A 44,125-nucleotide genomic window follows, 5' to 3' on the forward strand; every position below is an offset into this window, starting at 1 on the left:
CGGTGGCGGCGCGGTGCCGGGCGGAGCCGGGGCGAGGCTCTCCGGTGGCCCGCGGCGCCCGTGCGGTGCCCCGTGCGCCTCCGGCGAGCTCGTCCGGCTCCGGTACCCGCATGCTCGTATGGGTGTCCCGGTTGGAGTCCGGGGCGGCTCCCGGCACCAGCGGCACGGCGCCCCGCCGCGGTGCGCTCGGCCGTGGCGCGGCGGACGGCTCGCTCTGGCCGCCGCCCTCGTACGCGCCCGCGTCGTACGGGTCACGCGACGGGGACTCCGGGTCGCCGTCCTCCGCGTCGGGCGAGTCGACGTCGAGCGGCCCCATGCCCGCCACCAGCGGCAGCTGGTCCCGCAGCCGCGCGGCCAGCTCGGACGCCCGCAGCCGGGACGCCGGGGCCTTGGCCAGGCACTGCACGATCAGCTGCCACAGTTCGTCGGGGATGCCGGGCAGCGGCACCACCGCCTCCGTGACGTGGCGGCGCAGCACCGCGCCGGGATGACCGCCGCCGAACGGCGTGAACCCGGCCAGCAGCTCGTACAGGACGGTCGCCAGCGCGTAGATGTCGACGGCGGCCCGCGGCGGCAGCCCTTCGATGATCTCCGGTGCGAGGTAGTCCGGTGTGCCGATGACCTTCGTCGCGCGCGTGCGGCGCGGCGAGTCGACGAGTTTGGCGACGCCGAAGTCGGTGAGCAGCGCGGGGTGGGCGCCGCCGGGTCCGAGCGGGCCCGCCATGTCCAGCAGGACGTTCTCCGGCTTCACGTCCCGGTGCACGATCCCGGCCGCGTGCGCGGCGGCGAGGCCGTCCGCGATGTCCGCGGCGATGGCGACCGCGGCCTCCGGGGCGAGTCGGCGCTCCCGCTCCAGCCGGGTGCGCAGGTCGGTGCCGCGTACCAGCTCCATGACCAGCGCGAGGTCGGTGCCGTCGACGACCAGGTCGACCACGCCGACCACGCGCGGGTGGTCGAGGCTCAGCAGTGCGGTGCGCTCCTGGACGAAGCGCCCGACGAGTTCCTGGTCGGACGCGAGGTCCTCGCGCAGGAGCTTGATCGCGACGGGGCCCTCGGGCCCCTCGCCCAGCCACACCGTGCCCGCCGAGCCGCGCCCCAGGATCTGGTGGGCGGTGTACCGGCTGCCGATTTTCCGTGCCAAGACTGCTCCTACTGACGCGTGTTGCCGACAAAGCTACGCGGCTTGACGGTCAACCTCCGCTTCAGCGGGAGAAATCACCCTGTGGATGTCGACAAATCCCCTAGGTCGTGACTCTTCGTCGGCGTTTAGCCGCTGATGGCCGTGACCCAGTCGTAGACGCTGGAGGTCCAGTCCGAGAGCTGCTGCCAGTAGCTCTTGCCCTCGCCGATCCAGCCCTGCAGCGGGGTGAACTCCCAGACCAGCCAGCCGACCACGAACAGCATGACGACCATGAAGAGACAGCCCTTGAGGCAGCCCAGGCCGGGGATGCGCATGGGGTTGGCGCTGCGGCGGCGCGGCTCACGGGGCTGCCGGGGCTGCTGGGGCGCGGGCTGCTGCGGGGGCGCGTAGTGCTGGGGCTGGGGCTGGGGTTGCGGCGCGGGGGCGTACCGCTGGGAGTGCTGTTGCTGTGGGGGGTACGGCTGAGGCTGCTGGTGCTGCGGTGGGTACTGCTGGCGCTGCGGCCGCTGGTACTGGGGCTGCGGTTGTTGGCGTTGCGGCTGCTGGTGCTGCGGCTGGGGCTGGTGCTGGGGCTGTTGGTGCTGCGGTGGCTGGTTGCGGGAGACCTGGCGCTGTGGGCGGCGGCGCAGGGGGTCCTGCTCCGGGTCCAGGTACTGGATCTGGGTCTGCTCACCGCGGTCGCGGGCCGCCCGCATCTGGCTCTGCCAGGGGTGCGGGTCGTCCGACTGCGGCGCTCCTTCGGGGTCCTGCGGCACCGGCGGCAGCACCGCGGTCGGGTCGGCCGCGGCACTGCCGTGCGGCAGTACGGAGGTGGGGTCCGCGTCGCCCCCGGTGTGCGGCAGGACTTGGGTGGGGTCGGCTGCGCCCGGCGGGTCCTGGACCGCGGCGGGCGCCGGGTCGGGCGCGAGCAGGGCGCCGACGCCCGCGGCGGCCGCGTACTGCGCGGGGCTGGCTCCCGCGCTGACGCCCTCGGCGACGACCCGCAACCCGCGCGCCAGGTTCTGGGCGCTCGGCCGTTCCTCCGGCTTCTTGCGCAGACAGCGTTCGATGACCGTCCACAGCGGCTCCGGCACGCCCGCGGGGCACCGCACGTCCTCGCTGAGGTGGCGGTGCAGCACCTCGAGCGCGGTGCCGCCGGAGAACGGCGGACGGCCGGTGACCAGCTCGTACAGCAGGATGCCCGCGCCGTAGACGTCGACCGCGGAGGTCTGCGGGCGGCCTTCGGCCGACTCCGGCGCGACGTACGCGGGCGTGCCGACGAACTCGTGGGTGCGGGTCAGGCCGGGCGAGTCGGCGAGGCGCGCGATGCCGAAGTCGGTGAGCATCGGGTGCATCTGCTCGCCGTCGTCCTGGAGCAGGACGTTGGCGGGCTTGAGGTCGCGGTGGACCACGCCGTCGGCGTGGCTGGCGGCGAGCGCGTCGGCGATCTGGGCGGTGAGCAGGGACGCCGCGACCGGGGTCATCGGGCCGTTGTCGCGGAGGTAGTAGTGCAGGTCGGGGCCCTCGACCAGGTCCATCACCAGGGCGAGGAGGTCGCCCTCGACGACCAGGTCGCGAGTGCGCACGATGTTCGGGTGGGTCAGACGGAGCAGAACGGAGCGCTCCCGCAGGAAGCGCATCACGACGTCCGCGTCGTTCGCCAGCTCCTCCTTGAGCACCTTGATCGCGACCGTCTCGCCGGGCTGGCCCGCGACGGCCGCCTCGGCGCCCGCGGCCTCCCGCTGGCGGGCACGCCAGACGGTGCCCGTGGCGCCGCGCCCGAGCGGCTCCTCTAGGAGGTACTTGCTGCCTACCGGCCGCACGTCATGTGCTCCCTGATCGGTCTGCTGATCCCGTGGTCTCACGGTCCACTGTAATGGGGGCTTCTGACACCCCGGTCGGCCGCGACCGGTCACACCGGACCGGCGTTCGATGGGAAGACGCACGACCGGGGCAGATGGTTGCCGGAGCGGCGCGGGGTGCGGCCGCGGCCGCGAGACCGGCCCCGGTCGGGCGCAAAGACAGCAGTCGCTGGGCGTGTTGTCAGTGGTGGATGCGAGGATGCACCACAGCACGGAGCCATGCCGTGTGCGGTGGGGGGATGCGTGACATGGGCGGTCTCCCTGCCGGGCACCCGCGCAGAAGGGACCGCTGACGGCGATGCAGATCCGGCTGACCGTCCTCGGGCCGCAGAGCGGCCGCACCGCCCGCGCCTTCGATGTGCGCGCCTGCGACGTGCTGGTCACCGCACCGGCCGGGACCGCGCTCGCCGCGGTGGCCTCCGGCCTGGCCAAGGCGGTCGGCGGCACGGACGGGGCGGCGCAGCTCTACGCCGGTTCGGAGCGGCTCGACCCGCAGCGCTGTGTGCTGGGCGAGCCCCCGCTGACCGACGGCGCCGTGCTCGCGCTGCACTCCCCCGCGGAGCCCGCCGCCCCGTCCGACGGTGCGGCCGCCCGGCTCCATGTCGTCGCGGGTCCTGACGCGGGCGGGGTCCATCTGCTGCACGGCGGCCGGGTCACGATCGGCCGCTCCGCCGACGCCGACGTACCGCTGGACGACCCCGACGTCTCGCGGCTGCACTGCGCGGTGGCGGTCGGCGACGACGGCCGGGTCAGCGTCGCCGACCTGGACTCCACGAACGGCACCACGGTCGACGGCAGGCCGGTCGGCAGCAGGCCGGTGCGGTTCTCGCCGGGGGCGCTGCTGCGGATCGGCGAGTCCACGCTGCGCCTGACGGCCGCCGACGCGGAGGGCGCCCTGCCGACGTCGGTGGACGGTGAGGGCCATCTCCGCGTGACCCCCGCGTCGGCCTCGCTCCCGGCGCGGGGAGACACCCCGGCCGCCACCCGTGCGGCCGGGGACACCCGGCACGGGTACGGCTCGGCGGACTGGGCGGTGCGGTCCGACGAGGCCGTCCACAGCCGCGGTGACCTGTCCGACGCGGGCGGCTGGGAGCACGGCGGCGCCCAGGCCGCCAGCGGGGCCGCGCGCGGTCGGCCCGACGCTCAGGCCCGTACTGCCGACCTCCCTGCTACCGACCTCCCTGGCGACACAGGGGGCGCAGGGGACGCAGGGGACACAGGGAGCGCAGGGGGTGCAGACGGCCTTGGGCGCACCGACCGCCTGGGGCGCGGCGCGCCCGAGGCGCACGCCCCCGCGCATGCCTCCACGGACGGTTCCGGCGGCGAAACGGACGGCCACCAGCACGACGGGCCTGGGGGGTCCGGCCGGGTCGGGACGCCCGCGCGGGGTACGACCGTTCCCCGGCAGGTCCGCAGGCGCGGCGGGCTCGGCGCCTGGGCCAGGCGGCTGACCGGGGCGCGCGACGAGGCGCCGTCGGCCCCGGCCGAGCCCCTGGCACGGGCGGCCGCCGCCGAGGCCGCAGCGCCGGACCCCTGGCCCGACCCCTCGGCCCTGCTGCTGACCGCGCTCGGCCCCGGACCCCGGCTCTGGGAGCGCGACCGGGCGCACCCGGAGGCGCTGGCCGTACGCCTGGGCACCACGGAGCGAGCCGCCCCGGACGGCGCGGGACCGCTGCCCGTCGTCCCCGTGACGGTCGGGCTGCGGGAGGCGGGTTCCCTGGGGCTCGCGGGGCCGCGTACCCGCCTGGCCGGTCTGGCCCGCTCGGCCGTCGCCCAGCTCGCCGCGCTGCACGCCCCGACGGACCTGGAGATCGTGCTGCTCAGCACGGACCGCGGCCGTGGTCTCGACGAGCGCACCGCCGACTGGTCCTGGCTCGGCTGGCTGCCGCATCTCCGTCCGGGGCACGGCCAGGACTGCAGGCTGCTGCTCGCCTACGACCGCGAACAGGCCGCCGCGCGCACCGATGAGCTGCTCCGTCGCCTCGACGAACACCTCCAGGACGGCCCCGGCGACCAGCACGGCGACGGCGACACGACACGTACGGGCACGCGTACGAGCGCGAGCCCCGCCACCGTCACCGTCACCGCCGGCACGGGCACCGGTGCCGGCACCGGCACCGGCACCCCGGCGTACGCAGGCCCGTACGCGGTGCTGATCGTGGACGGTGATCCGGGTTCCGCGGGCCTGCGGGAGGCCGTCGCGCGACTCGCCGCCGAGGGCGCGGGCGCGGGGATCCACGTCGTCTGCCTCGCCGAGACCGCCGCGGCCTCACCCGCGTCCCCGGTCACCGCCACCTACGAGGCGGCCTGCGCCGCGTCGCCCGCCTTCCGCGCGTGCGGCGCCGTGGCCCTGCTGTGCGGTGACGTGGCGACGACCCTGCGCCTGCTGCGCACCTCGCGGGGGCGGCCCGTCGGACACGGCACGGTCGCCTCGGTGGACGCGGTGTCCGTGGCCTGGGCCGAGCGGTTCGCGCGCGCCCTGGCCCCGCTGCGTACGGCGGAGCCCGGCGACCCGCGCAGCCAGGTGTCCGTCCCGCTGCCGCGAGCCGCCCGGCTGCTGGACGAGTTGGGCCTCGCCAGAGCCACCCCGGCGTCCCTGATGGCCCGTTGGGCGGCGGCCGCGGACGACCCGCAGGCGACGGGCGGCCGTGCCCAGGCCGTGCTGGGCGCGGGTCCACGCGGCCCGGTCTGCGCCGACCTGGTGACCATGGGCCCCCATCTGCTGATCGACGGCCCGGCGGGCAGCGGCCGTACGGAGCTGCTGCGCTCGGCCGCCGCCGCGCTGGCGTCCGGCGACCGGCCGGACCGGCTGGCCCTCGTCCTGGTCGACGGGGCGGGCTCCGGGCGCGGGGACGGGCTGCGGGCCTGCACGGACCTGCCGCATGTCACCACACACCTGACGGCCGACGACCCGGTACGGATGCGGGAGTTCGCCCAGGCGCTGACCTCCGAGCTGAAACGACGCGCCGAACTGCTCGCCGGACTCGGCTTCGCCGAGTGGCATACCCAGCGGACCGTGGCGGCCCGCATGGTCGCCCAGCGCTCCGGGGCGGTCGGCGACGGCACGGACCGCCGCGCCGCCCCGCGCCCGGCCCGCACCACCGCCTCAGCCGCCACCAGCGCCGCCACCGCCAGCGCGACGCCCCCGGCCAGCGCCGCCGCCCGGCCCGGCGCCACGCCCCCCGGCGCCACGACCGCCGCCAGCGCCACCACCCCGCCGGGCACCGCGGCCGCCGCCCCGCCAGGCGTCTCGGCCGCCGGAGACCTGGACTCGCCCGGCAGCGCGACCCTCAAGCTGCGCCCCGGCGCCAGGGGCGCGCGAGGCGAGACCGCCGGGCCGCCGCCGCTCCCCCGCCTGGTCGTCCTGGTCGACGACATCGACGCCCTCGTCGCGCCCGCGCTCGGCTCCACCGGCCGCCCGGCCGCCGGGTCCGTGGTCCGCGCCCTGGAGGCCGTCGTACAGGGCGCCGAGCGGCTCGGCGTGCACCTGGTGGCGGCCACCGCGCACCCGGACCGCATCGCCGCCACGGGCTTCGCCAGGGAGGCCGCCCTGCGCGTCACCCTGGACGCGCCGTCGGCGGCCCCCGAGGACCCGGCTCCGGGTCGCGGCCGCCTGTACGCGACGGCGGACGGCCGCACCACCCCGTTCCAGGCGGGCCGTGTCACCGGCCGCATCCCACGCACCTCGACGCTGCGCCCGACCGCCGTACCGCTGGAGTGGGAGCGGATGGGCGATCCGCCCGCCCGCCGCCCGGTCCGCGAACTGGGCAACGGCCCCACCGATCTGGCCCTGTTGGGCAGCGCTCTGGAGCGGGCGGCCCGCTCTCTCCCGTAGGCGCTCTTTCCCATAGGCGCTATTGCGGCCCTTCCCGCTCGGGCGTAGACCAGTGCGCACGGGACAGGGCTCAGGGGAGAGAACGGGGCAGTGATGCGCACAACTCTTCGTACAGGCAAGCTCGTTGTGTCACTCGTGGCCGTCGGCGCACTCGCGCTCACCGCGTGCGGCGACGGCGGCGACGATCCGGGCGGCACGGGCGGCAACGGCGGCAACGGCGGCAACGGCGGCGACAAGGACAAGAACGCCGGAGCCTCCGTCCAGCTCCCCCAACTGAAGGGCCAGAAGATCGAGGTCGCCGCGGTCTGGTCAGGCCCCGAGCAAGAGAACTTCAAGAAGGTGCTCTCGGAGTTCGAGAAGCGCACCGGCGCGACGGTCACCTTCGTTCCGGCCCAGGACCCGATCATCAACTTCCTCGGCTCGAAGATCACCGGCGGCGACCCGCCCGACGTGGCGATGCTTCCACAGCCGGGCGCGATCGCCCAGGCCGTCGAGAAGAAGTGGGCCAAGCCGGTCGGCGCCGAAGCGCGGTCCCAGCTGGACGAGAACTACGCACAGGGCTGGAAGGACATCGGCGCGGTCGACGGCGAGCAGTACGGCGTGTACTTCAAGGCCGCCAACAAGTCCCTGGTCTGGTACAACAACACGGCCTTCGAGAACGCCGGGGCCACCGAGCCGAAGACCTGGGACGCGCTGATGACCCAGGCCCAGACGATCTACGACTCCGGGGTCACCCCCTTCTCGGTCGCGGGCGCCGACGGCTGGACCCTCACCGACTGGTTCGAGAACGTCTACCTCTCCCAGGCGGGCCCGCGGAAGTACGACCAGCTGGCCCGGCACGAGATCAAGTGGACGGACCCCTCCGTGAAGGAGGCGCTGACCACGCTCGCCGAGCTCTTCGGCAACAAGGACTATCTGGCCGGCGGCCAGGACGGCGCTCTGCAGACCGAGTTCCCGGCGTCGGTCACCCAGACCTTCACCGGCGGCGACCAGCCCAAGGCCGCGATGGTCTTCGAGGGCGACTTCGTGGCCGTCAACATCGGCCAGACCGACGCCGAGATCGGCACGGACGCCAAGGTCTTCCCGTTCCCCGCGGTCGGCGCCGACGCGCCGGTGGTGACCGGCGGCGACGCCGCGGTGGCGCTGACGGACTCGCCGGGCGCCCAGGCGCTGCTGACGTTCCTGGCCTCGACCGACGCGGCCGAGATCTGGGCGAAGCAGGGCGGCTTCGTCTCGCCCAACAAGGAGATGGACCCGGCCGCGTACCCGAACGACGTGCTGCGCGGCATCGGCGAGGCCCTGGTGGCGTCGGGCGACGACTTCCGCTTCGACATGTCGGACCAGATGCCCCAGGCGTTCGGCGGCACGCCCGGCAAGGGCATGTGGAAGGCCCTCCAGGACTTCCTGAAGAACCCGGAGGACGTCGCGGGCGCCCAGCGCCAGCTGGAGTCGGACGCCGCCAAGGCGTACCGGAACTGACGCCGCGATGACATCGGCCGCCCCGTCCGGGGACGCGGTCCCGCCCGCGCCCCCGGACCCTCGTCACCGCAGCCACAGCCACAGCCGCAGCCGCAGCCGCAGCCGTGTGACAGGTACCCGCAAAGTGGTGGTGGCGCTCTTTCTGCTGCCCGCGCTGGTGCTGCTGGGCGCGCTCGTGCTCTACCCGATCGGATACTCGCTGGTCCGCAGCCTCTTCGACCAGGCGGGCGACAGCTTCACCGGCCTGGACAGCTACCAGGAGGTGTTCCGCGAGGACTCCACCAGGACCGCGCTGAAGAACACCGTGATCTGGGCGGTGGCGGCTCCGGTCATCGCCACCACGCTCGGCCTGGTCTTCGCCGTGCTCACCGAACGGGTCCGCTGGGGTACGGCGTTCAAGCTGGTCGTCTTCATGCCGATGGCGATCTCGATGCTCGCGTCGGGGATCATCTTCCGGCTGGTGTACGAGCAGGACCCGGAGCGCGGGGTTGCCAACGCGGTGCTGGTGGGCGTCCATGACACGTTCGCCGACGCGTCCGCGTTCCCCAAGGCCCATCCGGGGCGTAAGTCACCGCTCGTCGCCGAGGACGGCGGCGGCTTCGTCACCCGCGAGCCCGTACGGGCGGGCGAGCCGGTGCTGCTGCCGCTGGTCGGGGTCGCGCCGGACAAGATGCCCGCGGGCGCGCGGAAGGCCGCGCCCGCCGACGCCTCCACCGGCACTGACGCCTCTACCGGCACCGGCACCGGCACCGGCACCGAGAAGGTCACCGGCACCACCTGGCAGGACTTCACCCGAGGCAAGGGCGTCGGAACGCTGAACGGCATCGACGCGGACGAGCTCGGCTATCCGGGCATGCGGATCGAGGCGGTCAAGGGCGGCAGGGTGGTGGACTCCGCACACGCCGGATCCGACGGCACGTTCACGCTCTCCAGCGCGGCCGACGGCGCACGGCTCCGGCTGCCCGAGAGCAACTTCCGCGAGCCCTACAACGGCGCCAGCTGGCTCGGTCCGACGCTGGTCACCCCGGCGATCATCGGCAGCTACCTGTGGATCTGGTCCGGCTTCGCGATGGTCCTGATCGCCGCTGGCCTGGCGAGCGTGCCACGCGAACTCCTGGAGGCGGCACGGGTGGACGGCGCGGGCGAGTGGCAGGTCTTCCGCCGGATCACGGTGCCGGTGCTCACCCCCGTACTCGCCGTCGTCCTGGTCACTCTGATGATCAACGTGATGAAGATCTTCGACCTGGTCTTCATCATCGCGCCCGGCTCCTCGCGCGACGACGCGAACGTCCTGGCGCTGGAGCTCTACGACCAGGCCTTCGCCAAGGGGCGGCCCGACGTCGCGAGCGCCATCGCGATCATCCTGCTGCTCCTGGTCGTCCCGGTCATGATCTTCAATATGCGTCGGCTGCGGCGGGAGGCCAAGCGATGAAGCCGTCACTCGCCGCCCGGCTCGCCGCCCGCACCGGCGGCGGCGTGGTGCGGCTCTTCCTGATCCTGGTGGGCCTGTTCTGGCTGCTGCCGACCTTCGGCCTGCTGCTGTCCTCGCTGCGCGCCCCCGAGGACATCGCCGCGAGCGGCTGGTGGAAGGTCTTCACGGAGCCCTCACAGCTCACCGCCGACAGCTACCAGCGCCTGCTGGAGAACGAGGCCGTCACGGACTCCCTGCTGAACACGGTGCTGATCACCGTTCCGGCCACGGCCCTGGTGGTGCTGCTCGGCGCGCTCGCGGGCTACGCCTTCGCCTGGATGGAGTTTCCGGGCCGGGACTGGTGGTTCCTGGCCGTCGTCGGGCTGCTCGTGGTGCCGGTCCAGGTGGCGCTGGTGCCGATCGCCGGGCTGTTCGGCGACATCGGCCTGTTCGGCTCGGTGCCGGGCGTGGTGCTGTTCCATGCGGCGTTCGGACTGCCCTTCGCGATCTTCCTGCTGCGCAACTTCTTCGCGGAGATCCCGCGCGAGCTGCTGGAGGCCGCGCGCCTGGACGGCGCCGGTGAGCTGCGACTGTTCGCGCGGGTCGTGCTGCCGCTCGGCGGCCCCGCGATCGCCGCGCTCGGCATCTTCCAGTTCCTGTGGGTGTGGAACGACATGCTGGTCGCGCTGGTCTTCGCCAAACCCGAGAACCAGCCGATCACGGTCGCCCTGCAGACCCAGGTACGGCAGTTCGGCAACAACATCGACATCCTGGGGCCCGGCGCGTTCGTCTCCATGGTGGTCCCCCTGATCGTGTTCTTCGCCTTCCAGCGGCAGTTCGTCTCGGGAGTGATGGCGGGCGCGGTGAAGTAGGGCATTACCAAAGATAACCAGCCTTAACAGCTAATATCCGATTTATGAAGAGTGTTCCGTCTGAGCGGCCACGGGTGTGCGTCGTCGTGATCGGCTACAACGACGCGGCCCATGTGGCCGACGCGGTGCACTCGGCGCTCGCTCAGGGCCCGGCCGTGAGCGAGGTGATCGCCGTCGACGACTGCTCGACGGACGGCAGCCCCGAGCTGCTGCGGCAGCTCGCCGCCGTGCACCCGCGGCTGCGGGTCGTCTCCCGGACGGTGAACAGCGGCGGCTGCGGCACCCCGCGCAACGACGGCGTCGACGCCTGCTCGGCGCCGTATCTGATGTTCCTGGACAGCGACGACGTGCTGCCGCCCGGCTCGGTCGACGCGCTGCTCACCGCCACCGCCGAGCACGGCGCCGAGGTCACGTCCGGGCTGTGCGTACGCCGCGAGCTCCCGTCCGGGCGCGAAGTGCCCTGGCAGCCGGAGCTGTACGACACGCCCACGGTCGTGGAGCGGCCCGCCGACCGGCCGGGGCTCGTCTACGACACGCTCTGCGTCAACAAGCTCTACCGGACTGACTTCCTGCGCTCCCACTCCCTTCGCTTCCCGGACGGCCCGGTCGTCTACGAGGACTTCGTCTTCACCGCGCGCGTACTCGCCGCCGCCCCGCGCGTCGCCCTGGTCACGGCCCCGGTCTACGTCTGGCAGGTTCGCCGCGCGGCCGCCCGGCCGTCCCTCTCCCTCGACCGCGCGGGCATCGCCAACTGGCGCGCCCGGCTGGACGCCCACCGCCAGGCCGCGGAGATCCTCCGGGGCGCCGGCGAGAAGCGGCTCGCCCGTGCGGCCCAGGTCAAGTTCCTGGAGCACTGCGTGCGGATGTACGTACGCGAGCTGCCCACCCGCGACCCCGCGTACCAGCGCGAGTGGTGGCGCCTCACGCGCGCGTACCTGCGGACCTTCGACGAGGCCGACCTGGAGTCGGCCCCGGCGCCCGGCCGGACCGTCGGCCGGGTGCTGCTCGCCTCGCCGGAGCCGGTCGACCTGGACCGGCTGCGGCAGCTCGCCGCCCGCCCGGCCCGGCTGACGCCCCCGTACGCGCGGGCCGCCGACGCCACCCCGATCTGGTCCGACGCGCTCCCCAGCGTCACCCTGGAGCATCTGCTGGTGCACCCGATGCGGCGGCTGCCGCTCGCGGTCGACGCGGAACTGCGGCCACGCGCGCGCAGATCCGTACTGACGCTGCGCCTGCACGAGTTGTACGGACGGGTGGCGGCGGCGGGACCCGCCACGGTCGACATCGAGCTCCGGGCCCGCGACGGCGGGCACCCGCCGCTGCGGCACACCGCGACCTGGTCCACCAGCGCGCCGAGCGGCCCGGACGCCGCCTGGACCGCCCAACTGACGCTCGACCTGGGCGCCCTGGCATCCGGCGCCTGGGACCTGCGCCTGTGGACGCGGTTCGCGGACGGCTCGGTGCGCGACAGCACGGCGCGCGCGGTTCCGGGGCCCGGCCTGCTGCGCCGCCGCGCGCTGCCGAGCCTTCGGCACGGCGCCCTGCTCGTCCACCCGTACGCGACCCACTCGGGGAATCTCGCGGTGCGGCTCGCGCCCGGTGCGCGAGGCGTCGTGGGCGTACTGCGGCGCAGGACGCGGAGACTGCTGGGCACCGCCGGCTGACCTGGAACCCTTCGACCGCACCACACGTTGCACGGCACAAGACACCACGACGAGCAGCACAGCGAACAGCACGACGAACAGACGGAACAGGGTGACCATGACCTGGCTGATCACCGGCGGCGCCGGCTACATCGGTGCGCACGTCGTCCGCGCCATGACCGAGGCCGGCGAGCGAACGGTCGTCTACGACGACGTGTCCAGCGGCGTCGCCGAGCGCGTCCCCGACGATGTGCCGCTCGTCCGGGGCTCGGTCCTGGACCGGGAGCGCCTCGACCGCGTGATCGGCGAACACCAGATCACCGGCGTGATCCACCTCGCGGCGAAGAAGCAGGTCGGCGAGTCCGTCGAACTGCCGCTGCGCTACTACCACGAGAACGTCGAGGGCCTCAGAACCCTGCTCGCCGCCGTGGTGGCCGGCGGGGTGCCGTCCTTCGTCTTCTCCTCGTCGGCCGCGGTCTACGGCATGCCGGACACCCCGTCGGGCCTGGTCACCGAGGACACCCCGACCGTCCCGATGAGCCCGTACGGCGAGACCAAGCTCGCGGGCGAGTGGCTGGTGCGCGCGGCCGGCCGGGCGCACGGCCTGGCCACCGCCTCACTGCGGTACTTCAACGTCGCGGGCGCGGCGTCTCCCGAACTGGCCGACACCGGGGCCTTCAACATCGTGCCCATGGTCTTCGAGAAGCTCACCGAGCGCGCCGCCCCCCGGATCTTCGGCGACGACTATCCGACCCCGGACGGCACCTGCGTCCGCGACTACATCCATGTGAGCGACCTCGCCGACGCCCATGTGGCCGCGGCCCGCAAGCTCGCCACGACACCGGGCCACGATCTGACGGTCAACATCGGCCGCGGCGAGGGCGTCTCGGTCCGCGAGCTGATCGACCTGATCAGCGACGTCACCGGCCATCGCATCGCACCCAAGGTCACCGAGCGCCGCCCCGGCGACCCGGCGATGGTGGTCGCCGCCGCGGACCGGATCGCGGCGGAGCTGGGCTGGAAGGCGAAGCACGGCATGCGCGACATGATCACCTCGGCATGGGAAGGCTGGGTCCGCCTGCACCCCGAGGCCGCCCGCGACTGACCCGATACGGACATTCCTCCAACAACTCACCAAAGGCGCCTTATAGACTAAAAGCATTGCCAGGCCGACGAAGGAGCGCCCTGACTCATGCCCAAGCTCAGCGTGATCGTGTCCGGCCGCGACCTCCAGGGCCATCTGCGCGAGTGCCTGCGGAGCATCGCCGACCAGTCCTACGGCGACCTGGAAGTGATCATCGCCGTGGGCGGCGACAGCTCCCGCGCGCTCGCCGAGTCCCAGACCGCCAGCGACCCCCGCTTCACCACGCTGCCGCTGCCCGACGGCACCACCCCGGTGGCCGCCCGCCGCCGGGGGGCGGCCGCCGCCACCGGCGACTGGCTGCACTTCCTGGATGCCAAGGACAGCCTCCCCGCAGGCGCCACGGCGGTCATCGCCCAGCGCCTGGACGAGTACGAGGACCAGGACGAGAACGAGGACCACGGCGCCGAAGCCCCCGACGTGCTGGTCTTCGACCACGTACGCGCCTACTGGTGGGACCCCGCCCGCCCCAGCCTCGACACCAAGGTGCTCGCCGAGCCGGGCCGCGCCGCCCGCGCCCCGGCCGACTGCCCGGCGCTGCTGGAACTCGCGCCCCTGCTCGGCAACCGCGTCCTGCGCGCCGGTTTCCTGCGTGAGCACGCCGAACCGCTCACCGCGGGCGACACCCTCCACTTCGCCTACGCCACGCTGCTGCTCGCCGACCGCGTCGCCTGCCTGGACCACGTCGCCCTGAACGACCGTCAGCTGCGCCGCGCCAGCCTCCCGCCGCCCACACCCGAAGAGCGCTTCGCGCCCTTCACCGCGTACGAGGAACTCCACGAGCTGGCCGCGGCGCGCCAGGCGCCGCCAGCGCTGCGCACCGCGCTCTACGAGCGGATGGTCGGCGACTATCTGCGCGTCATCGCCAGGCCGGGAGAGCTGCCCGCCGACCTCGCCCCCGCGTACTTCCACCGCGCGTCCGAGCACGCGAACCGCTTCCGCCCCGACGGCTACCAGCGGCCCGAAGGGCTCGACGGCGTACGCCAAAGCCTCCTGGAACACGACCAGTACACCCGGTACAAGGTGCTCCAGGCCGCCAACGCCAAGCGGCGCACGGTGCGGTCGAACCTCGCCGCCCGCAAGCGCGGACTGCGGGCCAAGGTCCGCGACCACCGCTACCGCAGAGCCCTGTCCCGGCCCGTCCACCCGGAGCTGGCGCTGTTCTCCGCGTACTGGGACCGCGGCGTCGCCTGCAACCCGGCCGCCATCGCCGCGAAGCTGCGCGAACTGGCCCCGCGGGTCCATCCGGTGTGGGTGGTGAGCCGGGACCGGGCGGCGCTGCTGCCGCCGGGAACGGACCACGTCGTTCCGGGCACGCCCCGCTATCTGGAGGCGCTGGGCCGGGCCAGGTTCCTGGTCAACAACGTCAACTTCCCCAATCTCCTGGTGAAGCGGGACGACCAGGTGTTCGTACAGACCCACCACGGCACCCCGCTCAAGCGCATGGGCCTGGACCAGCGGGAATTCCCCGCCGCCGCCAAGGGCCTCAACTTCCGCGCCCTGCTGGCCCGCGTCGACAACTGGGACTACAGCCTCTCCGCGAACAGCCACTCCACGCGGACCTGGGAGCGCGCCTACCCCTCGCACTACACCCCGCTGGACTACGGCTATCCGCGCAACGACGTCTTCTACCGCGCCGACGCCGCCCATATCCGGGCCGTCCGCGAACGGCTCGGCATCGCCCCCGGCAAGACGGCGATCCTCTACGCCCCGACCCACCGCGACTACGAGGCGGGCTGGACCCCGCGCCTGGACCTCGCGCGGCTGAGCGCCGACCTCGGCGACGACACCGTCCTGCTGGTGCGCGGCCACTACTTCTACGGCGGCGACGCGTCCCCGCTGACCCGGCTGCGGCACAGCGGACGCGTCATCGACGTCTCCGCGTACGACCCGGTCGAGGACCTCCAGCTCGCCGCCGACGCGCTCGTCACGGACTACTCGTCGATCATGTTCGACTACGCCAATCTGGACCGCCCGATCGTCGTCTACGCCGACGACTGGGAGACCTACACCAAGGCCCGCGGCGTCTACTTCGACCTGCTGGCCCAGGCTCCGGGCCAGGTCGCCCGCGACCAGGACGAGCTGACCGGGATCTTCGCCTCGGGCGCCTGGCGAGACGAGACGGCGGCCAAGCTGCGCGCCGCCTTCCGCCACCGCTTCTGCGACTTCGACGACGGGCGGGCCGCCGAGCGCGTGGTGCGCCGCGTCTTCCTCGGCGAGAGCGCGGACGACCTCCCGCCGATCGTGCCCGTCGACGACCGTACGCCCGCACCGACCCCAGAAGAGGCCGCCCGCTGATGAGCAGCACCACCCCGGACGTCACCGTCACCGTGATCGTCTTCAACGACGCCGAGCGGCTGCCGCGCGCGGTGGCCTCGCTGCGGCGCCAGACCCACCGCGACATCGAGATCATCATCAGCGACGACTGCTCCACCGACCGCACCCCCGAGGTGGCGCGGGCCCTGGCGGCCGAGGACGCGCGCATCCGCTATCTGCGGCTCCCGGAGAACAGCGGCGGTTGCAGCGCCCCGCGCAACCGCGCCATGGAGCTGGCCCGCGCCCCGTATCTGATGTTCCTCGACAGCGACGACGAACTCCCCGAGAACGCCTGCGCGCTGCTGCTCGCCGCGCACCGCGAGCAGCGCGTCGACTTCGCCATGGGCCAGGTCGAGCGGGTCCGCGTCGACACCGGCGCCCGCTCGGTCTGGATGCCGGACCTGGTCGCCGAGCGGCGCACGGTGCCGGGCATCGAGGCCGAGCCGCGGCTGCTGTTCGAGCACCTGTCCACCAGCAAGATGTACACGCGCGCGTTCCTCGACCGGCACGCGCTGCGCTTCCCCGAGGGCATCCACTACGAGGACCAGCTGTTCTCGGCGCAGGCGTACTGCCTGGCCGAGGCGTTCACGATCGTCCCGGAGCCGGTCTACCGCTGGTACATCGAGCCGTACGCGGCCGCCGACGCCGCCTCCATCTCCAACCAGCGGCACCGGATCGCCAATGTCCGAGACCGTATTCACGTCCAGCGGCTGATCGACGCCTTCCTGGCGGAGAGCGGCCACAGCGCGATCCGCGAGGACAAGGACCACAAGTTCCTCAAGCACGACTTCCGGATGTACGCGGGCGATCTGCCGTTCCGCGACGAGGCCTGGCTGCGGGAGTTCGCCGACACCGTCAACCCGTACCTCGCCGAACTCTCCCCCGGCGCCTACGCCCGCCTGCCGCGTGCCGAGCGCGTGACGCTCGCCCTGCTGCGCGAGGGGCGGCTGTCCGAGGCGGCGCTCGCCGCCCGCGGCATGGGCCACGGCGTCGCCCCGCGCGAGACGGTCACCGACGCCGACGGCCGCGTCTACTGGGGCGACCGGCTGCCCGACTCCGACCAGGGCCGCCGCGAACTCGACCTCACCGGCGAGGCCCTGGACACCCGGCCGTTCGCGACCGCCCTGTTCCGCCACGAGATCACCCGCGTCGCCCCCGGCCCCGGCGCGGCCGTCGAGCTGGCCGTCCGCACCTACGATCCGGGGCTGCGACTCGCCGTCGGCCCGCACCGGGCCGCGCTGCATCTCGCCCCCGCGGGCCGTCGGCACACCACGCACTTCCGTATCGACCCGGTGCGCCCCGGCGTCTTCGAGGGCACGGTCCGCCTCGACCTGGCCGCGGTCAGGCTGCCCGCGTACGGCTTCGACGGTGTGCGCCACCCGGTCCTGGAACTGACGCAGCAGCGCCAGCGCAACAGCGGCCTGCTGCTCGCCCCGCTCGACTTCACCCCGCTGACCGCCGTGCGCCACGCCCACCGGATCACCGTCGAGCCCGAGGGTCACGGCTCCGGACGGCTCCAGGTGCGCTGGTCGCCCACCGGCCGGGTACTCAGAGCCGTACGCCCGGCCGCCAGACGCGTCGGCGCCCTGCGCAAGGCGGCGAAACTGGTGGCCGCGCTGGCACGCTAGGTGTGCTGCCCGCGGAGGTCGGTTCAGCGGTGATCCGCGCCAGGGAAGCGGTCCGCGTCACGCGGGAAGACCCAGGTCCGGTAGACGAGGAAGCGGAGCGCGGAGGCGAGCAGGATGGCGAGCGCCTTGGCGATGTTCGAGCCGAGCGGGCCGTCCAGGCCCAGGCCGTGGTACGCGACCGAGAACAGCCCGCTCTCGACGGCGACGCCGATCCCGCTGAAGGCGAAGAACAGCGTGATCTGCCGCGCGGTGCGCGTGGACCGGTCCCGGTAGGCGAAGAACCGGAACCCGAGGTAGTTGGTGCCGATGGCGACACAGCCGGCGGCGACGGTGGCGGTGACCGGCCGCAGGCCGAGGCCGTACAGCAGCACGTTGAAGACGAGGAAGTTGACGCCGACCCCGCTGCCGCCGACGATGCCGAACTTGGCGACCTCCGCGCACAGCCGCCACAGCCGAGCCCGTCGGACGCGCCCCGGCCGCGGGGCCCCCGGCGGGGGCGGTGCGGGCGCGGGCACCCGGACCGCGGCGGTGGGCACGCGGGAACCACGGGAGGCCGCGGGCAGCGTGCTCGTCAGGCGACTCATTCCGGAAACTTTAGCCCTTATATCCGATTTTCTACGTATTGCCCGATGGTGCTCCCGTGAAATGCACCCGGACGCGAAACGCCCCGGCCGGCGAACCGACCGGGGCGCTCGTCAGCACCGCCGTCGCGCGTCCGACACGCGTCCGACACGCGTCAGCCGTACGTCAGCCCGTGCGTCAGCCGTGCGTACGCAGCAGCGTCCGCATGGTCCGCATCGCCACCGACAGGTTCGCCAGGTCGAACGCGTCCGAGCCCCGGATCTCGTCCAGCGTCGTCTTCGCGCGCCCCAGGATCGCGGCGTTGCGCTCCTCCCAGGCCTTGAAGCGCTGTTCCGGCGTGGCCGAACCGTCGCCCGCCGCCAGCACGTCCGAGGTGAGCGCCGCATGGGCCGCGTACAGGTCCTCACGGATCGCCGCGCGCGCCATCGACTGCCAGCGGTCGGTCCGCGGCAGCGCGCTGATGCGGTCCATCAGCTGGGTGATCTGCAGCCGGTCGGCCAGGTCGTAGTAGACCTCGGCGACATCGACCGGGTCCCTGCCCACCCGCTCGCCGATCAGCACGACGTCCAGCGCCGGGAAGGCCGACGAGAACCCGGCGACCCGCTGCGCCAGCTCGTCCGGCACCCCGGCGGCCGCCAGCTCGTCCCGGATCTGCTGGTACCACTCCAGGTCGGCGCCCCGCACCAGCTTCGGCAGCTCGGACCAGACCCGGCTGACGCCCGCGCTGAAGAAGCCGATGGTCTCGGCCAGGTCCAGCGGCTGCGGCCGGTTGTTGAGCAGCCAGCGGGTGCCGCGCTCCACCAGGCGGCGCGAGTGCAGCCTGATCCGGGTCTGCACATCGGCCGCGACCCTGTTGTCCAACGCCTCGACCGCGTCCCACACCTCGCCGAGTCCGAAGATCTCGCGGGCCGCGGTGTGCGCCCGTACGACCTCTTCGAGTGAGGCGCCGGTCTCCTCGCGCATCCGGTGCAGGAAGCTCGTGCCGCCGGTGTTCACGGTGTCGTTGACCAGCACCGTGGTGACGATCTGGCGGCGCAGCGCGTGCGCGTCGATCTGGTCGATGAACCGTTCGCGCAGCTGCGTGGGGAAGTACGCGTGCAGCAGGCGCTGCAGATACGGGTCGTCCGGCAGTCCGGTGGCGAACAGCTCCTCGGAGACGGTGATCTTCGTGTACGCCAGCAGGACCGCGGTCTCCGGCTGGGTCAGCCCGCGGCCGTTGTTCAGCCGCTCCCGGATCTGCCGCTCGCTGGGCAGGAACTCCAGGGCCCGGTCCAGGTGGCCGTCGCGCACCAGGCGGCGCATGAAGCGCTGCTGGGCGTGCAGCATGCTGGCGGACTGGGCGCCGGCGAGGGCGAGCGCGGTGTTCTGCGCGTAGTTGTTGCGCAGCACCAGGGCGCCGACCTCGTCGGTCATCTCGGCGAGCAGCTTGTTGCGCTGCTTGACCGTCATGTCGCCGTCGGCCACCACCGCGTTGAGCAGGATCTTGATGTTCACCTCGTGGTCGGAGGTGTCCACGCCCGCGCTGTTGTCGATCGCGTCGTTGTTCACCCGGCCGCCCGCGCGCGCGAACTCGATCCGGCCGAGCTGGGTCAGGCCCAGGTTGCCGCCCTCTCCGACGACCTTGACCCGCAGGTCCTGGCCGTCGACCCGGATGGCGTCGTTCGCCTTGTCGCCGACGTCCGCGTCGGACTCGGTGCCCGACTTCACGTACGTCCCGATGCCGCCGTTCCACAGCAGGTCGACCGGCGCCTTGAGGACGGCCTTCATCAGGTCGGCGGGCGTCAGCTTGGCGACCGCGGAGTCGATGCCGAGCGCTTCCCGGATCTGCCCGTTGAGCGGGATCGACTTGGCGCTGCGCGGGAAGACGCCGCCGCCCGCGGAGAGCAGGTCCTTGTCGTAGTCGGCCCAGCTGGAGCGCGGCAGCTCGAACAGGCGGCGGCGCTCGGCGTACGAGGTCGCCGCGTCCGGGTTCGGGTCGATGAAGATGTGCCGGTGGTCGAAGGCGGCGACCAGCCGGATGTGCTCACTGAGCAGCATGCCGTTGCCGAACACGTCCCCGGACATGTCGCCGACGCCGACCACCGTGAAGTCCTGGGTCTGGGTGTCGTGGCCCAGCTCGCGGAAGTGCCGCTTGACGGACTCCCAGGCGCCGCGGGCGGTGATGCCCATGCCCTTGTGGTCGTAGCCGGCGGAGCCGCCGGAGGCGAAGGCGTCGCCCAGCCAGAAGTTGTAGTCGCCCGCCACCTCGTTGGCGATGTCCGAGAACGTCGCGGTGCCCTTGTCGGCGGCGACCACCAGGTAGGTGTCGTCCTCGTCGTGGCGCACCACGTCGGCGGGCGGCACGACCTCGCCCGCCACCAGGTTGTCGGTGATGTCGAGCAGCGCCGAGATGAAGGTGCGGTAGCTGGCGATGCCCTCGTCCAGCCAGGCGTCGCGGTCCCTGGCCGGGTCGGGCAGCTGCTTGGCGACGAAGCCGCCCTTGGCGCCGACCGGCACGATGACGGTGTTCTTGACCTCCTGCGCCTTGACCAGGCCGAGGATCTCGGTACGGAAGTCCTCACGGCGGTCGGACCAGCGCAGGCCGCCGCGCGCAACCTTGCCGAAGCGCAGATGGACGCCCTCGACGCGCGGCGAGTACACCCAGATCTCGAACGCGGGCCGGGGCGCCGGCAGATCCGGGATGGCCTGCGGATCGAACTTCATCGACACATACGGGTGCGGCCTGCCGCCCTCGCCCTCCTGCCCCCTCTTGTCGCTTCCCTCGCTGACGCTCTGGAAGAAGTTGGTCCGCAGGGTGGCCTTGATGACCGTGAGGAAGGACCGGAGGATGCGGTCCTCGTCCAGCGAGGCCACCTCGTCGAGCGCGCCCGCCAGCTCCTCGAGGAGTCCGTCGATCAGCTCGGTGCCCGCACGCTGCCGGTCCGGCGACATCCGGGCCTCGAACAGGTGCACGAGCAGCCGGGTGGTGTGGACGTTCGTCCGGAGGGTCTCCTCCATGTACGCCTGGCTGAAGGTCGACCCGGCCTGGCGCAGGTACTTGGCGTACGCCCGCAGCACCATCGCCTGCCGCCAGCCGAGACCGGCGCCCAGCACCAGGGCGTTGAAGCCGTCGTTCTCGGCCTGCCCCGTCCAGACGGCGGCGAAGGCCTCCTGGAACCGCTCGCGGGCGTCGCCCGCGAGGTGCTCGCCGTCCGTCTCCGGCATGCGGAGCCCGAAGTCGTAGATCCACGCGGGTTCGCGGTCGGTGGTCCGCAGCTCGTACGGACGCTCGTCGACGACCTCACAGCCCAGCCGCTGCAGCACCGGAAGCACGGCCGACAGCGAGACCTGGGTCCCCTGACGGTAGATCTTGAAGCGGCGCTCGCCGGGTCCGGCGCCCACCGGCTCGTACAGCGACAGCGCGAAGTCCCGCTCCCCCTCGCTGAGCTGCTCCAGGTGGACCAGGTCGGCGACGGCCCCGCGCGGGGTGTGGTCGGCCTTGTAGCCCTCGGGGATGGCGCCCGCGTACCGGCGCAGCAGCTCGGCAGCGCGCTCCTCGCCCAGCTCGGCGTTGAGCGCCTCGCCGAAGCCGTCGGCCCAGGAGCGGGAGGCCTCGACCAGGCGGGCCTCGATGCGCTCGGTGTCGGCGGCGGTGAGCGCGGGCAGCTCGGTGCCCGGCGGGACCCGGACGACGAAGTGCAGCCGGGAGAGGATCGACTCGGTGTTCCAGGCGGTGAAGTCGACGTTGGTGCCGCCGAGCTCCTCCTTGAGGATGTCGATCAGCCGCAGCCGTACGCCGGTGGTGTAGCGGTCGCGCGGCAGGTAGATCAGGGCGGAGTAGTAGCGCCCGTACTCGTCCTTGCGCAGGTACAGCCGCAGACGGCGGCGCTCCTGGAGGTACAGGACGCTGGTCACGGTGGCGCGCAGCTCGTCCACCGGGGTCTGGAAGAGCTCGTCGCGCGGGTAGGTCTCGAGGATCTGCAGCAGGTCGCGGCCGTCGTGGCTGTTGGGCGAGAAGCCCGCCTGCTCCAGGACCTCGGCGACCTTACGGCGGATGACCGGCACCCGGCGCACCGACTCGGTGTACGCGGCCGACGAGAACAGCCCGAGGAAGCGCCGCTCACCCACCACGTTGCCCTTGGCGTCGAACTTCTTCACGCCGACGTAGTCGAGGTAGCTGGGGCGGTGCACGGTGGCCCGGCTGTTCGCCTTGGTGAGCACCAGGAGCTTGTGCTCGCGGGCCTTGGCGCGGGCGTCGGCCGGCAGCCGGTTGAAGGACGGGCTGACCGGGTGGCCGTGCGGGTCCTCGCGGCTGTGCTGCGGGTCGGAGCGCAGGATGCCGAGACCGGTGCCGGGCACGGCGCCGAGCGAGTCGTCCTCGTTGAGGTGATACTCGCGGTAGCCCAGGAAGGTGAAGTGGTCGTCGGCGAGCCAGCGCAGCAGCTCGCGGGCCTCCTCGACCTCGCGGTCGCGCAGGTCGTCGGCGGTGGGCTCGCTGGCCAGGTCGTCGGCGATGCGCAGCGCGGCCTCGCGCATCTTGCCCCAGTCCTCGACGGCCTCGCGCACGTCGGACAGCACCCGCTGCAGATCGGCGGTGATCTGCTTGAGGTCGGCGCGGTCGGTCTCGCGGTCGATCTCCACATGGATCCAGGACTCGACCAGCGCGTCGTGGGCGTCGGTCTGGCCGGGCAGGACCTCGATCAGCTTGCCGGTGACGTCACGGCGCACGAAGACCTGCGGGTGGATCACCACATGGATGCCGCGGCCCTGCCGGGACAGCTCGTTGGTGACCGAGTCGACCAGGAACGGCATGTCGTCGGTGACCACCTCGACGACGGAGTGGCTGCAGGTCCAGCCGTTCTCCTCCACGGTCGGGGTGTGGACGCGCACATTGGCCGTGCCCTGCGGGCGGTTCTCGGCCAGCCGGTAGTGCGAGAGCGCGGCGCCGAAGACGTCGACCGGGTCGCGGTCGGTCAGGTCCTCGGGGGCGGTGTGCAGGTAGTAGCGCTGGAGGTACGTACGGATCGTGTCCTGGTCCGGACGCTCCCCGTCTTTGGCCCCCGTCGGAAGTTGCCCCCCGACCGGGCTGTTCTCAGCAACCCGGGCGGCCCGATCGAGCAGCTCGGCCTTGGCTTCGTCCAGCTTGGTCTGCATGTCCTCTGGCTCCTGTCGCGCGCCGTTGCGTGACGTAGAAGTAGGTGGCGTAGCGCCGCGACGCGGGATGCCCGGTCGGATGCGGCGGTGTGCCGGGATGAGAGATGGCCGGGGAGACCGTCGCTTCGGACAGTCGGCCCAGGCGGCAGGGATCAGCGATCACCCGGACACGGCGGTGTGCCGGGCACGGGCGGCCGGGGGCTGCGCTGCCCCCGCGACGTATCGCACTGATCACGGGTCCAGGCTATCGCCCCGCCTGGGGGGAGCGTCATGAGCCATCTGCGTACAAAAACAACGTTCAAACTTTGACACTACGTCCAAAGACGGCAGCCGCCGCGCCTGCTTCCCCCCGCGTCAGGACACGAGCCGCTCCGCCTCCGCCACCGCCTCGGCGAGGGTGTCCACCACCGGCACCCCCGCCTGCGCGAGGCTGGCCCGGCTGTGCGACCCGCCCGTGTAGAGCACCGCCGCGGCCCCCACGTGCCGTGCGGCCACCGCGTCGTCCACCGCGTCCCCGATCACCACCGCACGGGCCGGATCCACGCCGTCCAGCGCGGCCAGATGCCGCGACATGTGCTCGGCCTTGCCCTCATGCGACGCGCCGACGCGGCCGTCCACCCGTATGAAGTGCTGCTCGATCCCGTGCGTGCGCACGATCGGCACCAGGCGGTCATGCGGGGCGAGCGAGCACATGGACTGGGTGAGCCCGGCCGACTGCCAGTCGGCGAGCAGCTCCCGCGCCCCCTCCGCCAGGTCCGCGCCGTCCGCGTGCGCCCAGTAGTGCCGGTGGAACGCCTCGTCCATCACCGCCCACTCCTCGTCCGTGGGCATCCGGCCGATGAGCCGCTCATAGAAGCGCGGCACCGGAACGCAGTACAGGTCCCGGTACCGCTCGAGGGTGATCGGCTCCATGCCGACCTCCGCGAACGAGGCGTTCGTCGCGGTGATGACCGCGTCGATGTCGTGGAACAGCGTGCCGTTCCAGTCCCAGACGATGTGCGTCCCGTGCTTCCCCATGCCAAGAACGCTACCCGGTCCCACTGACAAGCCCCGAGCGCGAGACGTCAGCCGATCAGATTCGGGATCTCCTGCGTCGCGAACCACAGCAGCTCGTGGTCCTCCGCCCCGTCCACCGTGAACTGCGCGTCGTCGTCGCCCTGGTCCGCCGCCCCCAGCGCCGCGGCGGCCGCCGTGACATCCTCCTCGGCCTCGTCCGCGTCCACATGCACCGCGGCCGCCTTGGCCAGCGGCACCGCGGCGGCGATCCGCACCTCGCCGAGCGCCCCCGGATCGAGGCCGCGGTCCGGGTCGGCGGCCGCGTCGGAGTCCGGCACGTCCACGGCGACGACGACCCGGCGCCGTGCCGCCGCGGGGTCGCCGGCGATCAGCCGGAGCGACCCGGCCGCGGCCCGGCTGAGCGCCGCGTACTCCAGCTCCTCGATGTCCCCGGTGACGTACCACTCACGCAGCGAGGGCGTCACGGCGTACGCGGTCAGCGGTCCGGGGCCCAGCTCGCCCGCCTGGTGCGCCGCTGCGAGACCGGAGAGGGTCAGGGGGACGTAGACACGCATAGCCGCCGCTTTCATCGCCAGAGGTCAGAACCTGGATCGCGGCCGCCGCCCCAGCCAACCGCGGGCACGGCCGCCAACCCGATCAGGGCCACAGGATACGTCCGTCCGGGGTCCCCCTTCGAGGTGAACGCCCCGAGGCCCCACTTCCGCGATCCCGTCCCGCCCGACCGGCTCAGAACCCGCTGTCTACGGGCCTCGTCCCCCAGATAGGTGATCTGCCGCCGCGGGCCGCCTCAGGCTGACGCCCATTGCGGACAGGACTCGCCCCCCGTACAAGAACACCCGAAAGCTACTGCCCGGTAGGAAATCGCCTCCGGGCCCGGCGAAGAGTCACGGGGACGCACCATGAACAAGGTCATGACCAGCACCAAGCGGCCCGGCACCACCCGGCCGCCCACCCGCGGCGACGCACGGCGACCCAGCGGCGGCGGACCCGCCCGGACGCCCCTGCGCCAGCACCGCCGCCCGCCCCTCCCCACGGTGTTCACCGAACGCCTGCTGGCCGTGCTCAGCGGCCAGCGCCCGGTGCACTGGATGCTGCGGCACACCGTGGGACAGGCCTACGACGACCTCGCGCGGCTGGCCGAGCACACTCCGCTACGGGCCAGCGGCCACCGCGCCGTCGTACGCGACGTGGGTCATTACGTGCCCCGCTCGGGCGCGATCGAGGTCTTCGCCCGCATCAGCGCCGGCGGCCAGCTGCATGCCATGGCCTTCCGCCTGGAGCAGGCCCCCGACCTGCGCTGGCGCTGCACCGCGGTCGAGCTGGGCGGCAGGGATCACCCGGACACACCTGAGTCCTGACCAGCCCTGCCTCACACGGCCGGGGGGCGGCGCCCGCCCCCCCCCCCCCCCCCCCCCCACCCCCCCCCCCCCCCCCCCCCCCCCCGGGGGGGGGCCCGGCCCCCCCCGCCCCCCCCCGGCCCCCGCGGACATCCCTCAGCCCGGCAAGAGCCCAGGGAACCGCTGACTACTTCTTACGGCGACGGCCGCCCTTCTGTGCCTTACGACGCTCCGCGCGCGTCATGCCGTCCGCCGACGACCGCACCGGCTCGTCGCCCCCCTGGGTGAAGTCGCCTTCGACGACGCCGCCCTCACCGTCGACCGTCGGCGCCGAGAAGTGCAGCCGGTCGGGGCGCTGCGGGGCGTCCAGGCCCTTCGCCCGGATCTCGGGACGCGCGCCCGCGGGCACCGCGTCCTGCGCGCCGCCGTCCTTGTCCAGGGAGGTCTTCTGCTCCGCCTCCACCGGAACCTCTTCGACCTGCTGCTCGACCTGGACCTCCAGGTTGAACAGATAGCCGACCGACTCCTCCTTGATGCCGTCCATCATGGCGATGAACATGTCGTAGCCCTCGCGCTGGTACTCGACCAGCGGGTCCTTCTGGGCCATGGCCCGCAGGCCGATGCCCTCCTGGAGGTAGTCCATCTCGTAGAGGTGCTCGCGCCACTTACGGTCCAGGACCGACAGCACGACCCGGCGCTCCAGCTCACGCATGATCTCCGAGCCGAGCTGCTTCTCGCGCGCGTCGTACTGCGCGTGGATGTCGTCCTTGATGGAGTCGGAGATGAACTCGGCGGTCAGCCCCGCGCGGTCCCCGGCCTCCTCCTCAAGCTCCTCGACGGTGACCTTCACCGGGTAGAGCTGCTTGAAGGCGCCCCACAGCCGGTCGAGGTCCCACTCCTCGGCGAAGCCCTCAGCGGACTCCGCCTGGATGTACGCGTCGATGGTGTCGTCCATGAAGTGCCGGACCTGCTCGTGCAGGTCCTCGCCCTTGAGGACGCGGCGCCGCTCGCCGTAGATGACCTCACGCTGGCGGTTGAGGACCTCGTCGTACTTCAGGACGTTCTTCCGCGTCTCGAAGTTCTGCTGCTCGACCTGCGACTGGGCCGAGGCGATCGCCCGCGTCACCATCTTGTTCTCGATCGGCACGTCGTCGGGGACGTTGGCCATCGCCATCACCCGCTCGACCATCTGCGCCTTGAACAGGCGCATCAGGTCGTCGCCGAGCGACAGGTAGAAACGGGACTCGCCTGGGTCGCCCTGACGGCCGCTGCGGCCGCGCAGCTGGTTGTCGATACGCCGCGACTCGTGCCGCTCAGTGCCCAGCACGTACAGACCACCCAGCTCGGTGACCTCCTCGTGCTCGGCCCGTACGGCGTCCTCGGCCTTCTCCAGGGCGGCGGGCAGCGCCTCCGCCCACTCCTCGAGGTGCTCCTCGGGGTCGAGACCGCGCTGGCGCAGCTCGGCCTCGGCGAGGTCGTCGGGGTTGCCGCCCAGCTTGATGTCCGTGCCTCGTCCGGCCATGTTCGTGGCGACCGTGACGGCGCCCTTGCGGCCGGCCTGGGCGACGATCGTCGCCTCCCGGTCGTGCTGCTTGGCGTTCAGCACCTCGTGCGGGACACCGCGCTTGGAGAGCTGCTGGGAGAGGTACTCGGACTTCTCGACCGAGGTGGTGCCGACCAGGATCGGCTGGCCGTGCTGGTGCTTGTCGGCGATGTCGTCGACGACCGCGTCGAACTTCGCCTTCTCGGTGCGGTAGATCAGGTCCGACTGGTCCATCCGTACCATGGGCCGGTTCGTCGGGATCGGGACGACGCCGAGCTTGTAGATCTGCTGGAACTCGGCGGCCTCGGTCATGGCCGTACCGGTCATGCCGGAGAGCTTGGTGTAGAGGCGGAAGAAGTTCTGCAGGGTGATCGTGGCGAGCGTCTGGTTCTCGTCCTTGATGTCCACCCCTTCCTTCGCCTCGATCGCCTGGTGCATGCCCTCGTTGTAGCGGCGGCCGGCGAGGATACGGCCGGTGTGCTCGTCGACGATCATGACTTCGCCGTCGATGACGACGTAGTCCTTGTCCTTCTTGAACAGTTCCTTGGCCTTGATGGCGTTGTTCAGGTAGCCGACCAGCGGGGTGTTCACCGACTCGTAGAGGTTGTCGATGCCCAGCCAGTCCTCGACCTTGCCGACGCCCGACTCGTGGATGGCGACGGTGCGCTTCTTCTCGTCGACCTCGTAGTCGCCGGTCTCCTCGATGCCCTTGAGGTGGTTGCCCGGCTCGCCCTTGGTCAGCCGGGTGACCAGCCTGGCGAAGTCGCCATACCACTTGGTGGCCTGGTCGGCGGGGCCCGAGATGATCAGCGGCGTACGGGCCTCGTCGATGAGGATGGAGTCGGCCTCGTCGACGACGGCGAAGTTGTGGCCGCGCTGGACGAGCTCGTCCTGGGACCACGCCATGTTGTCGCGCAGGTAGTCGAAGCCGAACTCGTTGTTCGTGCCGTAGGTGATGTCGCAGGCGTACTGCTCGCGGCGCTGGGCCGGGGTCATGTGGGCGACGATGCAGCCGACCTCGAGGCCCAGGAACTTGTGTACCCGGCCCATCATCTCGGAGTCGCGCTGGGCGAGGTAGTCGTTGGTCGTGATGACGTGCACGCCGTCACCCGACAGACCGTTGAGGTACGCGGGCAGCGTACTGACGAGGGTCTTGCCCTCACCGGTCTTCATCTCGGCCACATGGCCGAGATGCAGGGCGGCGCCGCCCATGATCTGCACACGGTAGTGACGCTGGCCGAGCACCCGCCTGGCGGCCTCGCGCACGGTGGCGAAGGCCTCGGGGAGCAGGTCGTCGAGGCTCTCGCCGTCGGCGTACCGCTCCTTGTACTCGTCGGTGAGGGCGCGCAGCTCCGCGTCGGAGAGGCGGGTGAAGTCCTCTTCGATGGAGTCGACCTGGTCCGCGATGCGGTGCAGTTTGCGCAGGATCTTTCCTTCGCCTGCACGCATGAGCTTGTTGAAGACGGACACGAGGGTTGATCTCCTTGCCGGTCGGGCTGACGCGGTCGAGTTCTGCTGAGCAACGGCCATCGTATGCGAGGACCCGCCCCGGCTGGGAGGGCCGTCGCGGCGTCGGCCGCCTACCACCTTCTGGGAGAACGATCCGATGTCCCGCGAGGTGCCCGCGCCGACACGAAAATCTCTGGAACCGCGCCCCGTGTCCCGCTGCTGGCCCCGGCTTCCGGCGGCCGGGGAGCACGGACGGCCGGACTGATTGTCAGTGCCGGGCCCTACGGTACGGGCATGACCACCACGCCCGTTCCCGAAGTCGAACTCTCCTCCGACGACGCCCGTCGGATCGCCCTGCGCGCCCAGGGGTTCCTCGGCGCTCCCGACCGCAGGGCGGGTGTCAGGGGCGTGCTGCGCCACCTGGGCGCCGTACAGCTCGACACCATCTCGGTACTCGCCCGCTCACACGAGCTGATCCCGTACGCACGCCTGGGCGCCGTGGGCCGCACGACCGTGGAGCGGGCGTACTGGGGGACGGCGTCCGCCGGCGCGTCCGCGCCCCGGCCCCACGCCTTCGAGTACTGGTCGCACGCGGCCTGCATCCTGCCCGTCGAGGAGTGGCCGCACTTCGCGTTCCGCCGCCGCGCCTACCGCACCCGCCCGCAGTGGCACCACCCCCTGCCGGACGGCACGTACGACCAGGTGATCAAGCAGCTGCGGGCCGAGGGGCCGCTCACGGCCACCGAGCTGGGCGGCGCGAAGAACGGCGGCGAGTGGTGGGACTGGTCGGGCTCCAAGGTCGCCGTCGAGCGCGCGCTGATGTACGGCGAGGTGGTGTGCACGGAGCGGCGCGGCTGGAAGCGGGTGTACGACCTGGCCGAGCGCGCCATCCCCGGTGATGTGCTGCACGACGACCTGGACGACACGGAGTGTCTGCGCCGTCTGGTCCGGCTCGCCGGGCAGTCGCTCGGAGTGGGGACCCGTGCGGACATCGCGGACTACCACCGGCTCAAGGCCGAACAGTTCGACGCGGTGGTGGCGGACTCCGGCCTGGTGCCGGTGACCGTCGAGGGCTGGTCCAAACCGGCCTGGGCCGACCCCGCCGCCCTGTCGACGCCGCCGCGCGGCCGCCACCGTACGACGCTGCTCTCGCCCTTCGACTCGCTGATCTGGGAGCGGGCCCGCACCGAGCGGATCTTCGGCTTCACCCATCGCCTGGAGGCCTATGTGCCGAAGCCCAAGCGGGTGTACGGCTACTTCGCGATGCCGCTGCTGTCCGGGGGACGGCTGCTCGGCCGGGTCGACCCGGCCCGCGAGGGCGGCACGCTGGTGGCCCGGCACGCCGCGCTGGACACCCCGAAGGCGGTGGAGCCGATGGCCACGGCACTGGCGGAGGCGGCGAGCTGGGTCGGCTGCACCGGTGTGCGGGTCGAGCGGGTCACCCCGCCGGAGCTGCACGCGCCGCTCGCGGCGGCCTGCGCGGCGGCTCTCACCTGATCTCGAGGATCTTCTCCCGCATCGCGTAGACCACGGCCTCCATCCTGGAGTGCAGCTGCAGCTTCTCCAGGATGTTGCGCACGTGGTTCTTCACGGTGTTCTCGGAGATGTACAGCTCCTTGGCGATGTCCCGGTTGTTCATCCCGGTGGCGACGAGTTTGAGCACTTCGATCTCCCGGTCGGTCAGCCGGGGCGCCGGCACCAGGCGACGCTCGTCCGTCCGCTGGATCATGGACTTGAACTCGGTCAGCAGCTTGGACGCCATGGAGGGGCTGATCTGCGACTGCCCGTCGGCCACCGCCCGGATCGCGGTGGCCACCTCGTCCGTGGAGATCTCCTTCAGGAGATACCCGGTGGCGCCCGCCTTGATCGCGTCGTAGAGGTCGGCCTCCTCGTCGCTGATCGTCAACATGATGATCTTGGCGCTGGGGGCTACCTCCTTGATGGAGGTGCAGGCCTCGATCCCGCCCCGCTTCGGCATCCGCACATCCATCAGCACGATGTCGGGCAGCAGGTCGGCGGCCTTGTCGACGGCCTCCGCGCCGTCGCCCGCCTCCCCGACGACCTGGATGTCCTCTTCCTGCGCCAGGACGATCTCCAGGCCCCGGCGGAAGAGCGCGTGATCGTCCACCACGAGGACCCTGATGGGTTCCTCGCGGGCGGCGCGCGCGTCCGCGCCGACGCCGACGAGGCCCTCGTCGGCGTCCTCGTCACGCAGCGGTCCGAAGCTGTCCGCCATCGTTCCTCCCCCTGAAGGCCGTGGCCTGTGGTCGACTGCCGCGCCAACCCACGGCGAGAGCAAGCGGGTTGGCCTGCGAAGCCATGATTCCATGCCCGGATGACACCACGGCGCGCGGCGGTGGCACGGGGGTGCCCCTGGGGGCGCGGGAAGCGCTCCAGGGGCACCGTGCACGGCTCTCAGAGCGTGCTCTCGGGGAACGGCGTCAGCCGCCGAGGGCGCCGCCGGGCCCGGTGGACTCCGCCGTCTCGGCCACCACCATGGGGTCCGTGGTCAGGTGGAGAACGCCGTAGTCGTAGGCGTGGCGCCGATAGACGACGCTGGGTTCCTTGGTCTCGGAGTCGACGAACAGATAGAAGTCGTGCCCGACCAGTTCCATCTCGTAGAGCGCCTGATCGAGCGACATGGGGGCCGCGACATGGGTCTTCTCGCGCACCACGAGCGGTCCCTCGCCCTGGACTTCGAGAGAGCCGATCTTCTTGACCGGGACTCCCTCGGTTTCCTCGTCACCGCCCAGCGCGCCGTTCCCGTTGAGGTACGCCACGCCGGGGATACGGTCGGGGACCTCGGCGGCCGTGAGCCGGCCCGTGCCGCGTCGGGTGGCGCGCTTGCTGTGCTGCTTGCGCAGCCGCGCCTCCAGCTTCTCCTGGGCCAGGTCGAGTGCCGCGTACGGGTCACTGGCCGAGGCTTCCGCGCGGATCACCGGACCACGCGAGCGGAGCGTGATCTCCACCCGGTCGGAACGGTCGGCCTGGCGCGGGTTCGGCTCCTTGGACACCTCGACGTCGAGGCTGATCACCTTGCCATCGAGCTTCTGGATCTTGTCCAGGTTCAGCTTCTCGGCCACGTGCTTGCGGAACCGCTCGGGCACCTCTGTCTTGTGGCCCTTGACGACGATGTCCACGCAGAACTCCGTTCCCGGATCGCTCCGCTTCACGGGCGGAGCATCTCCCTCTTGCACCAGACTCCGGATGGCCCGGAGCCTTCGGACTCGGTGACTTCCACCTCCTCCTCCCCCGCGAACAAGATCTCCACCCCACCGGCTCGGGTGATTGCGGAAAATCCGCACACATGCTGCGCGCGGCATTCCGATATGCGAGGGACAGCGTCCGCCATTCCTCCCAACTGAACATATCTCGCCCTGCCGGATGTCGTCACCCTCTACCGCGTCCCACCTCCATTCGGGCGCTTCGACACCCTCACTACCAGCAACGATGCAGGTTCCTGGTCAGTTCCGGTTTATTTTGAAAGCATCCGGCGATGCTGCCACCACAGCGGCGTACGCCCGACTCATTCCGCCGAGTCCCCGGCCGAGTCCCCGGAGTTCTTCCCCGCCTGTGGCACGCAATGCCCGTGCGCCTTCACTGAGCGAAGCGCCCGTCGTCATCAAGTCGTCCACCAGGACGATCCGACGCCCGGCGAGCAGCGGCCCGGCACCGGACACCACCTCCAGCGCGCCGGTGAGATTCGCCCAGCGCTGCCGCGCGCTCAGCCCCGACTGATCGGCCACCGGGCGCCGTTGCCGCAGCGCCGGGAGCATCCGGGCCGGCAGGCCCGCGCGCCGCAGCTCCCGCGCCGCCGCCAGCGCGATGCGCCGCGTGGGATCGTGGCCCCGCGCGGCCACGGCACGCCGTGCCGACGGCATGGGCACCACGACGAGCGGCCGGTCGGGCTCGTCTGCCCGCAGCCCGGCGCGCACCGCCCCGGCCAGCGCCGCGCCCAGTACCTCCGCGAGCCCCAGCGCGCCCCGCTCCTTGTGCGCGAGCAGCACGGCCCGCGCCGCGTCCTCGTAGCGGGCGGCGGCGTGCACCACGGGGAGGCCGGGCGGCTCGGGCACCGGCCGCGCCCGCCGCGGCACCCCGCCGCACAGGGCCGCGCGGCAGGTCGCGCACAGCGCCGTGCGCGGCCTGCCGCAGCCCGCGCAGTCGGCCGGCAGTACCAGGTCGGCGAAGTCCCGCCACCACCCCCGCATGTGTCCTACTGTGCCCACCTACGCGGCGCCTCGCCACTCCTGTGGAAAACTCTCCGCCAAGGTCCCGGCACGGGAGGGGTCAGCCCGGATACACCGGCGCCGAACCGTCCTTGACCACGGTCCGCCAGTTGGCCCCCGACGGCAGCCGCACGATGCCGTCCTCGGAGCTGGCGAGCAGCGGCAGCCGGTCGTCCTCGGAGGCGGCGATCCCGGTGACCGCGGTCAGACCGGGCAGCGACGATCCGGACGAGACCGAGCCGTCGCTCAGGACGTACCGCAGCAGCTGCACCCCGCCGGACTCCTTGCCCGCCACGACCAGTCGGCTGCCGCCCGCCCAGGACATGGCCGTGACCTCCTCCATCCGCGGTGCGGTCTCGCGCAGTTCCCGGACCGCCACCTCGGGCTTCTCTGGTGTGCCCGCGCGCTCGACCCGCCCGATCCGCAGTGTGGTCCTGCCGTCCTTCTCGACCAGCAGCGCCACCCGCACGCCGTCCGCCGAGACCCGGACCGACGTGATCCGGCCCCCGTCGAGACCGGCGACCTTCACCTCTACGGAGTCGCCCTCACCCTTGCGCAGCCACAGCAGGCGCGGGTTCTCCGGGTCGCGGTCGGCCACCCACAGATCGCCCCGGCCGTCCCAGCTGGGGGCCGTCAGCCGGTTCTCCGCCTCGCCGTCGCCGACGCTGCGTACCTTCGTCTGCTCCAGCGCCCCGCCGGGCCGCAGCGGCCCGACGAAGAGCAGCCGCCCGCCGTCGGACACGCCGGCCGCGCGATCCTCGTCGCGTGACACGGCGGCCGTGCGCAGCTTCTGCTCGCCGCTGCCCAGCGCCCCCGGCACGGGCTCCGGCTGCGCGTCCTCCCGAGTCCTGGACAGGCGTACCAGCCGGTGCTCGCCGTCGATGAAGTACTGGAAACCGGGCGAGTCCACGGTGCGGTGCGGGGCGAGCGCGTCGGCGGCGTCCGCGGTCAGGCGGCACAGCGAGCCGCCCCCCTCCTTCACCAGTTCCACCTGGTCGACGCCGGAGGAGATCACGCCCTTCAGGGTGAAGAACAGCTGGGCGGCCATCCGTGAGCACTGGCTGCCGCCGACCCGGTCGGCCTGCTTGTTCAGGGGGACCCGCAGCACGTTCCTGTCGTCGGGCGCCAGCGGCTTGGCGTCCTTCTTCAGCTGGGTGCCGGTGGGGAACCGCGACACCACCGCCGGATCGAGCCAGCGCGTCGGCCCCGCGAGGAGCGACTTGACCGTCTCGGTCACCGGGTTCGACCACCGGCGCACATAGACCGGGTCGGCGACCAGCCGCGGCTCCTGGGTTCCGTCGCCGTCCGACGAGGACCGCGCGGCGAAGTAATACTTGTTGACGGCCTGGTGCGACCGCAGGAAGTCCGACTCGCCGAGCACCACCCCGGCCGGCAGCCGGTCGATGCGCCACTTGCCGTTCTCGCCGCCCTGCCGGATCAGGTGCACGGTCTCGGCGTACGTCCCCTCCTGCGGCTGGTACGCGTGCTGCTCGTTCACCGTGGCGACCCGCGTACCGGTCAGCGCGTACGTGTACCCCTCGCCGTCGCTGTCCCGGCTGGTCCGCTCGGTGTCCGCCGTCGGCCCGTCGGCGAGCACCGTGGTGGACTTGTCGTACTCCCAGGCCTCGTCCGCCCTCTTGGTCAGATACTTGCGCGCTATCGAGTACTCCGGGTCGTCGCTGGTCAGCGCCTCCAGGAAGCCGTTGACGATCTCCGCGGGACCGGCGTCGTCGCGTGGCGGCTTGGCGAACACCCGCACCTGAGGCTGCTTCGGCGACGCCTCCACGGGGCCCCCGCCTCCCGAGTCGGGCATCGACGCGCACCCGGCCAGCAGCAGTCCACCGCAGCCGAGCACCGCACTCGTACGCAGCGGGCGCGATCGAAGCCACCCGGACCGACCCCGGTCAACGCCCACCGTCATGCTCCCCTTCGGTACCCGTGTCCCTGTCACTGTCACCGTCCAAGCCACCGCTGTCCGCGGCCGGGCCGCCGGTCGGTGCGGGGCGCGGGACGACGCGCGCACCGCTGCCGGGCAGCGCCGTGGGGTCGGCCGACGGCGGTGCCGCGGCCAGCGACGGGACCGGCGTCCTGGTCGGTCCGGGCGGCGGCAGCCGCTCCTGCGAGGCCTGTGCGGGCACCGTGGCGCTCTTGCTCACGCCGCCGAGCGGGAGTCCGGCGTCGGCCAGCCCGCGGTTACGGCGTGAGTCCTCGGGTTCCAGCGGTATCGGCGAGCCGCGCAGCGGCTCGTCCGCGGTACGCGGCAGGGTCAGCCGGAACTGCGAGCCGCCGCCCGGCTCGCCCCACGCCTGCAGCCAGCCGCCGTGCAGCCGAGCCGTCCTCCAAGGCGATCGAGAGCCCGAGGCCGGTGCCTCCGGTGGTACGCGCGCGTGCCGGGTCGGCCCGCCAGAAGCGGTTGAACACCCGCGTCGCCTCGCCTGGCTTGAGCCCCACACCGTAGTCGCGCACCGCGACCGCCACGGCGCCGCCCGCCGACGCGAGATGCACCACCACGTCCTTGCCGTCGCCGTGCTCCACGGCGTTGACGACCAGATTGCGCAGCACCCGCTCCACACGGCGGGCGTCCGCCTCCGCGACCACCGGCTGCTGATCTCCGACGATCCGGATACGGCTGCCCTTGCGCTCGGCCAGCGGGGCCGCGCCGCCGACCACCCGGCCGACGACCTCGCGCAGGTCTATCGCGTCGGCCTCCAGAGCGGCCGCGCCCGCGTCGAAGCGGCTGATCTCCAGCAGATCGGCGAGCAGCGACTCGAACCGGTCCAGCTGATCGGCGAGCAGTTCGGCGGAGCGCGCGGTCACCGGGTCGAAGTCGACGCGCGCCTCGTGGATGACGTCGGCCGCCATCCGCACAGTGGTAAGCGGCGTACGCAGCTCGTGCGACACGTCCGAGACGAACCGGCGCTGCATCCTGGAGAGGTTCTCCAACTGCTGGATCTTGAGCTGGAGGTTCTGCGCCATCTTGTTGAAGGCCTCGCCGAGCCGTGCGATGTCGTCCTCGCCGGTGACCTTCATACGTTCCTGGAGGCGCCCGGCGGACAGCCGCTCGGCGATCCCGGCCGCCATCCGCACCGGCGTGACGACCTGCCGTACGACCAGCCACGCGATCGCGCCGAGCAGCACCACCACGAACAGGCCCGCGGTGGCCAGCGTCCCCTTGACCAGCCTGAGCGACTCCTCTTCCTGCGTCAGCGGGAAGACGTAGTACAGCTGGTACCAGTCGCCGTTGACATCCCGCAGCCGGGTGCCGATGACCAGCCCGGCCTCCGCCGGCTGATCGCTGTAGACGATCTTGGAGAATCGCTTGTACGAGCTGCGGCTCAGGTCGACCCGCTCACGCAGTTCCTCCGGCACACTCTGCTCGGTCGGGAACGGCGGCCCCGACGAGCGCGGCGCCCGCCTGCTTCCCACCGCGCCGTCGCCGCCGGAGCTCAGCGCCACCACGTGGAACGCGCTCTGCCCACCGCTGGAGAGCTGCTCGACGAGGTCGGACAGCCACACGGTCGGGTTCGCCCGCGCGGCGCCGCCGTCCGACGACGCGCCGTCCTGCCGCCCGCCGCCACCGGGTCGGTCGGTCTTGGCCTTCTCTCTGGCCACCGTGAAGCCGCCCTGGGCCTGGATCTGGGAGGCCTTCTCCTTGGCGTCCAGCAGGCCGTTGCGCACCTGCCCGATCACGACGAACCCGAGCAGCAGCACCACGCCGAGTGACATCAGCAGCGTGCCCGCGACCACCCGCAACTGGATGTTCCGCCGCCACAGACGCATGACGGGCAGCAAAGGACGCCGCACCCAGCGGGTGAAGAGCCGCAGGACCGGGCTGCCCTGCATCTCGTCCTGAAAGCGCAGGCCGCCGTCGAGAAGCCGCCCGAACCTGGCGGTACGCCCGGCGGGGCGCACCGCCCGCTCCGGACGCTTTCCCCGCTCCTCAGGAGCCGCGGCGGACCTGTCCAGAGACACGTCAGCTCGGTCCGGCCTTGTAACCGACGCCTCGGACGGTCACCACGATCTCGGGCCGCTCCGGGTCCTTCTCGACCTTCGAGCGCAGCCGCTGGACGTGCACATTGACCAGCCGGGTGTCAGCCGCGTGCCGATAGCCCCACACCTGTTCGAGCAGCACTTCGCGGGTGAACACCTGCCACGGCTTACGGGCCAGCGCGACCAGCAGATCGAACTCCAGCGGCGTCAGCGCGATCGACTGCCCATCCCGCTTCACCGAATGTCCGGCCACATCGATGACCAGGTCACCTATGGCCAGCTGCTCCGGCGCGGGCTCCTCCGACCTGCGCAGCCGCGCACGAATACGGGCGACCAGCTCCTTGGGCTTGAACGGCTTGACGATGTAGTCATCGGCACCCGACTCAAGCCCGACCACCACATCCACGGTGTCGCTCTTGGCGGTCAGCATGACAATCGGCACACCGGACTCCGCCCTGATCAGGCGGCACACTTCGATGCCGTCCCGGCCGGGCAGCATCAGATCCAGCAGCACCAGATCCGGCTTGGTCTCCCGAAAGGCAGCCAGCGCCTTGTCGCCGTCGGCTACGAACGACGGTTCAAAACCCTCACCACGCAGCACAATCCCGAGCATCTCGGCCAGTGCGGTGTCGTCGTCGACGACAAGGACTCGTCCCTTCATAAACGACATCATCCCATTAGCTCATCGTTACCTGACATGACCTGGCACACAGCTCGGCAAGCGCCTCAGCTGTCACGGGCGAAACAACGCCCTCCTCGGTGACGATCGCCGTCACCAGCTCGGGCGGTGTCACATCGAACGCGGGGTTGTACGCCTGCGTACCCAGCGGCGCCACCGGAACGCCCACCGCCGCGTCCGGCCCTGCTTCCCCCGCCACACGACGCGGAACCATGAGCTCCGTCACTTCCCGGCCGGCTCGCTGCTCGACCTCGATCGCCGCACCGTCGGGCGTGTCCGGGTCCACCGTCGTCACCGGAGCGACCACGACGAACGGCACATGGTGGTACCTGGCCAGCACGGCGAGCGGATAACTCCCCACCTTGTTGGCCACCGAACCATCCGCGGCGATCCGGTCCGCGCCGATCAGTACAGCATCCACCCGCCCCGCCGCGAACAGCGACCCGGCGGCGTTGTCCGCCAGCAGCGTGTGAGGCATCCCGCTGCGCGCGGCCTCGTACGCGGTCAGCCGCGCCCCCTGGAACAGCGGCCGCGTCTCATCCACCCACAGCTGCCGCAGCCGCCCGGCCCGGTGCGCCTCGAGCGCCACCGCGAACGCCGTTCCCGCGCCGCCGGACACCAGCATCCCGGTGTTGCAGTGCGTGAGCAGCCGGTGGCCGCCGCCAGGGAGCAGTTCGTCGAGCAGCGCCAGCCCGTGCCGTGCCATCCGCCGACTCCCCTCGGCGTCTTCCCGGTGCAGCGCCTTGGCCTCCTCCAGGGCCGCGGCGGCCGCCTGCGCCGGATCCGCTCCGCCCGCGACCGCCGCCCGGTACGCCGTGTGGGCCCTGCGCACCCCGTGCCCGAGGTTCACCGCGGTCGGCCTGGCCGTGGCCAGCGCCCGCGCGGCCTCGTCCACGTCGAAGCCCCCTAGGGCGGCGAGCGCGACGCCGTACGCTCCGGCGATGCCCAGCAGCGGCGCTCCCCGCACGGCGAGCGTCTGGATCGCCCGTACCAGCGCGGGCGGATCCGCGCACACCAGCTCGACTTCCTCGGCGGGAAGCTTCCGCTGGTCGAGGAGGACCAGTGCAGGCTCCTCTGGTGGCTCGGCCCAGCGGATGGAAGCGATCTTCCGCGCTCCACCGGCGTCGAGGGATTGTGCGTACTGATCAGCCATCCGCTCAGTCTGCCCTCTGCCCGGCGGACAATTGAAGGTGCGCAGCCCATGCAGCGCCTGGTCCGCGGGAGGGCGGGCCGTGACACGATGGCCCCCAACCCGCCGCCGCAAGCGCGGTCGGGCACCGTGAAGGAGCGACGATGAACGACTCTCCGGGCTGGGCCTCGCCCGGATCCGCCCCCTCCGATGGACCCGGCGAGGACACGCCCCCCACCGGGCACACCGGCCAGGACGGCGATGCGCCGTCGAAGTGGTCCAAGGAGCAGCCTCCGGCCGCCTCCTGGACCGCCCCCGGCCCTCCCGGAACAGGCACCCCTCCGCCCTCGCAGGGGCCTGGCCAAAGCGGACCGGGGCACTGGGGCGGGCCGGGCGGCTGGGGCGGCGCGGGCGCCCCTCCCGGCCAGCCCTACGGCAGCTGGGGCGGCGGCTGGGGCGGACGGCCGACCGCGGCCAAACCGGGAGTGATCCCCCTGCGCCCGCTCGGCGTCGGCGAGATCCTCGACGGTGCCGTGTCGACCATGCGCGCGCACTGGCGTACGGTCCTGGGCATCTCGCTGGGCGTGGCCGCCACCATGCAGATCCTGCTCGTCCTCCTCCAGGGCCTGGTGCTCAGTAAGAGCGGCAGCACGGCCGCTCTCGACGACCCCGACGCGACGGTCGACGAGGTGACCGGTGCCCTCGGCGTCAGCCTGCTGGACTCCACCGTCGTCCTGCTGATCTCGCTGCTCGGCAGCTTCGTCGTGACCGCGCTGCTCACCATGGTCACCAGCCGCGCCGTACTCGGCAGGTCCGTGACCACCGCCGAAGCCTGGCGGGACGCCCGGCCCCAGCTGCCTCGCCTGCTCGGCCTGACCTTCCTGCTCCCGCTGCTCGCGACGGCGGTCGTCGCGGTCGGCGCGCTGCCGGGCGTGCTGGTGGCCGTCGGCGGCCCCATGGAAGCCGGTGTGCTCCTCGCCGTCTTCGGCGGGCTGGCCGGGCTCGTCGCCGCCGTCTGGCTGCTGGTCGGCTTCTCGCTGTCTCCCCCGGCGTTGATGCTGGAGAAGCAAAGCGTGGGCAAGGCGCTGAGCCGCTCGGCCAAGCTGGTCCGCGGTTCGTGGTGGCGGGTCTTCGGCATCCAGCTGCTCGCCCTGATCATCGTCAACGTCGTGGTGGGGATCATCCTGATCCCGTTCACCACCCTGGCCGTCCTGCTCAGCGGCGACAGCGTCGGCGGCTTCCTCGCCAGCGACCTGAGCGGTGTCGGCTGGACGTTCCTGATCATCACCGGGATCGGGTCCGTGATCGGGTCCACGCTCACCTTCCCGATCACCGCGGGCGTCACCGTCCTCCTCTACATCGACCTGCGCATCCGCCGCGAAGCGCTCGACCTTGAGCTGGCCCGCGCCGCCGGTGCCGAAGGCTACGGACCCAGCCCCGGAACCGCGGCGGGGAGCTGATGCGGTGATCGTGGCCGGGGAGATCCACCGGACGGCCCCTGAGCTGCCGCTCACCGGTGATGAGCCACCGGTGACGGTTCCGCGTGTGCCAGCCCGCGAGGCCGCCGAGGACGAGCTGTCCAGGCCGATGTACCACGAGAACGACCCGAGCCTCTTCCAGCGCGCCCTGGACCGCTTCTGGGACTGGGTCGGCGACCTCTTCGACGCCGCGGCCAGGTCCACCCCAGGGGGCGGGCTCGGCCTGCTCGCCATCGTACTGCTGATCGCGCTGCTCCTCGCGGCCCTGCGGTGGCGGCTCGGCACACCGCGACGCACCCCCGCCACCTCCGGCTCCGCCCTCTTCGACGACCACCCGCGCAGCGCCGCCCAGCACCGCGCGGCCGCAGAAGCGCACGCCACCGCGCACCGCTGGAGCCAGGCGGTGCAGGCCCGCGTGCGCGCCGTCGTCCGGTCCCTGGAAGAGCGCGCCCTGCTCGACCCCTGCCCCGGCCGCACCGCCGACGAGGCCGCCACCGAGGCCGGGCTGACCCTGCCCACCCACGCGGACCAGCTGCGTGCGGCCGCCCAGGCGTTCGACGCCGTCACATACGGCGGCCGTACCGCTGACGAACAGACGTACCGCCGTCTGACAGCGCTCGACAGCGACATCGAGCGCACCCGGCCCGTCCTCACCCCGGCCCAGGGGGCCACCGAATGACCGCGGCCGCGCCCTCCTCCACCTCCCTCTCCCGTACCCCTCGCCAGGTGTGGACGCGCGCACGCGGCCTGCTGCTGGCCCTCCTGATCCTGCTCGTCGCGGGGATCGCCATCGCCGTCGTACGTTCCGGCGAGCAGCGCGGCCGCCTCGACCCGCGCTCCGCCGACCCGTACGGCAGCCGTGCCGTGTCCGAACTCCTCGCCGACCACGGCGTCACCACCCGAGTAGTGACCACGGCCGACGCGGCCAGGGCCGCGGCCGGACCCAGCACCACCCTCCTGGTGACCACGCCCGACCTGCTCAGCGACCGCCAGCAGTCCGTCCTGCACACGGCGGCGCGAGCATCGGGCGGCCGCACCATCCTGGTCGCCCCAGGTCCGGCCTCCGTCGGCAAGCTCGCTCCCGGCGTACAGGCCGACACCGCGCGCTCCGCCTCCACACTGCGCCCCAGCTGCCAACTGCCCGAGGCTCTCCGGGCGGGCGAAGCCACCACCGGCGGCGGCTTCGCCTACCGCTCGCCCGCCCCTGACGCCGACGCCTGCTACCTCAGCGAAGGCCAGCCCACGCTGCTGCGCATCCCGGCCACCGGCGACGGCGACACGGTACTCATCGGCGCCCCGGACATCCTCTACAACACCAGTCTGGACGAGCAGGGAAATGCCTCGCTCGCGCTCCAACTCCTCGGTTCCCGCCCACATCTGGTCTGGTACCTCCCCTCACCTGGCGACACCGCGGCCACCGACGGCGGCGGCCGCACCTTCTTCGACCTGATCCCATCCGGCTGGTACTGGGGAACCCTGCAGCTCACCATCGCCGCCGCGCTCGCCGCGGTCTGGCGCGCCCGCCGCCTCGGCCCTCTGGTGCCCGAACGTCTCCCCGTCGCCGTTCGCGCGTCCGAGGCCGTGGAAGGCAGGGCCCGCCTTTACCGCCAAGCCGACGCCCGCGACCGCGCGGCCGCCGCGCTCCGCTCGGCGACCCGCACCCGTCTCGCTCCCCTCCTCGGCGCCGCCTGCCCAAGCTCATCTGCCGGAAGCCCTGCTGCCCGCCCTCGCGACCCAGCTCTCCGGCACCGACGCGGACCCGCACGCCGTCCTCTTCGGGCAGCCGCCATCCGATGACGCCGCCCTCATCACCCTGGCCGACCAACTCGACGCCCTCGAAAGAGAGGTACGCACCTCATGAGCGCCCCGATCGCAGACACCGCCGGGACCGCGGACGACGCCCGCTCCTCCCTGGAAGCCCTGCGCTCCGAGATCGCAAAGGCCGTGGTCGGCCAGGATCCCGCCGTCACCGGACTGGTAGTAGCTCTGCTCTGCCGTGGCCACGTCCTGCTGGAGGGTGTCCCCGGCGTCGCCAAGACACTGCTGGTCCGCGCCCTGTCAATGGCCCTGGAACTCGACACCAAGCGCGTCCAGTTCACTCCCGACCTGATGCCGAGCGACGTGACAGGGTCGCTCATCTACGATGCCCGCACCGCCGAGTTCTCCTTCCAGCCCGGCCCGGTCTTCACCAACTTGCTGCTCGCCGACGAGATCAACCGCACCCCGCCCAAGACCCAGTCCTCCCTCCTCGAAGCGATGGAGGAGCGACAGGTCACCGTCGACGGCACTCCTCGCCCGCTTCCCGAGCCCTTCCTCGTGGCCGCGACCCAGAACCCCGTCGAGTACGAGGGCACTTACCCTCTTCCCGAAGCCCAGCTCGACCGCTTCCTCCTCAAACTGCATGTCCCCCTTCCCTCTCGTCAGGACGAGATCTCCGTCCTGACCCGCCATGCCGAAGGCTTCAACCCGCGCGACCTCCAGGCTGCCGGGGTGCGCCCCGTCGCCGGCCCGGCCGACCTCGAAGCCGCTCGCACCGCTGTCGCCAAGACCTCCGTCTCCCCCGAGATCACCGGCTATGTCGTCGATATCTGCCGTGCCACCCGCGAATCCCCCTCTCTCACGCTCGGCGTCTCGCCCCGTGGTGCCACCGCGCTGCTCGCCACAGCCCGCGCCTGGGCCTGGCTCACCGGCCGCGACTACGTCATCCCCGACGATGTCAAAGCCCTGGCGCTGCCCGCCCTGCGGCATCGTGTCCAGCTCCGTCCCGAGGCCGAGATAGAGGGTGTCACCGCCGACTCCGTCATCAACGCGATCCTCGCCAACGTCCCCGTACCCCGCTGATCCGAGGACCCATGGCACTCACCGGACGCGCCGCTCTGCTCGCGGCTGTCGGCACACTCCCCGTAGGCATTCTGGAACCCAGCTTGACCGGGATCCTTGCCGTCAACACTCCCCTCGCACTCGCAATGATGTGCGACTACGCCCTCGCCGCGCCAGTCAAAGCACTACGGTTCACCCGTTTTGGTGATACATCCGTTCGACTTGGTGACACCGCAGATGTCGGCCTCACCATCACCAACCCGTCCCGCCGTCCGTTGCGCGCCCTGCTCCGCGACGCCTGGCCGCCGAGCAGCTGGACCGCAGGCACCGAGACGACCGCATCGCGGCACCGGGTAACGGTCCCGTCCGGCGAACGACGCCGCATCACCACCCGGCTGCACCCCACTCGACGCGGCGACCGCCAGGCCGAGCGCATCACCATCCGCTCCTACGGGCCTCTGGGCCTCATCTCCCGACAGGGCAGCCACAGAGTGCCCTGGACGGTGCGCGTCCTGCCTCCCTTCCGCAGCCGCAAGCATCTGCCGTCCAAGCTCGCCCGGCTACGGGAGTTCGACGGCCGCACCAGCGTGCTGACCCGTGGCGAGGGCACCGAGTTCGACAGCCTCCGCGACTACGTTCCCGGCGATGACACCCGTTCCATCGACTGGCGTGCCACAGCCCGGCAGTCGACAGTCGCCGTACGTACCTGGCGTCCGGAGCGCGACCGCCACATCCTGATCGTGCTCGACACCGGCCGCACTTCGGCCGGACGCGTCGGCGATACACCACGTCTCGACGCCTCTATGGATGCCGCGCTCCTGCTCGCCGCGCTCGCCTCACGAGCGGGCGACCGCGTGGACCTGCTGGCCTACGACCGTCGCATCCGTGCCCTCGTCAAAGGACGTACGGCGGGTGATGTACTGCCTTCGCTCGTCGATGCGCTAGCCACTCTGGAGCCTGAGCTCGTTGAGACAGACTCCCGAGGGCTGGCGGCCAGCGCCCTGCATGCGGCCCCGCGCCAGTCGCTGGTTGTTCTCCTCACCAGTCTCGACACGGCCCCGGTCGAAGAGGGTCTCCTCCCGATACTCCCTCGACTCACCAAGCGCCATACCGTGCTCGTCGCCTCGGTAGCCGACCCGGAGGTCGAACGCATGGCGGCTGCCCGCAGAACGACCGAGGCAGTCTACGAAGCGGCCGCGGCCGCCCAGGCTCAGACGGAACGGCACCGTACAGCCGAGCAACTCATCCGTCGCGGCGCCACCGTCGTCGACGCACTCCCCGAGAACCTGGCCCCGGCGCTGGCCGATGCTTACCTAGCGCTCAAGGCCACCGGTCGCCTCTGAAAGAAAGGCATGAGAAAACGCAGAAAGCCCCTGTACCGGGACCCGGTACAGGGGCTTTCTCTACAATGAGTTCGGCGGCGTCCTACTCTCCC

The 44,125-nt window shown here is 72.1% G+C and carries 27 protein-coding genes and 2 pseudogenes; 15 read left to right on the forward strand and 14 right to left on the reverse strand.

The window, feature by feature from the left end; translation table 11 throughout:
* Together ACX6XY_RS25170 and ACX6XY_RS25175 are read right to left on the reverse strand one after the other, a co-directional pair.
* Positions 1-1,141, reverse strand: a 1,141-nt coding sequence (locus tag ACX6XY_RS25170; protein WP_460335110.1) for a serine/threonine-protein kinase, incomplete at its 3' end; no start/stop codon positions are given.
* Between the two features lie 125 nt (positions 1,142-1,266).
* Positions 1,267-2,943, reverse strand: a complete 1,677-nt coding sequence (locus ACX6XY_RS25175; RefSeq protein ID WP_460335113.1) for a serine/threonine-protein kinase — start codon at positions 2,941-2,943, stop codon at positions 1,267-1,269.
* Positions 2,944-3,280: 337 nt separating this feature from the next.
* Between ACX6XY_RS25175 and ACX6XY_RS25180 the strand changes: the two genes are divergently transcribed.
* The 8 genes from ACX6XY_RS25180 to ACX6XY_RS25215 all read left to right on the forward strand — a co-directional run bounded on the left by ACX6XY_RS25180 (position 3,281) and on the right by ACX6XY_RS25215 (position 17,307).
* Positions 3,281-6,817 (forward strand): FHA domain-containing protein, encoded by a 3,537-nt coding sequence (locus ACX6XY_RS25180; protein ID WP_460335116.1) that lies wholly within the window; start codon positions 3,281-3,283, stop codon positions 6,815-6,817.
* Positions 6,818-6,910: 93 nt separating this feature from the next.
* Positions 6,911-8,296, forward strand: a complete 1,386-nt coding sequence (locus ACX6XY_RS25185) for an ABC transporter substrate-binding protein (protein WP_460335119.1) — start codon at positions 6,911-6,913, stop codon at positions 8,294-8,296.
* Between the two features lie 7 nt (positions 8,297-8,303).
* Complete coding sequence (locus ACX6XY_RS25190) at positions 8,304-9,728, forward strand: carbohydrate ABC transporter permease (RefSeq protein WP_460335122.1); 1,425 nt, start codon at positions 8,304-8,306, stop codon at positions 9,726-9,728.
* Positions 9,725-10,579 carry a carbohydrate ABC transporter permease gene (locus tag ACX6XY_RS25195; protein WP_460335125.1) on the forward strand — a complete coding sequence of 285 codons (855 nt, stop codon included), beginning with the start codon at positions 9,725-9,727 and terminating at the stop codon, positions 10,577-10,579. Before ACX6XY_RS25190 ends, ACX6XY_RS25195 begins: the two co-directional genes overlap by 4 nt.
* A gap of 44 nt (positions 10,580-10,623) precedes the next feature.
* Positions 10,624-12,243 carry a glycosyltransferase family 2 protein gene (locus tag ACX6XY_RS25200; protein ID WP_460335128.1) on the forward strand — a complete coding sequence of 540 codons (1,620 nt, stop codon included), beginning with the start codon at positions 10,624-10,626 and terminating at the stop codon, positions 12,241-12,243.
* 97 nt (positions 12,244-12,340) lie between these two features.
* Complete coding sequence (gene galE / locus ACX6XY_RS25205) at positions 12,341-13,327, forward strand: UDP-glucose 4-epimerase GalE (RefSeq protein WP_460335131.1); 987 nt, start codon at positions 12,341-12,343, stop codon at positions 13,325-13,327.
* 87 nt (positions 13,328-13,414) lie between these two features.
* The gene (locus ACX6XY_RS25210; RefSeq protein WP_460335134.1) at positions 13,415-15,661 is read left to right on the forward strand and encodes a bifunctional glycosyltransferase/CDP-glycerol:glycerophosphate glycerophosphotransferase; all 2,247 of its coding nucleotides are present in this window, start codon (positions 13,415-13,417) and stop codon (positions 15,659-15,661) included.
* Positions 15,661-17,307: a glycosyltransferase family 2 protein gene (locus ACX6XY_RS25215; RefSeq protein ID WP_460335137.1), complete on the forward strand. Its 1,647-nt coding sequence runs from the start codon at positions 15,661-15,663 to the stop codon at positions 17,305-17,307. Before ACX6XY_RS25210 ends, ACX6XY_RS25215 begins: the two co-directional genes overlap by 1 nt.
* Before the next feature lie 23 nt (positions 17,308-17,330).
* Here ACX6XY_RS25215 and ACX6XY_RS25220 read toward each other — a convergent pair whose 3' ends face one another.
* From ACX6XY_RS25220 to ACX6XY_RS25235, 4 genes are all read right to left on the reverse strand, one after another.
* Entirely contained in the window at positions 17,331-17,891 is a 561-nt protein-coding gene (locus ACX6XY_RS25220; RefSeq protein ID WP_460335140.1) for a GtrA family protein, read from the reverse strand.
* A gap of 175 nt (positions 17,892-18,066) precedes the next feature.
* A complete protein-coding gene (locus ACX6XY_RS25225) occupies positions 18,067-23,022 on the reverse strand; it encodes an NAD-glutamate dehydrogenase (RefSeq protein WP_460335143.1) in 4,956 nt (1,651 codons plus the stop codon).
* Positions 23,023-23,376: 354 nt separating this feature from the next.
* Positions 23,377-24,039 carry an HAD family hydrolase gene (locus tag ACX6XY_RS25230; RefSeq protein WP_460335146.1) on the reverse strand — a complete coding sequence of 221 codons (663 nt, stop codon included), beginning with the start codon at positions 24,037-24,039 and terminating at the stop codon, positions 23,377-23,379.
* A gap of 47 nt (positions 24,040-24,086) precedes the next feature.
* Positions 24,087-24,593, reverse strand: coding sequence for a DUF6912 family protein (locus ACX6XY_RS25235; protein ID WP_460335149.1), 507 nt, complete (start codon positions 24,591-24,593; stop codon positions 24,087-24,089).
* 345 nt (positions 24,594-24,938) lie between these two features.
* On the opposite strand from ACX6XY_RS25235, the gene ACX6XY_RS25240 reads away from it, so the two are divergent.
* A complete protein-coding gene (locus ACX6XY_RS25240; RefSeq protein ID WP_460335151.1) occupies positions 24,939-25,397 on the forward strand; it encodes an Rv3235 family protein in 459 nt (152 codons plus the stop codon).
* A 166-nt stretch (positions 25,398-25,563) separates the two neighbouring features.
* Here the strand turns inward: ACX6XY_RS25240 and secA are convergent, their stop codons facing one another.
* A complete protein-coding gene (gene secA, locus ACX6XY_RS25245; RefSeq protein ID WP_460335154.1) occupies positions 25,564-28,389 on the reverse strand; it encodes a preprotein translocase subunit SecA in 2,826 nt (941 codons plus the stop codon).
* A 273-nt stretch (positions 28,390-28,662) separates the two neighbouring features.
* Here secA and ACX6XY_RS25250 point away from each other — a divergent pair, with 273 nt between their 5' ends.
* Entirely contained in the window at positions 28,663-29,865 is a 1,203-nt protein-coding gene (locus ACX6XY_RS25250; RefSeq protein ID WP_460335157.1) for a winged helix-turn-helix domain-containing protein, read from the forward strand.
* Here the strand turns inward: ACX6XY_RS25250 and ACX6XY_RS25255 are convergent.
* From ACX6XY_RS25255 to mtnA, 7 genes and pseudogenes are all read right to left on the reverse strand, one after another.
* Positions 29,858-30,604: a response regulator gene (locus tag ACX6XY_RS25255; RefSeq protein ID WP_460335160.1), complete on the reverse strand. Its 747-nt coding sequence runs from the start codon at positions 30,602-30,604 to the stop codon at positions 29,858-29,860. The genes ACX6XY_RS25250 and ACX6XY_RS25255 overlap by 8 nt on opposite strands.
* Positions 30,605-30,809: 205 nt before the next feature.
* Positions 30,810-31,508: a ribosome hibernation-promoting factor, HPF/YfiA family gene (hpf, locus tag ACX6XY_RS25260; protein ID WP_460335186.1), complete on the reverse strand. Its 699-nt coding sequence runs from the start codon at positions 31,506-31,508 to the stop codon at positions 30,810-30,812.
* Between the two features lie 324 nt (positions 31,509-31,832).
* Positions 31,833-32,576 carry a ComF family protein gene (locus ACX6XY_RS25265; RefSeq protein ID WP_460335163.1) on the reverse strand — a complete coding sequence of 248 codons (744 nt, stop codon included), beginning with the start codon at positions 32,574-32,576 and terminating at the stop codon, positions 31,833-31,835.
* 79 nt (positions 32,577-32,655) lie between these two features.
* A complete protein-coding gene (locus tag ACX6XY_RS25270; RefSeq protein ID WP_460335166.1) occupies positions 32,656-34,407 on the reverse strand; it encodes an LpqB family beta-propeller domain-containing protein in 1,752 nt (583 codons plus the stop codon).
* 91 nt (positions 34,408-34,498) lie between these two features.
* Positions 34,499-36,566 (reverse strand): annotated as a pseudogene (mtrB, locus tag ACX6XY_RS25275) (MtrAB system histidine kinase MtrB).
* 1 nt (position 36,567) lies between these two features.
* Entirely contained in the window at positions 36,568-37,257 is a 690-nt protein-coding gene (mtrA, locus tag ACX6XY_RS25280) for a two-component system response regulator MtrA (protein WP_015659998.1), read from the reverse strand.
* A 4-nt stretch (positions 37,258-37,261) separates the two neighbouring features.
* Entirely contained in the window at positions 37,262-38,416 is a 1,155-nt protein-coding gene (mtnA, locus tag ACX6XY_RS25285; protein ID WP_460335171.1) for an S-methyl-5-thioribose-1-phosphate isomerase, read from the reverse strand.
* Positions 38,417-38,556: 140 nt separating this feature from the next.
* On the opposite strand from mtnA, the gene ACX6XY_RS25290 reads away from it, so the two are divergent.
* The 5 genes and pseudogenes from ACX6XY_RS25290 to ACX6XY_RS25310 all read left to right on the forward strand — a co-directional run bounded on the left by ACX6XY_RS25290 (position 38,557) and on the right by ACX6XY_RS25310 (position 44,033).
* Positions 38,557-39,852 carry a DUF7544 domain-containing protein gene (locus ACX6XY_RS25290; RefSeq protein WP_460335174.1) on the forward strand — a complete coding sequence of 432 codons (1,296 nt, stop codon included), beginning with the start codon at positions 38,557-38,559 and terminating at the stop codon, positions 39,850-39,852.
* A 4-nt stretch (positions 39,853-39,856) separates the two neighbouring features.
* The gene (locus tag ACX6XY_RS25295) at positions 39,857-40,549 is read left to right on the forward strand and encodes a DUF4129 domain-containing protein (protein ID WP_460335177.1); all 693 of its coding nucleotides are present in this window, start codon (positions 39,857-39,859) and stop codon (positions 40,547-40,549) included.
* Positions 40,546-41,731, forward strand: a pseudogene (locus ACX6XY_RS25300) (DUF4350 domain-containing protein). Before ACX6XY_RS25295 ends, ACX6XY_RS25300 begins: the two are co-directional and overlap by 4 nt.
* Entirely contained in the window at positions 41,728-42,711 is a 984-nt protein-coding gene (locus ACX6XY_RS25305; protein WP_460335180.1) for an AAA family ATPase, read from the forward strand. The pseudogene ACX6XY_RS25300 and the gene ACX6XY_RS25305 overlap by 4 nt, the downstream one beginning before the upstream one ends.
* An 11-nt stretch (positions 42,712-42,722) precedes the next feature.
* Positions 42,723-44,033 carry a DUF58 domain-containing protein gene (locus tag ACX6XY_RS25310; RefSeq protein WP_460335183.1) on the forward strand — a complete coding sequence of 437 codons (1,311 nt, stop codon included), beginning with the start codon at positions 42,723-42,725 and terminating at the stop codon, positions 44,031-44,033.
* Positions 44,034-44,125: the final 92 nt, after the last annotated feature.

This window comes from Streptomyces sp. O3, from assembly GCF_054788135.1.

What these genes read in the sequence shown, in the direction of transcription:
- mtrA (WP_015659998.1), bottom strand. Translation starts at nt 37,257, where the DNA reads ATGATGTCGTTTATGAAGGGACGAGTCCTTGTCGTCGACGACGACACC.
- ACX6XY_RS25180 (WP_460335116.1), top strand. Translation starts at nt 3,281, where the DNA reads ATGCAGATCCGGCTGACCGTCCTCGGGCCGCAGAGCGGCCGCACCGCC.
- ACX6XY_RS25255 (WP_460335160.1), bottom strand. Translation starts at nt 30,604, where the DNA reads ATGGCGGACAGCTTCGGACCGCTGCGTGACGAGGACGCCGACGAGGGC.
- ACX6XY_RS25250 (WP_460335157.1), top strand. Translation starts at nt 28,663, where the DNA reads ATGACCACCACGCCCGTTCCCGAAGTCGAACTCTCCTCCGACGACGCC.
- ACX6XY_RS25230 (WP_460335146.1), bottom strand. Translation starts at nt 24,039, where the DNA reads ATGGGGAAGCACGGGACGCACATCGTCTGGGACTGGAACGGCACGCTG.
- ACX6XY_RS25265 (WP_460335163.1), bottom strand. Translation starts at nt 32,576, where the DNA reads ATGCGGGGGTGGTGGCGGGACTTCGCCGACCTGGTACTGCCGGCCGAC.
- ACX6XY_RS25305 (WP_460335180.1), top strand. Translation starts at nt 41,728, where the DNA reads ATGAGCGCCCCGATCGCAGACACCGCCGGGACCGCGGACGACGCCCGC.
- ACX6XY_RS25310 (WP_460335183.1), top strand. Translation starts at nt 42,723, where the DNA reads ATGGCACTCACCGGACGCGCCGCTCTGCTCGCGGCTGTCGGCACACTC.
- ACX6XY_RS25225 (WP_460335143.1), bottom strand. Translation starts at nt 23,022, where the DNA reads ATGCAGACCAAGCTGGACGAAGCCAAGGCCGAGCTGCTCGATCGGGCC.
- ACX6XY_RS25210 (WP_460335134.1), top strand. Translation starts at nt 13,415, where the DNA reads ATGCCCAAGCTCAGCGTGATCGTGTCCGGCCGCGACCTCCAGGGCCAT.
- ACX6XY_RS25290 (WP_460335174.1), top strand. Translation starts at nt 38,557, where the DNA reads ATGAACGACTCTCCGGGCTGGGCCTCGCCCGGATCCGCCCCCTCCGAT.
- ACX6XY_RS25240 (WP_460335151.1), top strand. Translation starts at nt 24,939, where the DNA reads ATGAACAAGGTCATGACCAGCACCAAGCGGCCCGGCACCACCCGGCCG.
- ACX6XY_RS25185 (WP_460335119.1), top strand. Translation starts at nt 6,911, where the DNA reads ATGCGCACAACTCTTCGTACAGGCAAGCTCGTTGTGTCACTCGTGGCC.
- ACX6XY_RS25190 (WP_460335122.1), top strand. Translation starts at nt 8,304, where the DNA reads ATGACATCGGCCGCCCCGTCCGGGGACGCGGTCCCGCCCGCGCCCCCG.
- ACX6XY_RS25215 (WP_460335137.1), top strand. Translation starts at nt 15,661, where the DNA reads ATGAGCAGCACCACCCCGGACGTCACCGTCACCGTGATCGTCTTCAAC.
- ACX6XY_RS25200 (WP_460335128.1), top strand. Translation starts at nt 10,624, where the DNA reads ATGAAGAGTGTTCCGTCTGAGCGGCCACGGGTGTGCGTCGTCGTGATC.
- ACX6XY_RS25195 (WP_460335125.1), top strand. Translation starts at nt 9,725, where the DNA reads ATGAAGCCGTCACTCGCCGCCCGGCTCGCCGCCCGCACCGGCGGCGGC.
- ACX6XY_RS25220 (WP_460335140.1), bottom strand. Translation starts at nt 17,891, where the DNA reads ATGAGTCGCCTGACGAGCACGCTGCCCGCGGCCTCCCGTGGTTCCCGC.
- mtnA (WP_460335171.1), bottom strand. Translation starts at nt 38,416, where the DNA reads ATGGCTGATCAGTACGCACAATCCCTCGACGCCGGTGGAGCGCGGAAG.
- galE (WP_460335131.1), top strand. Translation starts at nt 12,341, where the DNA reads ATGACCTGGCTGATCACCGGCGGCGCCGGCTACATCGGTGCGCACGTC.
- ACX6XY_RS25235 (WP_460335149.1), bottom strand. Translation starts at nt 24,593, where the DNA reads ATGCGTGTCTACGTCCCCCTGACCCTCTCCGGTCTCGCAGCGGCGCAC.
- ACX6XY_RS25270 (WP_460335166.1), bottom strand. Translation starts at nt 34,407, where the DNA reads ATGCCCGACTCGGGAGGCGGGGGCCCCGTGGAGGCGTCGCCGAAGCAG.